Origin of the sequence: Bacillus sp. FSL K6-1006, from assembly GCF_038593175.1 — a bacterium.
GTDB classification, from domain to species: Bacteria; Bacillota; Bacilli; order Bacillales; family Bacillaceae; genus Bacillus; species Bacillus safensis.
In genome coordinates, this window is record NZ_CP151970.1 from 2187486 (window position 1) to 2244445 (window position 56960).

At 42.4% G+C, this 56960-nt stretch carries 65 protein-coding genes and 1 riboswitch (2 of these 66 cut by a window edge); of the genes, 9 read left to right on the plus strand and 56 right to left on the minus strand.

What is annotated here, in order from left to right:
• Positions 1-262, minus strand: partial view of a carbon-nitrogen hydrolase family protein gene (locus NSS65_RS11230; RefSeq protein ID WP_034280773.1) — the 5' portion only. 731 nt of this gene lie to the left of the window's left edge; the window shows 262 of its 993 coding nt (coding positions 1-262); its start codon is at positions 260-262; its stop codon lies beyond the left edge, outside the window.
• A gap of 180 nt (positions 263-442) precedes the next feature.
• Between NSS65_RS11230 and NSS65_RS11235 the strand changes: the two genes are divergently transcribed.
• Positions 443-724 (plus strand): hypothetical protein, encoded by a 282-nt coding sequence (locus NSS65_RS11235; RefSeq protein ID WP_024422910.1) that lies wholly within the window; start codon positions 443-445, stop codon positions 722-724.
• A 66-nt stretch (positions 725-790) separates the two neighbouring features.
• Positions 791-1570, plus strand: coding sequence for a membrane protein insertase YidC (locus NSS65_RS11240; RefSeq protein WP_046312291.1), 780 nt, complete (start codon positions 791-793; stop codon positions 1568-1570).
• Positions 1571-1606: 36 nt separating this feature from the next.
• On the opposite strand, the gene NSS65_RS11245 is transcribed toward NSS65_RS11240, so the two are convergent.
• The 4 genes from NSS65_RS11245 to mce are packed head-to-tail and all read right to left on the minus strand — an operon-like array spanning position 1607 to position 5102.
• Positions 1607-2071, minus strand: coding sequence for a chemotaxis protein CheW (locus tag NSS65_RS11245; protein WP_024422912.1), 465 nt, complete (start codon positions 2069-2071; stop codon positions 1607-1609).
• Positions 2072-2085: 14 nt separating this feature from the next.
• Positions 2086-3207: a tripeptidase T gene (locus NSS65_RS11250; RefSeq protein ID WP_041117918.1), complete on the minus strand. Its 1122-nt coding sequence runs from the start codon at positions 3205-3207 to the stop codon at positions 2086-2088.
• A gap of 16 nt (positions 3208-3223) precedes the next feature.
• On the minus strand, positions 3224-4687 hold the full coding sequence (locus NSS65_RS11255; protein ID WP_098677441.1) for an acyl-CoA carboxylase subunit beta: 1464 nt from the start codon (positions 4685-4687) through the stop codon (positions 3224-3226).
• A complete protein-coding gene (gene mce / locus NSS65_RS11260; protein WP_098677440.1) occupies positions 4680-5102 on the minus strand; it encodes a methylmalonyl-CoA epimerase in 423 nt (140 codons plus the stop codon). The genes NSS65_RS11255 and mce overlap by 8 nt, the downstream gene beginning before the upstream one ends.
• 101 nt (positions 5103-5203) lie before the next feature.
• Between mce and prli42 the strand changes: the two genes are divergently transcribed.
• A complete protein-coding gene (prli42, locus tag NSS65_RS11265) occupies positions 5204-5296 on the plus strand; it encodes a stressosome-associated protein Prli42 (protein ID WP_149126490.1) in 93 nt (30 codons plus the stop codon).
• A 38-nt stretch (positions 5297-5334) separates the two neighbouring features.
• Here prli42 and NSS65_RS11270 read toward each other — a convergent pair whose 3' ends face one another.
• The 6 genes from NSS65_RS11270 to NSS65_RS11295 all read right to left on the minus strand — a co-directional run bounded on the left by NSS65_RS11270 (position 5335) and on the right by NSS65_RS11295 (position 9854).
• On the minus strand, positions 5335-5844 hold the full coding sequence (locus tag NSS65_RS11270; RefSeq protein WP_098677439.1) for a L,D-transpeptidase: 510 nt from the start codon (positions 5842-5844) through the stop codon (positions 5335-5337).
• Positions 5845-5896: 52 nt separating this feature from the next.
• Positions 5897-6850: an aromatic acid exporter family protein gene (locus NSS65_RS11275; RefSeq protein ID WP_024422917.1), complete on the minus strand. Its 954-nt coding sequence runs from the start codon at positions 6848-6850 to the stop codon at positions 5897-5899.
• A gap of 119 nt (positions 6851-6969) precedes the next feature.
• Entirely contained in the window at positions 6970-7692 is a 723-nt protein-coding gene (locus NSS65_RS11280) for an amino acid ABC transporter ATP-binding protein (RefSeq protein WP_034280282.1), read from the minus strand.
• The gene (locus NSS65_RS11285; RefSeq protein ID WP_024422919.1) at positions 7685-8341 is read right to left on the minus strand and encodes an amino acid ABC transporter permease; all 657 of its coding nucleotides are present in this window, start codon (positions 8339-8341) and stop codon (positions 7685-7687) included. The genes NSS65_RS11280 and NSS65_RS11285 overlap by 8 nt, the downstream gene beginning before the upstream one ends.
• Before the next feature lie 115 nt (positions 8342-8456).
• Complete coding sequence (locus NSS65_RS11290; RefSeq protein WP_326134809.1) at positions 8457-9221, minus strand: transporter substrate-binding domain-containing protein; 765 nt, start codon at positions 9219-9221, stop codon at positions 8457-8459.
• Positions 9222-9416: 195 nt separating this feature from the next.
• A complete protein-coding gene (locus NSS65_RS11295) occupies positions 9417-9854 on the minus strand; it encodes a BrxA/BrxB family bacilliredoxin (RefSeq protein ID WP_024428021.1) in 438 nt (145 codons plus the stop codon).
• 169 nt (positions 9855-10023) lie between these two features.
• On the opposite strand from NSS65_RS11295, the gene NSS65_RS11300 reads away from it, so the two are divergent.
• The gene (locus NSS65_RS11300; protein WP_061109333.1) at positions 10024-10917 is read left to right on the plus strand and encodes a YegS/Rv2252/BmrU family lipid kinase; all 894 of its coding nucleotides are present in this window, start codon (positions 10024-10026) and stop codon (positions 10915-10917) included.
• A 14-nt stretch (positions 10918-10931) separates the two neighbouring features.
• Here the strand turns inward: NSS65_RS11300 and NSS65_RS11305 are convergent, their stop codons facing one another.
• The 9 genes from NSS65_RS11305 to NSS65_RS11345 form a co-directional block, all read right to left on the minus strand.
• Positions 10932-11225, minus strand: a complete 294-nt coding sequence (locus NSS65_RS11305) for a YesK-like family protein (protein WP_024428019.1) — start codon at positions 11223-11225, stop codon at positions 10932-10934.
• A 65-nt stretch (positions 11226-11290) separates the two neighbouring features.
• Positions 11291-12547 carry a dihydrolipoamide acetyltransferase family protein gene (locus NSS65_RS11310; RefSeq protein ID WP_061109334.1) on the minus strand — a complete coding sequence of 419 codons (1257 nt, stop codon included), beginning with the start codon at positions 12545-12547 and terminating at the stop codon, positions 11291-11293.
• A 19-nt stretch (positions 12548-12566) separates the two neighbouring features.
• A complete protein-coding gene (locus tag NSS65_RS11315; protein WP_024422925.1) occupies positions 12567-13550 on the minus strand; it encodes an alpha-ketoacid dehydrogenase subunit beta in 984 nt (327 codons plus the stop codon).
• Between the two features lie 12 nt (positions 13551-13562).
• Complete coding sequence (locus tag NSS65_RS11320) at positions 13563-14555, minus strand: thiamine pyrophosphate-dependent dehydrogenase E1 component subunit alpha (RefSeq protein WP_034280276.1); 993 nt, start codon at positions 14553-14555, stop codon at positions 13563-13565.
• A gap of 17 nt (positions 14556-14572) precedes the next feature.
• Complete coding sequence (lpdA, locus tag NSS65_RS11325) at positions 14573-15997, minus strand: dihydrolipoyl dehydrogenase (protein ID WP_326134810.1); 1425 nt, start codon at positions 15995-15997, stop codon at positions 14573-14575.
• On the minus strand, positions 15987-17114 hold the full coding sequence (gene buk, locus NSS65_RS11330) for a butyrate kinase (RefSeq protein WP_029708028.1): 1128 nt from the start codon (positions 17112-17114) through the stop codon (positions 15987-15989). The genes lpdA and buk overlap by 11 nt, the downstream gene beginning before the upstream one ends.
• A gap of 27 nt (positions 17115-17141) precedes the next feature.
• Positions 17142-18236 carry a branched-chain amino acid dehydrogenase gene (gene bcd, locus NSS65_RS11335; protein ID WP_003215658.1) on the minus strand — a complete coding sequence of 365 codons (1095 nt, stop codon included), beginning with the start codon at positions 18234-18236 and terminating at the stop codon, positions 17142-17144.
• Between the two features lie 26 nt (positions 18237-18262).
• Entirely contained in the window at positions 18263-19156 is an 894-nt protein-coding gene (gene yqiS, locus NSS65_RS11340) for a phosphate butyryltransferase (protein WP_041117935.1), read from the minus strand.
• Between the two features lie 124 nt (positions 19157-19280).
• Positions 19281-21353, minus strand: a complete 2073-nt coding sequence (locus NSS65_RS11345) for a sigma-54-dependent Fis family transcriptional regulator (RefSeq protein WP_034280272.1) — start codon at positions 21351-21353, stop codon at positions 19281-19283.
• Positions 21354-21502: 149 nt separating this feature from the next.
• Between NSS65_RS11345 and NSS65_RS11350 the strand changes: the two genes are divergently transcribed.
• Positions 21503-21739, plus strand: a complete 237-nt coding sequence (locus NSS65_RS11350) for a DUF2627 domain-containing protein (protein WP_024422931.1) — start codon at positions 21503-21505, stop codon at positions 21737-21739.
• Between the two features lie 36 nt (positions 21740-21775).
• Here the strand turns inward: NSS65_RS11350 and NSS65_RS11355 are convergent, their stop codons facing one another.
• The 30 genes from NSS65_RS11355 to NSS65_RS11500 all read right to left on the minus strand — a co-directional run bounded on the left by NSS65_RS11355 (position 21776) and on the right by NSS65_RS11500 (position 47104).
• Positions 21776-22513: a glycerophosphodiester phosphodiesterase gene (locus NSS65_RS11355; protein ID WP_041117937.1), complete on the minus strand. Its 738-nt coding sequence runs from the start codon at positions 22511-22513 to the stop codon at positions 21776-21778.
• 227 nt (positions 22514-22740) lie between these two features.
• A complete protein-coding gene (locus NSS65_RS11360) occupies positions 22741-23841 on the minus strand; it encodes a Rap family tetratricopeptide repeat protein (protein WP_024422933.1) in 1101 nt (366 codons plus the stop codon).
• Positions 23829-24026 carry a hypothetical protein gene (locus NSS65_RS11365; protein ID WP_024422934.1) on the minus strand — a complete coding sequence of 66 codons (198 nt, stop codon included), beginning with the start codon at positions 24024-24026 and terminating at the stop codon, positions 23829-23831. The genes NSS65_RS11360 and NSS65_RS11365 overlap by 13 nt, the downstream gene beginning before the upstream one ends.
• Before the next feature lie 271 nt (positions 24027-24297).
• Positions 24298-25101: a sporulation transcription factor Spo0A gene (spo0A, locus tag NSS65_RS11370; RefSeq protein ID WP_024422935.1), complete on the minus strand. Its 804-nt coding sequence runs from the start codon at positions 25099-25101 to the stop codon at positions 24298-24300.
• Positions 25102-25386: 285 nt separating this feature from the next.
• Positions 25387-26664: a SpoIVB peptidase gene (spoIVB, locus tag NSS65_RS11375; protein ID WP_034280268.1), complete on the minus strand. Its 1278-nt coding sequence runs from the start codon at positions 26662-26664 to the stop codon at positions 25387-25389.
• Between the two features lie 199 nt (positions 26665-26863).
• Positions 26864-28597, minus strand: coding sequence for a DNA repair protein RecN (recN, locus tag NSS65_RS11380; RefSeq protein WP_111926471.1), 1734 nt, complete (start codon positions 28595-28597; stop codon positions 26864-26866).
• A 33-nt stretch (positions 28598-28630) separates the two neighbouring features.
• Positions 28631-29080, minus strand: a complete 450-nt coding sequence (argR, locus tag NSS65_RS11385; RefSeq protein WP_024422938.1) for a transcriptional regulator ArgR — start codon at positions 29078-29080, stop codon at positions 28631-28633.
• Positions 29081-29243: 163 nt separating this feature from the next.
• A complete protein-coding gene (locus NSS65_RS11390; RefSeq protein ID WP_034280266.1) occupies positions 29244-30098 on the minus strand; it encodes a TlyA family RNA methyltransferase in 855 nt (284 codons plus the stop codon).
• Entirely contained in the window at positions 30095-31996 is a 1902-nt protein-coding gene (gene dxs, locus NSS65_RS11395; RefSeq protein WP_034280265.1) for a 1-deoxy-D-xylulose-5-phosphate synthase, read from the minus strand. The genes NSS65_RS11390 and dxs overlap by 4 nt, the downstream gene beginning before the upstream one ends.
• A 150-nt stretch (positions 31997-32146) precedes the next feature.
• Positions 32147-33037 carry a polyprenyl synthetase family protein gene (locus tag NSS65_RS11400; RefSeq protein WP_041117947.1) on the minus strand — a complete coding sequence of 297 codons (891 nt, stop codon included), beginning with the start codon at positions 33035-33037 and terminating at the stop codon, positions 32147-32149.
• The gene (locus tag NSS65_RS11405) at positions 33027-33287 is read right to left on the minus strand and encodes an exodeoxyribonuclease VII small subunit (protein WP_003215880.1); all 261 of its coding nucleotides are present in this window, start codon (positions 33285-33287) and stop codon (positions 33027-33029) included. Before NSS65_RS11405 ends, NSS65_RS11400 begins: the two co-directional genes overlap by 11 nt.
• Positions 33284-34630, minus strand: coding sequence for an exodeoxyribonuclease VII large subunit (gene xseA / locus NSS65_RS11410; RefSeq protein WP_065214641.1), 1347 nt, complete (start codon positions 34628-34630; stop codon positions 33284-33286). The genes NSS65_RS11405 and xseA overlap by 4 nt, the downstream gene beginning before the upstream one ends.
• Positions 34631-34700: 70 nt before the next feature.
• Positions 34701-35552: a bifunctional methylenetetrahydrofolate dehydrogenase/methenyltetrahydrofolate cyclohydrolase FolD gene (gene folD, locus NSS65_RS11415; RefSeq protein WP_024422943.1), complete on the minus strand. Its 852-nt coding sequence runs from the start codon at positions 35550-35552 to the stop codon at positions 34701-34703.
• 11 nt (positions 35553-35563) lie between these two features.
• Positions 35564-35959: a transcription antitermination factor NusB gene (gene nusB / locus NSS65_RS11420; RefSeq protein ID WP_012010530.1), complete on the minus strand. Its 396-nt coding sequence runs from the start codon at positions 35957-35959 to the stop codon at positions 35564-35566.
• Positions 35960-36169: 210 nt separating this feature from the next.
• Complete coding sequence (locus NSS65_RS11425) at positions 36170-36577, minus strand: Asp23/Gls24 family envelope stress response protein (protein ID WP_034280262.1); 408 nt, start codon at positions 36575-36577, stop codon at positions 36170-36172.
• A 25-nt stretch (positions 36578-36602) separates the two neighbouring features.
• Positions 36603-37952, minus strand: coding sequence for an acetyl-CoA carboxylase biotin carboxylase subunit (gene accC, locus NSS65_RS11430; protein WP_024422945.1), 1350 nt, complete (start codon positions 37950-37952; stop codon positions 36603-36605).
• 11 nt (positions 37953-37963) lie between these two features.
• Positions 37964-38446, minus strand: a complete 483-nt coding sequence (accB, locus tag NSS65_RS11435) for an acetyl-CoA carboxylase biotin carboxyl carrier protein (RefSeq protein WP_034280261.1) — start codon at positions 38444-38446, stop codon at positions 37964-37966.
• 194 nt (positions 38447-38640) lie between these two features.
• Entirely contained in the window at positions 38641-39273 is a 633-nt protein-coding gene (locus NSS65_RS11440) for a SpoIIIAH-like family protein (RefSeq protein WP_034280770.1), read from the minus strand.
• Positions 39273-39944: a stage III sporulation protein AG gene (spoIIIAG, locus tag NSS65_RS11445; protein WP_034280258.1), complete on the minus strand. Its 672-nt coding sequence runs from the start codon at positions 39942-39944 to the stop codon at positions 39273-39275. Before spoIIIAG ends, NSS65_RS11440 begins: the two co-directional genes overlap by 1 nt.
• A complete protein-coding gene (gene spoIIIAF / locus NSS65_RS11450; protein WP_034280256.1) occupies positions 39937-40569 on the minus strand; it encodes a stage III sporulation protein AF in 633 nt (210 codons plus the stop codon). The genes spoIIIAG and spoIIIAF overlap by 8 nt, the downstream gene beginning before the upstream one ends.
• A 14-nt stretch (positions 40570-40583) precedes the next feature.
• Entirely contained in the window at positions 40584-41777 is a 1194-nt protein-coding gene (spoIIIAE, locus tag NSS65_RS11455) for a stage III sporulation protein AE (RefSeq protein ID WP_061109344.1), read from the minus strand.
• A 19-nt stretch (positions 41778-41796) separates the two neighbouring features.
• Positions 41797-42210: a stage III sporulation protein AD gene (gene spoIIIAD / locus NSS65_RS11460; protein WP_111926467.1), complete on the minus strand. Its 414-nt coding sequence runs from the start codon at positions 42208-42210 to the stop codon at positions 41797-41799.
• Entirely contained in the window at positions 42207-42413 is a 207-nt protein-coding gene (gene spoIIIAC, locus NSS65_RS11465) for a stage III sporulation protein AC (protein ID WP_003153142.1), read from the minus strand. The genes spoIIIAD and spoIIIAC overlap by 4 nt, the downstream gene beginning before the upstream one ends.
• Positions 42414-42432: 19 nt before the next feature.
• A complete protein-coding gene (spoIIIAB, locus tag NSS65_RS11470) occupies positions 42433-42948 on the minus strand; it encodes a stage III sporulation protein SpoIIIAB (RefSeq protein ID WP_024428003.1) in 516 nt (171 codons plus the stop codon).
• Positions 42942-43865 (minus strand): stage III sporulation protein AA, encoded by a 924-nt coding sequence (spoIIIAA, locus tag NSS65_RS11475; protein ID WP_024428002.1) that lies wholly within the window; start codon positions 43863-43865, stop codon positions 42942-42944. The genes spoIIIAB and spoIIIAA overlap by 7 nt, the downstream gene beginning before the upstream one ends.
• A 66-nt stretch (positions 43866-43931) precedes the next feature.
• Positions 43932-44213: a YqhV family protein gene (locus NSS65_RS11480; protein ID WP_024422953.1), complete on the minus strand. Its 282-nt coding sequence runs from the start codon at positions 44211-44213 to the stop codon at positions 43932-43934.
• 170 nt (positions 44214-44383) lie between these two features.
• Positions 44384-44941: an elongation factor P gene (gene efp, locus NSS65_RS11485; RefSeq protein ID WP_024422954.1), complete on the minus strand. Its 558-nt coding sequence runs from the start codon at positions 44939-44941 to the stop codon at positions 44384-44386.
• 25 nt (positions 44942-44966) lie between these two features.
• Positions 44967-46028, minus strand: coding sequence for a Xaa-Pro peptidase family protein (locus tag NSS65_RS11490; RefSeq protein ID WP_111926465.1), 1062 nt, complete (start codon positions 46026-46028; stop codon positions 44967-44969).
• Positions 46025-46468 carry a type II 3-dehydroquinate dehydratase gene (gene aroQ, locus NSS65_RS11495; protein WP_034280247.1) on the minus strand — a complete coding sequence of 148 codons (444 nt, stop codon included), beginning with the start codon at positions 46466-46468 and terminating at the stop codon, positions 46025-46027. The genes NSS65_RS11490 and aroQ overlap by 4 nt, the downstream gene beginning before the upstream one ends.
• 108 nt (positions 46469-46576) lie before the next feature.
• Positions 46577-47104 (minus strand): YqhR family membrane protein, encoded by a 528-nt coding sequence (locus NSS65_RS11500; RefSeq protein WP_101676877.1) that lies wholly within the window; start codon positions 47102-47104, stop codon positions 46577-46579.
• Positions 47105-47327: 223 nt separating this feature from the next.
• Between NSS65_RS11500 and NSS65_RS11505 the strand changes: the two genes are divergently transcribed.
• Both NSS65_RS11505 and NSS65_RS11510 read left to right on the plus strand, forming a co-directional pair.
• A complete protein-coding gene (locus NSS65_RS11505; protein ID WP_101676876.1) occupies positions 47328-48284 on the plus strand; it encodes a DUF1385 domain-containing protein in 957 nt (318 codons plus the stop codon).
• A gap of 38 nt (positions 48285-48322) precedes the next feature.
• The gene (locus NSS65_RS11510) at positions 48323-48718 is read left to right on the plus strand and encodes an SA1362 family protein (RefSeq protein ID WP_034280242.1); all 396 of its coding nucleotides are present in this window, start codon (positions 48323-48325) and stop codon (positions 48716-48718) included.
• On the opposite strand, the gene NSS65_RS11515 is transcribed toward NSS65_RS11510, so the two are convergent.
• From NSS65_RS11515 to NSS65_RS11525, 3 genes are all read right to left on the minus strand, one after another.
• The gene (locus tag NSS65_RS11515; protein ID WP_024422960.1) at positions 48715-49590 is read right to left on the minus strand and encodes a patatin-like phospholipase family protein; all 876 of its coding nucleotides are present in this window, start codon (positions 49588-49590) and stop codon (positions 48715-48717) included. The genes NSS65_RS11510 and NSS65_RS11515 overlap by 4 nt on opposite strands.
• A gap of 104 nt (positions 49591-49694) precedes the next feature.
• Positions 49695-50129 (minus strand): transcriptional regulator MntR, encoded by a 435-nt coding sequence (mntR, locus tag NSS65_RS11520; RefSeq protein ID WP_024422961.1) that lies wholly within the window; start codon positions 50127-50129, stop codon positions 49695-49697.
• A gap of 85 nt (positions 50130-50214) precedes the next feature.
• Positions 50215-51051, minus strand: coding sequence for a biotin/lipoate A/B protein ligase family protein (locus NSS65_RS11525; RefSeq protein WP_034280239.1), 837 nt, complete (start codon positions 51049-51051; stop codon positions 50215-50217).
• A gap of 219 nt (positions 51052-51270) precedes the next feature.
• Between NSS65_RS11525 and NSS65_RS11530 the strand changes: the two genes are divergently transcribed.
• Positions 51271-51651, plus strand: a complete 381-nt coding sequence (locus NSS65_RS11530) for a rhodanese-like domain-containing protein (protein WP_024422963.1) — start codon at positions 51271-51273, stop codon at positions 51649-51651.
• Positions 51652-51695: 44 nt separating this feature from the next.
• Here the strand turns inward: NSS65_RS11530 and gcvPB are convergent, their stop codons facing one another.
• The 3 genes from gcvPB to gcvT are packed head-to-tail and all read right to left on the minus strand — an operon-like array spanning position 51696 to position 55609.
• Positions 51696-53156 (minus strand): aminomethyl-transferring glycine dehydrogenase subunit GcvPB, encoded by a 1461-nt coding sequence (gene gcvPB, locus NSS65_RS11535; protein WP_034280236.1) that lies wholly within the window; start codon positions 53154-53156, stop codon positions 51696-51698.
• Positions 53149-54495, minus strand: a complete 1347-nt coding sequence (gene gcvPA, locus NSS65_RS11540) for an aminomethyl-transferring glycine dehydrogenase subunit GcvPA (protein ID WP_065214637.1) — start codon at positions 54493-54495, stop codon at positions 53149-53151. The genes gcvPB and gcvPA overlap by 8 nt, the downstream gene beginning before the upstream one ends.
• 16 nt (positions 54496-54511) lie before the next feature.
• On the minus strand, positions 54512-55609 hold the full coding sequence (gene gcvT, locus NSS65_RS11545; protein ID WP_101676874.1) for a glycine cleavage system aminomethyltransferase GcvT: 1098 nt from the start codon (positions 55607-55609) through the stop codon (positions 54512-54514).
• A gap of 201 nt (positions 55610-55810) precedes the next feature.
• Positions 55811-55917, minus strand: a riboswitch (glycine riboswitch).
• 253 nt (positions 55918-56170) lie between these two features.
• On the opposite strand from gcvT, the gene NSS65_RS11550 reads away from it, so the two are divergent.
• Positions 56171-56960, plus strand: the 5' end (the start) of a protein-coding gene (locus NSS65_RS11550; RefSeq protein WP_034280230.1) for an SNF2-related protein. Its footprint extends 881 nt past the window's final position; only the first 790 of its 1671 coding nucleotides appear in the window; it begins with the start codon at positions 56171-56173; its stop codon lies off the right edge, out of view.

Here is a 56960-nt window from a genome sequence, read left to right on the forward strand (position 1 = left end):
TTTTTTGAATGGCTAAGCTAGGGATTTCAACTGCATTTTTATATAATTCATGATAGAACTTTCTCGTGTATTCTGGATGACCAATAAAAGCAAACCAAGGATAACCAGGTAAAAATGCTTCTGGGAATGCCACAAGCTTTGCACCATTTGAAGCTGCCTCGTCGATCAGTTCACATGATTTCTCAACGGTTGCTTCCAAATTTAAGTAGACAGGTGCTGCTTGTACCGCAGCTGCTCGAAACTTTGGGTAAATACTTGTCATATTCAAAACCTCCATTTCTTTTCATCCCCCTCATTATAGGATAGGAAATATGAAGTTTGGATGACATTTACTATTTTATACAAAATAAGGAATTTTATTTAATAGAGAAAACACGTGGTTCTGTTAGACATTTAACCATGTGTATAGTACACTGTGAGTAATGAAATGGATGTGATAATCATGATTATTGATACATTCAATGAAGTCTTTTTCCTTGTTGAATTCTTTACGATTATTCTTCCAGCGCTGACGGCCATCGGCATTGCGTTTTTACTAAAAGACTGCCGTATGAACGAACACCTTGGTGGACATCGTTTGGAAGAGTTGGACGCATCTTGCTTGAATCGAACAGACTTTCTGTTTATCATATATGATCGCATTACAACTTGGATTAGTAAAGTCATTCGAATGAAAAGATCATCTAATGATGATGAAGACCATTCGCTTCCTCTCACTAATTAAATTTTTTAATCATGAGGAGGAAACGAATTGAAACGTTTATTGACTGTTTTTACGACTTTATGTTTGATGATGATTGCGTCACCTGCATTTGCAGCGAGTGCGCAAACGAATACGAGCTCTGATGGGTTTTTCCATCATTATTTTGTTCAGCCTTTTTCTGAGCTGATCATTTGGCTTGCGAACTTTTTCCATGATGATTATGGTTTATCCATTATGTTCGTCACCTTGATTGTCCGCCTGCTGATTTTCCCGCTTTTTGCGAATCAATTTAAGAAGCAAAGAGTCATGCAGGAAAAAATGGCACTGGTGAAACCTCAGATTGACCAAATACAAAGCAAATTGAAGAAAACGAAAGATCCTGAAAAACAAAAAGAACTGCAAATGGAAATGATGAAAGTATATAAAGAGAACAATGTGAACCCGCTGGCAATGGGCTGTCTGCCTATGCTGATTCAAATTCCAATTGTTCTTGGCTTTTACTCAGCAATCCGCTCAACACCTGAGATCGCAACTCATACGTTCTTATGGTTTAACTTAGGACAAACCGATTTATTGGTGGCAGTCTTTGCAGGGGCTATGTATTTCTTGCAATTTTATGTCACGCAAAAATATGCGAAGCAATCAGGCACCCAGACAGAGGCTGCGCTGAAGCAAGCGAAAGTAATGGGCATGATTTTCCCAATCATGATGCTGTTTCTTTCAATTAATGCACCCGCTGCTCTTCCTTTATACTGGATGACAAGCGGACTACTACTCACGATACAAACGATTATTTTAAATGTCATGTACCAAAAATCAAAAACGAAAGCTGCGGCTAACGAACAAGCCAAACCAGCTGCTGAATAAAAATAAACCCCTTATCTAAAGATAAGGGGCTTTTCATTATGCCAACTCTTCTTTCAACCGGTCTGGCAATTGATCGAGGTCCTCAATTTTCCCAAGGAACTTATTTGGGTCCACTTGTAAAATCATTTTGTTTTCTCTCTCCACAACGCCGAAGAAATATTCAGAGGCCTTCGTGTTCATATGAAATGGCTTGATCTCGCTCTGCTCGATATCGATGATATCTTTTGCATCTGAGACAAGACAGCCAATCATTTGATCGTTAACTTCAAATAACAGCACCTTTGACTGCTCGTTCACATCAAGAGGCTTTCCGTGAAGCATCACGCCTGTATCACTGACAGGAATGACCTCTCCTCTTAATGACATCAGGCCTTTAATTTCTTTTGGAAGATTCGATACTTCTTGTAAGTAAGGGACCTTTTCAATCGAACGAATATGCTCTACACTGATGCCAAACTCCTCTTGTCCCACCTGAAAAATAATAATCTTTTGCGTGCTCACAGAGTCTCCTGCCTTTACGATGGATTTGTCGTTTCTTCGATAATGGCGAGAACCATTTCAGCTGTTTTAACTAATTCTTCAATCGGCATTTTCTCATTTTTCGTATGAATATCTTCATATCCAACAGCTAGGTTGACAGTTGGGACGCCGTTGCCTGCAATGACGTTTGCATCACTGCCTCCGCCGCTCGTCTGCAGTTCTGAAGGACGGCCAATTTTTGCTGCCGCTTTTTTCGCCACTTCTACGACTTGATCGCCGTGTGAGAATTTGAAGCCTGGATACATGATGTCAATTTGTACATCGGCACTTCCGCCCATTTCTTTAGCGGTTTTTTCAAAGGCTTCTTTCATCTTCGCTACTTGAGCTTCCATTTTTGCTGGTTCTAAAGAGCGTGCTTCCGCCAAAATATCGACTTGATCGCACACAATATTCGTTTGTGTTCCGCCTTCAAAACGGCCGATATTCGCCGTTGTTTCTTCATCAATCCGGCCAAGCGGCATGCTGGCAATTGCTTTTGATGCAATGGTAATCGCAGACACACCTTTTTCAGGCGCGACACCTGCGTGAGCTGTTTTTCCGTAAATCGTTGCGCGTACTTTTGCCTGTGTTGGTGCAGCTACGATAATCGTACCAACCTTGCCATCTGAATCAAGGGCATAGCCGTATTTCGCTGTCATCAAATTCGGATCTAACGCTTTTGCTCCAACAAGTCCTGATTCCTCGCCTGCTGTGATCACAAATTCAATTGTTCCATGCGGTAAATTTTTCTCTTTCAGCACGCGGATCGCCTCAAACATAGCAGCAAGTCCTGTTTTATCGTCAGCGCCAAGAATCGTTGTTCCATCTGTTTTTACATAGCCGTCCTCAATGACTGGTTTTACGCCATTCCCCGGTACAACTGTATCCATATGAGAAGTGAAATAAATCGTATCTGCCTCTTGATTTCCTTCTAATGTGCAGACAAGGTTGCCTGCACCGTGGCCTGTTACCGCTTTTGAATCGTCTTCAACCACTTTTAGACCAAGCTGCGAGAATTTTTCTTTTAGGACTTCAACAATTTTCTCTTCGTGTTTTGTTTCTGAATCAATCTGAACTAATTCTAAAAATTCATCTAGTAAGCGTTTTTCATTGATCATAATGATGCTCCTCCTCTTATAGCGGCATGTTGCCATGCTTTTTTAACGGTCTATCTTCTTCCTTACTGCGAAGCACATCAAATGAGCGGATCAATCGCTCTCTCGTTTCAGCCGGCATGAAAATATCGTCTATCAGACCTGTCTGAGCCGCTTTCCATACACTTGGTTTGTTCTCAGTCTCGCGCGAAGCAGGATGAACGATTTCGTCTGCGAACGTTTTCCCCATGACATCAATTTCGGCCTCTGGCCATGCATAAACAAAGTCAGCGCCTAAGCCCTTGCTATTCATCGCGACATATGCACCGCCAAACGCCTTTCTTAAAATCACAGTGATTTTTGGAACGGTTGCTTCAGCGTACGCATATAAAAGCTTTGCACCGTGGCGGATAATTCCCGCATGCTCGGCTTTCTCCCCTGGTAAAAAACCAGGAACGTCCACAAGGGTTAAGATCGGAATATGAAATGCATCGCAAAATCGAATAAACCTGGCCGCTTTATCGGCCGCGTCAAGATCAAGGCTGCCTGCCAGCACCTTTGGCTGATTGGCAACAACACCAATGGAGGCTCCTTGTAGTCTGGCGAAACCAGTGACAATATTTTTTGAGAAACAAGGCTGCGTTTCAAAGAATGAGTCTGGATCGGTTATCGCCGTCACCACTTGTTTGACATCATAGGTGCGTGATGGATCCTTTGGCAAAATGCTGCCTGGATCAGCGGTATCTTGCTTTCGTGCTTCAGCCTGCATGACAGCCTGTTGTTTCGTTGGTATGTACGTTAAAAGAGTTCGAACCGCTTTTAACACGTCCTTCTCATCTTCCCCAGTATAGTGCACATTTCCGCTTGTCTGATGCTGAACACTTGCACCGCCAAGACGGTCAGGACAGACCGTTTCTCCTGTTGCCTTTTCTATTACTTTCGGACCAGTTAAAAACATATGAGCTGTTTGCTCTGTCATGAAGACAAAATCAGTCAATGCAGGAGAATAGACTGCACCTCCAGCACATGAACCTAAAATAACAGATATTTGCGGGATTAGACCAGAGTACAGCACATTCCGTTTAAAAATCTGTCCGTATCCTTCTAATGATACCACACCCTCTTGAATTCTCGCACCACCTGAGTCTTTTAGACCGATGACCGGCATCTGATTTTTAGCTGCCAGATCCATTAAAGAGGCTATTTTTTTCGCATGCATTTCGCCTAAAGAGCCCCCATATACGGTTGCATCTTGTGCATAAACACAGACAGGCTTACCATGAATGAGTCCCGTTCCAATGACGACACCGTCACCAACATGCTCTGACAGACCGCCTGTTGCAAATGACTGAATTTCCATCAGGCTGCCCTCGTCAAGAAGTTCATGCAGCCGCTCTCGAACCGTCAGCTTTCCTTTGCTTCTGTGAGCGGCTGCTCGTTTTTCGCCGCCGCCCATTAACGCTTTATTCCGCCATTCAGTCAAGTCATTGAACGATTCATTCATCGCAATGTTTCTCTCCTTTCAAGGACCCGCACAATTCAAATAACACACCTGACGTTTCTTTAGGTGAAATAAATGCAATCTGCTTTCCGCCGGCGCCCATCTGTGCTGTTTTTTGGAGAAGCTCCACGCCAAGGTGATCGAGACGGCTAAGATCCATTTGAATGTCATCTGACTTTAACGCAATATGATGGAGCCCCTCTCCTCTTTTTGTTAAAAAGGTATGTAGTTTACTGCGGGCTGAGATGGGCTCAATTAATTCAATGTGCAGATCATCAAGTAAAGCGAAGGACGCTTTAATCTCCTGCTCAGGAATCTCTTGTATGTCTGAAAAATGCCAGTTAAATAGCTGATGAAGCGTTTGAGATGTTTCTTTAATAGAAAAGACGGCAATGGCAATATGATCGATTTGGTTCATCCGTTCACTTCCTTTGCTGATCACTTGTCGCATATGAAAAAACCAGATAAAATAAAGACAAGTGCGCTTGTCGCAAAAATCTTCGGTTATAGGGGTGCGATATGTCTCAAAAATTCATGAAATTTATGGTATTGCTTATGATTAGCCTGCTGTTAGTTTCTTCACTTTTAGCAGGAGCAGCAGCCTTTTTATAAGGTTTGAATAAAAGCAGACAAGCAGGTGATTCGCGATATCAACGAATGGCCTGTTTGTCTTTGGCAAGTTTTTCAAAGGAATCGTTTGAGGTTGTAATCCATACCTTTGTACCAATTGGAAGCTGATCAAACAATCGCTCTACATCTTGATTATGAAGCCTTACACAGCCTGCTGTGATAAATTTCCCAATCGAAGTTTCGTCACTCGTTCCGTGAATTCCGTAGGTTCTGCCATCTGTTCCTCGTGCATCAAATCCAATCCATCTTCGCCCAAGAGGATTATTCTTCGCACCGCCTTCAATATTCTTTCTTCTGTAATAGGGATCTTTCGCTTTGATCATAATCGTAAATTCACCTTCTGGCGTTAAATCTGCTGTTTTTCCTGTAGAGGCAGGATATACTTTTTGAATTTTCCCTTGATCAATAAAGGCAAGTTCATTTGTTTGTTTATTAATAATGACAAATGGGTCACCTGGCAGCGGGTTTTGTCCAAGCGGCCAGATTGGTGAAAGGGACATGGTCAGTACGGTATAAAATAAAAGACGCATAGGCTCCTCCTTTTTCATTAGATTGACCAATGAAGGAGGAACTCATGCGTCTCTATTCTTTCATCCCTTTAAAATAGCTTTTCAGTACTAAATATTGTTCCATTTCACCGAGGAAATGAAAGAGTGCCGCTCTTGCCTCAAATTCTTCTCGTGTTTGCGGGAGCGGAAGTGCATCGAACTCTTCTTTCATATCAATGAGACGTCTTAAAAACTTATGCGCTGTGTTCCCTGGGTGAATATGTTCGCGTAAGTCTCTAATGTATTCTGCAATGATTTGTCCATGCTCCGTTGTGACGGAAATCGACGTAATTTTAGGCAGCACACGCTCAATGATTTCAAATTGCTTTTGTCTCATGTTGAAATAATGATAGTACAGGTTTTCATGTCTTAATACATGGTTTTCAACATCACGATATGCGAGAGCTTTTGCTTCTTTAATCAATTGATGTGTCTCTGGTATTTCTTTTCCTGTCCAGTCTTGTTTCCCTGTCATTAAGTATTGCTCGATTTCCTCAAAGATTTTAGCAAAGTTGGCTTCAATCTGTTCGCTGTAGCGTTTGAGCTTTTTATCAACACTTGGCATATAGAGGTTCATAATCAGCGCTACCCCAACACCAATGGTAATCAGCAGCAGTTCATTCCAGATGAGATGCAGGGTAATCCCGCCAGACATGTATAAATGGAGGATGATGACTGAACTTGTGACAATCCCTTCTTTAATTCGAAGCAGAACCGTTGTCGGAATAAAGACAAGCAGCATCAAACCGATCACAAAAGGATGATACCCAATCAGATCGAAAAATAAATAAGAAAATAAAATGGCAAGACTGCAAGCTGCAAAGCGGGCTCCCGATGCTAACAGGGATCTTTTCTTTGTCACCTGAATACAAAGGATCGTAATAATCCCGGCAGCTGAATAATTTTGCAAGCCAAGCAATTGTGCAATATAAATAGCGATCGCTGTTCCTAATGCTGTTTTCAGCGTTCGGTAGCCGATTTTAAACATGATGTGATTCACTCTTTTCTGTCTTGTTTCCATTCACTTTTGTGAAATGATGAACTTTTTTTACTTTCCCCATTATAATCAAAAAAAGAAGGAGATGTTAAGTCTCCTTCTCTTTTTCTTTATAATATTTTTTGTAAGAAGTCTTGCGCACGCTGTGAAGACGGTGATTCAAAAAATTGTACAGGGTTTGCATCCTCTACAATTTTCCCATCATCCATAAAGATCACGCGGTCAGCCACTTCTTTTGCAAAGCCCATTTCATGTGTGACGATGACGAGTGTCATTCCAGATTGAGCCAGCTCTTTCATGACCTCTAATACTTCCTTGACCATTTCTGGATCTAGGGCTGACGTTGGTTCGTCAAACAGCATAATGTCTGGTGTCATCGCAAGCGCACGCGCAATCGCCACACGCTGCTTTTGACCGCCGGACAAACGGTTCGGGAAATCATCTTTTTTCTCTAAAAGCCCTACCTTTTTGAGCAGGTCTTCAGCTTGTTTGATGCTGTCTTCCTTCGATTGATTCTTCACATTCATTGGCGCATACGTGATATTTTCCAGCACCGTTTTATGCGGGAACAGATGGAAATGCTGAAATACCATTCCGATGTTCTCACGCACTTTTAGTGCATTCGTTTTTGGGTTGGTGATTTCGGTGTCCTTAATCGTAATGACACCAGAAGTCGGCTTTTCAAGTAAATTGATGCAGCGAAGGAACGTCGATTTTCCTGAACCAGATGGTCCAATGACCGCAACAACTTCTCCTTCTTTAATGGTGGTGTCGATCCCCTTTAAAACTTCATTTTTACCAAAAGATTTTGTGAGTTTCTCTATTTTAATCATTTGATTTTAACTTCCTTTCCACCGATTTGCCGACAAAGGTGAGAACAAGCACGATGACATAATAGATGAGACCCGCAAAAATAAGCGGTTCAAGATAATTATACGTAACGGCCCCTGCTTGATAGGCTCGTCTCATGACATCCCCCAGTCCGATGACTGTTACAATCGCTGATTCTTTTGTCAGTGTAATCGTCTCATTCACAAGTGCAGGTGAAATATTTTTAAACGCCTGCGGAAGCAATAAGTCCTTCATCATTTTAGCATAAGGGATGCCTAAAGCAACGGCCGCTTCTTTTTGACCTTTATCAATGGCATTAATACCCGCACGAATAATTTCAGATACGTATGCCGCCGAGTTGAGTGAAAATGCCGCTACAGCAGCCCAGTATTGGTCGATTTGAAACCCAAGAAGCTGAGGCAGACCAAAATAAATAATGAGCAATTGAAGCACAAGCGGTGTGCCTCGGAAAATTGACGTATAAAAATCTGCAAGCCAAATGAGCGGTTTAAACACACTAATTTTACAAAGCGTTAATAAAATTCCTAAGATAAATCCAAGTAAAAGGGATACCACTACTATAGAAAGCGTGACCTTAAGTCCTTCTAGAATAAAGGGCATCTGAGGTATTACATCTTTAAAATCAAACATGACATTCTCCTTTTTTCTGCCTTCATACAAAACAGGAAAAAAGTTCAACATGAGTTGAACTTTTCAGCGCTTTTCTACTTGATTTTCTTGAATGACGCTGATCCTTTTTCCTGACTTACTTTTCATCAGCAAACCATTTTTTAATTAATTTATCAAGTTCGCCATTATCTTTCATTTCATTTAATGATTTATTAAATTTCGCTGTTAAGTCGCTATTTTTCTTGAATGCAATGGCTGAACCTTCGTTTGAGCTGTTCAATCCAAATGCTTGGAAGTCTTTTTCCTTTTTCAAGTAACCAGCAGCTACTTTATCTTCAATAATGGCTGCATCAAAACGGCCTGCTTTAATCTCTTGAATGATATCAGAAATTTTATTACGGTCTTCAACTGTTAGGTTATATTTCTTTTGCAGTCCATTTGCTTCATCCTGTTGAATAGAACCTAATTGAACGCCGACTGTTTTGTCTTTTAAATCTCTCTCTGCCTTAATACCGCTAGATTTCTTTGATACAACCAAGTTTTTAGCATTGTAATAAACATCAGAGAAATCAACTTGCTTTTTACGTTTTTCTGTAGGTGTCATTCCTGCAAGGACAATATCAGCTTTGTTTGTTTTGAGGGCTGATACAAGGCTAGCAAAGTCCATATCTTGAATTTCTAGCTTGTAGCCGTTCTTTTTCGCTAGTGCTGTTGCAAGATCTACATCAAAACCGACAATTTTATCTCCGTCTTTTGATTCAAATGGCGGATAATCTGCTGATGTTGCCATCACGAGTGTCTTGTCATCTCCTGATGCGTTTGAATTATTAGAAGAAGTTCCGCATGCTGCGAGTGCAGCTGCAAGACCAGCTGTCATAAGTAATAATAACCACTTTTTCATATGATGATGCCTCCCAGTATTTAAAATCATGTATTGATTTGAATATTTATTCACTATAATGTATTTTAAACACTTTCTTTTTAAGATGCAATAGTATTTTGCTAAAATTATTTTGATTCTATTGTCTTATAAAACAAAAAGCAGACCGATCTAAAGACCGGACTGCTTTATATTTATTCATTCAAACGTCATATGTTAGATTTCTTCGCAATGCTCATCAAAAGCGGCTTGTAGTTTTGACACGACTTCCATTGGCTCATGCCCTTCAATTTCATGACGCTCGACCATTTTAATGATTTTTCCATCTTTTAATAAGGCAAAGGATGGTGAAGATGGCGGGAAGCCTTCAAAGTATTCACGAGCTCTTGCTGTTGCCTCTTTGTCCTGCCCAGCAAACACTGTCAGCAATTGATCTGGACGCTTATCGTAATGAACAGAATAGCCGGCAGCTGGCCTTGCAATACCGCCTGCACAGCCGCATACTGAATTCACCATGACAAGTGCCGTCCCTTTTTTAGTCAGTGCTTCGTCTACTTCTTCAGCTGACGTGAGCTCAGTGTAGCCTGCCTGCTTAATTTCTTCTCTCGCTTGTTTTACAATATCATTCATAAATAAATTAAAATCAATATTCATGTCCGTCCACTCCTTTTGCGTACCATAACCATTTTAACTCCATCATATCAAGGAAAACGCCTGCGGGCAAATGTGTTGTCTTATCCGCCGCCTCTTTTTCCGAACATCGTTTATGAGCTGTCAAATTGGGGAAAAGTGATGATAAAGAGAAGAAAGGGAGAACTGCGTGATGGCACAATTCAAAAAAGCGATACTCATTTATAATGGAAATGCTGGACAAAAAAACATGGAAAAAACACTCGGTCAAACAGTGCCTCTTCTTTCTCTACATATTGATGAACTCATTTTGAAACCAACAAAGCAGCCAAATGATGCTTATGATTTCTGCCGTCAAATTGATGAGACGGTGGAATTGCTCATCATATTAGGCGGAGACGGTACCGTGCATGAATGCATGAACGGTATTAGCGGCTTAGAAAAAAGGCCCGCTGTAGCGATATTACCAGGCGGGACATGCAATGATTTTTCTAGAACACTAGGTATTCCTCAACAAATGCAAAAAGCCGCTCAAATGATTGTAGACGGCAAAGAGAAAAAGGTCGACTTAATCAAAGCAGAAGATCGATACGTGTTAAACTTTTGGGGAATTGGGCTGATCGCAGACACGTCCAACAATATTAATGACAAAGAAAAAGCCGTACTTGGCAAAATCAGCTACTTCACAAGTGCCCTGCGCACCCTGCAGCAAACAGATCCTTTTCACGTACGCATTGAGACCGAAGAGGAAAGCTGGGAAGAGGAAGCTGTCATCGTTCTTGTCATGAATGGACATTTTATCGGTACAAATAAAATTGATTTGCCTCATGCAGCCATTGATGATGGAAAAGCTGAAATTTTAATTTGCAGAAATACGAGTTTCTCTGCTTTAAAAGAAATCTTCTCAATGAACCGGGAAGAGCTGGAGGATTTCACCGGCGATCTGTCTCTCATTCAAGCGTCCAGTATCCATATCCACACAAAAGAGGAAATGGATGCTGATACAGATGGTGAGGTTTATATGACGGCCCCCTCTTCTTTAGAAGTGTTAAAACATCATTTGACCTTTATTGTTCCAGCTGAATAAAAAAACGCCCGATATCATTTTGATTCGGGCGTTTTTTTGATATAGCGTCTGTATAAATATTCAAGTGCATATCCGAGCAGCGTCCCGGCGAGAAGTGATATTCCTAAAAAGCTATTGGCTGCCCCTTTAAACCCGCCGACAATCAGCAGACAGTACACGATTTGAATAATTGAAACGATCGATATGATAAGCAGTAATCGTTCAGGATGATTGCGTGATTTAGAAATGTACCGCAGAAAAGCGAAGGCAATCGCTGTGATAAACATGAGACCAATCGTGAGAAAAGCAAAAAAATCTAGTCCAGACATATCAACGCTCCTTTCTCCTAGATGTGGAAATCCCCCTCTCATGCCGGGAGGGGGAAAATAATGTTTTAATAAACAGATGTCTGCTCGTCGATACCTTCAAGGATTTGTTTAATTCGTTGAAGAAATCTGCCGCATACAAGACCATCTAGTACTCTGTGATCTAATGAGAGACAAAGATTGACCATGTCTCTTGCCGCAATCATTCCGTTTACGATCATTGGACGCTTCACGATCGATTCTACTTGTAAAATCGCCGCTTGCGGATAATTAATGATTCCCATAGATTGTACCGAACCAAATGATCCCGTGTTGTTGACAGTGAAAGTACCGCCTTCCATATCACTTTGCTTGAGCGTTCCTTGTCTCACCTTAAACGCAAGCTCATGAATTTCTTTGGCAATGCCCTTAATGGTCTTTTCATCCGCATCCTTAATGACTGGAACAAAAAGCGCGTCATCTGTAGCTACAGCAATCGAAACATTGATTGCTTTCTTCTGCACAATCTTATCTCCGGCCCACATACTGTTCATTTCAGGGAATTCCTTTAAGGCCTGAGCCACTGCTTTGACAAAGAACGCAAAGAACGTCAAGTTAAAGCCTTCTTTTGCTTTAAACTGATCCTTCAGCTGATTTCTTCTTATCACTAGATTTGTCACATCGACTTCCATCATCGTCCATGCATGCGGAATTTCATGTTTGCTTCTCAGCATATTGGCGGCAATTGCCTGGCGGATCGGCGTGACTGTCAGCTCAACATCACCAGGCATAGAAGGGACAGCAGGCGCCGCTTTTGCTTTAGATGACTGCGCAGGCTCCGGTTGAACGGCACGTTCATTGACAGGTGCTGTCTTCTCTTTGACGCCGCCGTTTTCAATAAGCTGCAGCAAATCTTTTCTAGTAATTCGGCCGCCTGCTCCCGTACCTTGAACAGCCGCTAAATCAATGCCATGCTCATCTGCTAAACGAAGAACGGCTGGAGAATAACGTTTCTTTTGACTTTGATTCTCATTTGTTTGATCTGCTTCAGGCGCTTCACTTTGCTCAGGTGCTTCTTCTTCTTTCACGCTCTGCTGCTCGCTTCCTTCGACTTCAATTTCACAGAACACTTCTCCTACTTGCAGCGTTTCGCCTTCCTCAGCCGATAGCTTTGTAATCGTTCCTGTAAAAGATGACGGGACTTCTGCGTTCACTTTATCCGTCATGACTTCCGCAATCGGATCGTATTTATTCACATGATCGCCAGGTGAAACGAGCCATTTGCTAATGGTTCCTTCTGTTACACTTTCACCTAGCTGAGGCATTTTCATTTGTTCAATTGCCACTTTGAAACCCTCCTCTTTCTTAAAACGCCGCCAGCTCTCTCATTTCAGCTTCTACCTTATCCGGGTTGACCATGAAGAATTTCTCCATTGTCGGCGCATAAGGCATTGCCGGAATATCTGGTCCTGCCAGGCGTTTGATTGGTGCGTCTAAATCAAATAAGCAATGCTCCGATATGATCGCCGCAACCTCACTCATGATGCTGCCTTCTTTTGTATCTTCCGTTAATAGAAGCACTTTCCCTGTTTTAGAAGCCGCTTCTATAATCGCTTCCTGATCAAGCGGGTACACTGTTCTCAAATCGAGAATATGAGCGGAAATGCCGTCTTTTGCAAGGCGGTCTGCTGCTTGCAGCGCAAAATGGACACAAAGGCCATATGTAATGACCGTGATATCATCGCCTTCACGCTTCACATCTGCTTTTCCAATCGGAAGAGTGTAATCCTCTTCAGGCACTTCTCCTTTAATCAGGCGGTATGCACGTTTATGTTCAAAGAACAATACAGGATCTGGATCACGCACTGCAGCCTTTAGAAGACCTTTGACATCATAAGGTGTAGAAGGCATCACAATCTTCAAACCTGGCTGGTTAGCAAAAATGGCTTCGACCGATTGTGAATGATAAAGCGCCCCGTGTACTCCGCCCCCATAAGGTGCGCGGATGACCATTGGACAGCTCCAATCATTATTAGAACGGTATCTAATTTTTGCAGCCTCTGAAATGATTTGGTTGATTGCAGGCATAATGAAATCCGCAAATTGCATTTCTGCAATTGGGCGCATTCCATACATCGCTGCCCCAATACCTACACCCGCAATGGCTGATTCTGCAAGAGGTGTATCCATGACGCGCGCTTCTCCAAATTGCTCGTAAAGACCCGCTGTCGCTTTAAATACGCCACCTTTTTTCCCGACATCCTCTCCGAGCACAAACACTTTCGGATCTCGCTCCATTTCTTCTTTCATCGCCAGTGTAATGGCGTCTATATATGACATAACAGGCATTTTTCTTCCCCCTTACTCCGCATACACGTAACGAAGTGCGCTTTCTGCCTCAGCATAAGCTGCATTTTCCGCTTCATCAGTAGCTTCGTTTACGATTTGCATGATTTCTTTTGTCATCTCTTCTTTCATTTCAGAAGTCATGACCTTTCCTTCGATTAAATACGTTTCATATTGGATGAGCGGATCTTTCTTTCTTGCTTCGAGCACTTCTTCTTTTTCTCGATAGCTTGAATCATCGTCATCACTTGAATGCGCAGTTAAACGGTAAGAGATTGTTTCAATCAATGTCGGACCTTCACCTCTAGCCGCACGGTCTCTCGCTTCTTTGACAGCGGCATATACTTCAAGCGGATCATTTCCATCAACAGTTACGCCAGGCATCCCATATCCAACCGCACGATCTGAAATGCGTTCACAGGCTACTTGTTTGTCATATGGCACGGAAATCGCATACTTATTGTTTTCACACATGAAAATAACAGGCAGTTTATGCACAGCAGCAAAGTTTGCGCCTTCATGGAAATCACCTTGGTTTGATGAGCCTTCACCGAACGTAACAAAGCTGACAAAGTTTTTCTGCTCTAATCGTCCAGCAAGGGCAATTCCCACCGCGTGAGGAACCTGCGTTGTGACAGGTGAAGACCCAGTCACAATTCGATTTGCTCTTTGCCCAAAATGCCCTGGCATTTGTCTTCCGCCTGAGTTTGGATCGTCTTGTTTTGCGAAACCAGACATCATTAAATCTTTTGCTGTCATCCCAAAAGCAAGGACAACCCCCATATCACGATAGTAAGGTAAGACGTAATCTTCTTCTCTATTAAGAGCAAATGCAGCGCCGACTTGCTGCGCTTCCTGCCCTTGACAAGAAATGACGAATGGAATTTTCCCGGAACGGTTTAAAAGCCACATCCGTTCATCGATTTTTCTTGCTAGAAGCATTGTTCTGTATATATCAATTGCTTGTTCATCTGATAATCCTAATTCCTGATGACGCATGTTACTCATCATGTTTCCCTCCTTGATTAAAAATGGATCGCCTTCCCGTCAACAGCAAGGGCTGCCTCGCCAATCGCCTCTGATAAGGTCGGATGCGGGTGTATCGTCTGCCCCACTTCCCACGGGGTTGCATCAAGTACTTTGGCTAATCCAGCTTCAGATATCATATCTGTTACATGAGGACCAATCATATGAATTCCTAAAATATCATCTGTCTTTTGATCGGCAATGATTTTGACGAATCCATCAGACTCCCCGTACACAAGCGCTTTTCCAATCGCCATAAATGGAAATTTCCCTATTTTGACTTCAAAGCCCTGCTCTTTTGCCGCCTGTTCAGTGAGTCCAACACTAGCGGTTTCTGGGTGAGAGTAAACACATTTAGATACGAGCGTTTCATCGAGCGGCTTTGGATCTTTCCCAGCCATATGTTCTACAGCAATCATACCTTCGTGAGAAGCGACATGTGCCAGCTGAAGCCCGCCGATGACATCTCCTATTGCGTAAATATGCGATTCTTTCGTTTGATAATGTTCATTCACGACAATGCCTTGTTTTTCGGTTTGGATGTCCGTGTTTTCAAGACCTATGCCTTCGATATTAGGTACTCTGCCGACTGAAAGAAGGAGTTTTTCCGCTTCAAACGTCTGAATGTCTCCATCCTTTTCCGCTTGAATTGTCACGAGATTTTCCTGCTTTTCTACGCTATCTGGCAGTACCTTCGTATTTGTCACAAAAGTGATGCCTTTTTTAGATAACAGTTTTTCCATTTCTTTAGAAATGTCATGATCCTCTGTAGGCAAAATGCGGTCTGCAAACTCAATCACAGTGACGTTCACACCAAAATCATTGAGCATAGACGCCCACTCGATTCCGATCACTCCGCCCCCCACAATCAGCATCGACTGCGGAAGCTCTGGCAGTTCAAGTGCATCATCTGAAGTGAGGATGTGTGTTCCATCTGCTTCAAGCCCTGGCAGCACACGCGGTCTTGATCCTGTCGCGATGATGACCTGCTTTGGAATGAGCATTTCATTTTCCTCTCCATTTGCCATTTCTACGGAGATCGTTCCTGGCATTGGCGAAAAGATAGATGGGCCAAGAATACGGCCGATCCCTTCATATACATCAATTTTTCCTTGTTTCATTAAATGTTTGACGCCGCCTGCTAGTTTTTCGACGATCTCTGTTTTTCTTTTCTGCACATTGGCAAATTGTAAGGCAACGCCTCCTGCCTCAACACCAAAATCAGCTGCGCGTTTGACGGTTTGATAAACTTCTGCACTTCTGAGCAGCGCTTTAGACGGGATGCAGCCTTTATGAAGACATGTTCCGCCGAGCTTTTCTTTTTCTACAACTGCTGTTTTCAATCCAAGCTGTGAGGCACGGATGGCCGCTACATAGCCGCCTGTGCCTCCACCAAGAATGACGAGGTCATATTCAGTTGCCATGACTTGTCACTCCTTTCTTTTCCTGTTGATCATTTGGGTATTCTTTCGGTGATTCTTCTTCTTTTAAAATACGAAGCGCACCTTCTGCTAACGATTGCAGCTCATTTTCACCTGGAAACACCACAACATCTGAAATCCAGTCAATATAGCCGCGAATACTTGACGTAATTTGTTTGCTGTACGCAAGTCCGCCTGTTAATACAATGACGTCAACTGCTCCTTTTAAGACAGCGCTAGCCGCACCAATTTCCTTGGCAATCTGATAGCACATTGCTTCATAAATGAGCGCCGCCCGCTCATCACCCGCTTCAATCATGCGTTCCACTTTCACAGCGTCTGTCGTGCCAAGATAGCCCGCAAGCCCGCCTTCACCAATAATGCGTTTGAGCATTTCTTCTTGGGTATACTCCCCCGAAAAACAAAGATTCACAAGATCACCTGTCGGCAAGGTTCCCGCACGCTCTGGGCTGAAAGGACCTTCGCCATGCAGACCGTTATTCACATCGATGACTTTTCCTTTTTCATGAACACCAATGGTGATACCGCCGCCCATATGAGTAATAATCATGTTCAAATCTTCGTAACTTTTTCCAAAAGAAGCCGCTGTTTTTCTTGCGACCGCTTTTTGATTTAATGCATGAAAGATGCTTTTTCTTTCAATCGTTGGCAGCCCTGAAATACGAGCAATTGGTTTTAGTTCATCCACTACAACTGGATCGACAATAAAGGCTGGGATATTCAGGCCAAGTGCAATTTCTCTCGCGATGATTCCACCAAGATTGGATGCGTGCTGGCCGGCATATCCTTCTTTTAGGTCTTCCACCATTTGCTCATTGACTTCATATGTGCCTCCTTCAATCGGACGAAGGAGGCCGCCGCGCGCGCAAACTGCATCAAACTTTGAGATGTTCATCCCCTGTTCATGCAGTGTTTTCAAAATGGTTTCTTTACGGAATGAAAATTGATCAATGATATGAGGAAACTGCTTTAATTCCTCATCTGTATGTCTTAGTGTCGTTTCAAAAATAGAACGTTCATTATGAAACACACCGATTTTTGTTGAAGTAGAGCCAGGATTAATCGTGAGAATACGCCATTCTTTTGTCAGCAAAAACAAAACCTCCGTTTCAACTCATTCTTCAATTTAGCGACGGCTTAAAATATGTTGACCATTTTGCAAGAATTGACTTCTTGATTTGCGCATTCTTTCAATTCTCTCTTCAGCCAATCGGTCTGCCGCTTTATAAGTTGGAATGGCATCACGGTTTGAAATTTCAATTACACGTTCAATATTTTGATAAATGCCTTCGACTTTTTTCATCGCACGATCTGCATTATAGCCATAAAGCTCATCAGCAACGTTAATCACACCGCCTGCATTGATCACATAATCAGGAGCATATACAATCCCCATTTCATGGATAAGGTCACCGTGATGCGTTTCTCTTAGCTGGTTATTTGCAGCACCTGCAATCACCTTTGCTTTTAACTTAGGAATGGTCACATCGTTAATGGTTGCACCAAGTGCGCACGGTGCATAAATATCACATGCTTGATCATAAATATCGTCAGGGTCGACTGCTTTTGCGCCGAAGTCTTCAACAGCTCGCTTGACAGAGTCTTTGTTGATATCTGTGACAATGAGCTGCGCGCCTTCTTCATGCAGATGTTTACACAGGTTGTAAGCGACATTTCCAACACCTTGGACGGCAATTGTTTTTCCTTCTAATGAATCGGTCCCAAATGCAGCTTTGGCAGCGGCTTTCATCCCTTTGTATACACCGTAAGCAGTGACGGGAGACGGATTTCCAGAAGAACCAAATGCAGGAGAAATCCCTGTGACAAAATCGGTTTCTTCATGAATGAGATCCATGTCTTCTACCGTTGTACCGACATCTTCTGCCGTAATATAGCGGCCATTCAGCCCTTGAATGTAACGTCCAAATGCACGGAACATTTCTTCATTTTTGTCTTTTCTCGGATCGCCGATGATGACCGTTTTTCCGCCACCAAGATTAAGTCCTGCTGCCGCGTTTTTATAAGTCATTCCTCTTGCTAGACGCAGTGCATCCTCAATGGCTGCTTCTTCGTTTTCATACGTCCACATTCTCGTTCCGCCTAGTGCCGGCCCAAGTGTTGTATCATGAATCGCAATAATCGCTTTTAAGCCAGACTGCTCATCCTGACAAAATACAAGCTGTTCATAATCGTATCGTTCCATATATTTAAAAAGTTCCATCGTGTTATTCCTCCTATTACTTCCGCTTAATTTGATGTACAGATGGCAAGCGCAATTGAATAAAGCTTACTTTCGGCTGAATCAGATCGGCTTGTTAAAGCAATCGGCGCCTTCGCTCCTGCCACCACAGCTCCCACCTTTGCATGTGCAAAGTAGATGAGAGATTTATAAAGAATGTTCCCTGCCTCAATTGTTGGCACAAGCAAAATATCTGCATGGCCGGCTACATCACTCGTAATATTTTTATGAGAAGCTGCCGTTTGAGAAATGGCATTGTCTAAAGCAAGAGGCCCATCAATCAGGCAGCCAGAAATTTGCCCCCGCCGATTCATTTGTGCAAGACTTGCCGCAGTCAAAGTTGAATCCATTGCCGGATTTACGACCTCCACCGCAGACAATACTGCAACCTTCGGCATGTCGTTTCCGACAGCTTTTGCTACTTGAACAGAATTGATCGTAATCTCTTTCAGCATATTTAAATCGGGCGCGATGTTCATCGCAGAATCTGTGACATAAATAAAGCGGTCAAAGCCCGGCACTTCAAATGCCGCGACATGTGATAGGACACTCGCTGTCCTGAGCCCATATTCTTTATTCAGTACCGCTTTTAAAAGAACGGCTGTCGGGACATGCCCCTTCATCAAAATATCTGCATGCTTCTCGCTCACTGCCTGCACGGCAATTTTGGCCGATTCTTCGGGAGTATCTGAATGAATAATATCTATCCAGTCCTCATTGATTTCATGCTGCTTCACTAGCTCCTTCAGGTTGCGTTTGTTCCCAACCAGGAGAAAGCGAGCGACCTTTCGCTTAATTGCCATCTTGATGGCATGAAGCACTTCTTCGTCTTCTGCATGAGCCACAGCCGCCGTTTTATTCTGCAGCTGGGCGGCTTTCATAATCAGATCGTCAAGCTTCATATATGCCCACCTTTCCTTGTGCTCGGTTCATGTTTTATATGCAAGTTCCGTGCCAGTTTGAAATGCAGTGAAAATGAGGCAATTTGCATGACATTCGTGCAATCTTTTGCAGGTTACATGCATTTTATTGCATGCTATCTTTTGCAAGTTGATATTTATCCATTTTATAGTAAAGGTTCCGAATGCTGATCCCTAACGTTTTCGCTGTTTTCGTGCGATTGAATTGATGCTTTTCAAGGGTTTGTTTAATCAGCTGCGCTTCAAATGCCTCAACAGCATCAGAAAGCGTCTCTCCCTCAAATTGACTGACAGCCAGTTCCTGCTGCTCTTTTTCTTCCTGATCTTCTGACTCCATGAAAGAAATATGCCCTTCATCAATCCACTCTTCTTGCGGGTTCAAAAAGATCATGGCTCGTCCAAGTACATTTTCAAGCTCTCTTACGTTTCCAGGCCACTTATATGATCGCAGTCTTTTGAGTGCCTGTTCCGTTAACCCGCTCACGTTCCGTCCATAGTCTAAATTGATCTTTTGGATGAGACGTTTGCTTAACGAGTCAATATCCTCAAGACGCTGCCTTAGAGGCGGGATGGAGATCGGGTATCTGTTCATTCGATAATATAAATCTTCTCTGAACTTTCCTTCCGCCATCGCTTTTTCAATATTGACATTTGTCGCCGTGATCACACGAACATCGACTGGTATGGCCTTTGTTCCGCCTACTCTTACAATTTCTTTCTCCTGCATCACACGAAGCAGTTTCGCCTGTGTACTTGGCGTCATTTCACCAATTTCATCTAAAAAAATGCTGCCTTGGTTTGCCTCTTCAAACAGCCCTTTTTTCCCGCCCCGCCTTGCACCAGAGAACGCTCCTTCTTCATAGCCAAAAAGCTCTGACTCTAAAAGGGTCTCAGATAAGGCCGCACAGTTGACCCGTACAAAGCGATTATATTTTCGGTCACTTTCATTGTGAATGGCGTGCGCAAACAGCTCTTTTCCAGTACCTGATTCTCCCCTGAGTAAAATCGTGGCTGGCGTTTTCGCGCCTAGCTTTGCCTGCTCAAGTGCCACAAGCATTTGCTCACTTTCTCCAATGATGTCTTCAAAAGTGTACTTTGCTTCAAGTGTCCGGATGAGCTGCCTTGCTTTATTTAATTCATTCGTGAGTGATTGAATTTCTGATACGTCATGAATGACCCCGACACTGCCTTTTAAAATGCCATCAACGATGACTGGCGCTACGTTGACAATCACATCTTTTTTATTCGGTCCGACTTTCATTCTGACGCCTCGAACTGGTCTCCTTGTTTCCAGTACCTTCAAATGCATGCTTTCTCCTTCAGAAATATCTGCACCTGCTGGTTTCCCCACAACTTCTTTATCTGTTAATCCAGTCATTTTCGTGTATGCCCGGTTGATTAAGATCCCTTTTCCCTGCTCATCAACAACCGATATGGCTTCATCCGACGATTGAATGATCGCCTCCAGCATCGTTCGTACTTCTTTAAGATTGGTCACTTCCTCCGCAAGCTCAACGGCATCTGTAATATCTTTAAAAATGGATAAAGCACCTAGCATTCTCCCCGCGTCATCAATAATTGGCAAACGCGTTGTCACAATTTGTATTTGCTGATTCAGAAATTGTTTTTGATTAAATTCTGGCTCTCTCGATCTTAAAATGTCGGGAAGCTTTGTATTTGGGATCACTTCTCGTATATGACGGCCAATCGCATCTTTTTGCGAGCATCCAACCATTTTGGCCGCTGATCGATTAAACAGGACGACTTCTTCATCCATGTTTATAAAAATCATCCCGTCATTCGTTGCATTAAAAATGCGGTCATGCTTATAGGTTTGTTCCTTTAATATTTGAATCAGCTGCTGTTTTTCTGACATTAATTCTGATATGACGTAAGCCATTGAACTTGGAACAATGACTGCGTGCTCTGGCTTTTTTTCAATCAGTTCTTTCAGCACTGCTGAACTGCCTGTTGTTTCAATGATGATATCAATGTCATCTTTTATGTATTCTTTCCAATCCGTTGTCGTCTCAATTCCATTCTTTTTCGCTTCTACCATCCCCGGTGCCTCAAGATCAAGGTCGGCGATCGCAATGATTTGAATCGTATTTGTTTTCAGCAATGTTTCAAGCAATGCTGATCCACCTTGTCCTGCACCGACAATCAAGACTCTCTGCATCCCGTTACCCCTTTATATGAAAAAAATTGCACACCATATTTTTCCGTTGCAAAAAATTGCACAACTCTTATATTACCACGTTTTCCTTTCTTGACAAAATATTTTTTGAATTAGACAATGGAAGTAAATGACGTTTAAGGGGACATTTGATGGGGAGAATACTTGCACTAGTGATTATTTTAATACCTGGCGCGCTTGCAGCACTTGGGATTAAGCTGCTGCGTGACACTGTTTTCGGCATCATCATTGCACCATTTCCATATTTATGGCTGCAAGGAATTGCAGGGTTGTTATTTTTAGGGGGTGGTCTTTATGTAGTGGCTGGCTTTATTTTATATAGAGACCGTAAACGAAATAAAGTGACTGCTCGCTTTAAGCAGAGATAAAACGTGAAAAAAGACCCGCTGATTTAGAGCAGGTCTTTATTTCATTTCTTCTCTTATTTTCACGGCTCGATCAGGAAAATCAGTGAAGATGCCATCGACACCTAAGGAAAACATGTTTTTCATTTGCTTTTCACTATTTACTGTAAACGGCCTGATCACTTGCTGAGCGGCATGGAGTGCTGACACCACCTCTTTGGTCACGCCGGCACCCTTTATATTAGGATGGTAGCCTCTTGCTGGTACTGTTTTTATATACATCTCCGGCTGATGGATCACATCCATTGTCAGAACAGCTAGTTCAACATGCGGCATCAGTTTGTGAAAAAGAGCTAAACTGCCGTGATGAAACGATGAAACAAGTACACGATCTTCTATTTGAAAATGCTCGATTTGCTTTTTTACTTTCTCTTCGATACCCGGATATCGATAAATGGAGTTTTTCAGTTCAATATTGATGATGAGTGATGATTGCTGCGTCACTAGCTCTAATACTTCCTCTAAAAGAGGAATGGATACAGCACCGGTTTCTTCGTAGAAAGAATGACTCGCATCTCCTGCTTTTAATTCTTCATATGTATGGTCTTTTACTAAACCTTTCATGTTCGTTGTTCTGTTCAGTTTCTCATCGTGAATGACAGCAAGTCTTCCGTCTTTCGTCAGCTGAACATCCAGCTCAATTCCGTCAGCTCCCGAAAGAAGTGCATGCTCGAAAGCTATCATGGTGTTTTCAGGATAAATGCCTTTAAAGCCTCTGTGTGCAAAAATTTTCGTCATAGGTCACCTCTAAATATGATACTTCCTTTCATTATGACGTGTCTTTTTTCGTTTTTCCAGTTTTGAGCGCATAAAAAAACCTCTTCTGATTCATACGAAGAGGTTGACAGATAAATTCGATCACGTAATCGCTCTGATGGCTTGCTCTGTCGTCTCTGCGTCAAGAGCAAAAAGGGAAGAAACAACTGCGACTGCTGTAACAACGGTTACACCTAACAACAACTTTTTCATAAGATAACCTCCACTTTCTTTTGAAGTATTTGTGCATCGAATTTCTTTTCAAGAAAACGAATGGCATTTTGATAATCATTTCGTTCCTTGAAGTATTTCGATATTTGTTCAGACAAATCCTCAAGCTCCACATATAATCTATTTTTTTCTATGTAGTCTAATTTTTCTGAGAATACGTCTGCTGCCCCACTATTCTCGCACATCAAATCCAAAATTTCAAATTTTACTATATATTCATTATTTTGGATATCACAACTATACAAAATACCCTCTTTAATATATTCCCTCGCCTCTTGATCTCCTAAATGAACCAAGGCATTGGCCAGAACATATAAAGATTGGATGTAATAATGGCTATTGTCACGGTGAATTTGAATGCCCATCCCTTTTTTGGCATAATGTGCGCTTTTTTCATAATCATGCTTTGCATAATAAAGAACCGCTAAATTGTGATAGCATTTCCCAATGAGCACTTCATTGTTAATGCGCTTACTTTTCTCAAGTGCTTCTTTATACTTTTTCTCTGCTTCATCGAATTGGAACAAATCAATACAATTACTTGCATGTAAAATTAAGCTGTCAATCGCCTGCGCTGTGTATTCTTCATGCGCTTTGAACGTATCGATGGCTTTTTTAATATGATTAATGGATATGAAATTTTGTTTCAGTTCGTAATAGATCGAAGCAACCTTATGGTGAAAAGTTCCTACTTCCAGGTCTTCATTCACACGTTTTAGCCGCTGTTCTGCAATTTTGTAAAAGCTAATGGCTTCATCATACTTTTTCACATATGCAGCATATTGGCCTTTGTAAAAGTAAAAATAAAAATTAATAATGTCATCTGCCTTCTCATCGAGCGTTCCGACACTTTTCATAATTTGATTGGCTTTTTCAATATTTCCAAGTAACATTTCATGTCTGCCGTCAACAAGCTGATAATAAAGGAGAACTTCACGGTCTTCATCTGTATTTTTTAGCAAATTCTGAATTTTCTCTTTATAGACAGCAGATTTTTCTAAGTCATTCTGAGAAATGACCCTCGTCCACTTGCTAATTTCGTTCGCTACCTCAGCAGAGTGGATTTTCAGCTTTCCCATAACCTCACCCTCTTCTTTTCATTATTATAGCATAGTAAAAGAATGTGAAAATTATTAAATTCGACAATGGGAATATTCAGTTCAAATGGCACAATCTCTAAGAAGCCAGTGACTTTAAAACGCCAACCAATCAGGTCAATAGAAATAGAACTTTCGATCTCGTTTGCTTTAATTACCAAATCCATGAGACCTTTTCCTCTCATCCTTTTTCTTACGAATGAGCGTTTTCTTCTTCTATTTTGAAGACTTCATGATCAATTGGCGCAGCTGATTACCACTACTTTATGTCTTTTTTATTTTTTTCATGCTTTATTTTTCATTTTATTCTGAAAATAAAGCAGCCCGTTTGTCCAATTTAAATATTAAGATGATTTTATCAACCTAACCAATTTTTGACAACATCTTTCAAAATAAAAAAACGTCTCAATGAAGAAACGTTTTTTCATGAAAAAGATACTAGCTTGCTCTATGCTCTAATCGCAAACGATCAGCTACCATGGCAATAAATTCTGAATTGGTTGGTTTCGCTTTTGACATGCTGACAGTATAACCAAAGAGTGAGGAAATGGAATCAATGTTTCCTCTGCTCCAAGCGACTTCAATGGCATGACGAATCGCTCGTTCTACCCTGCTGGCAGTCGTGTTAAATTTCTTTGCAATGTCTGGGTACAACACTTTAGTAATGCTTCCGAGAAGCTCAATGTCATTGTACACCATAGAAATCGCTTCTCTTAAGTATAAATAGCCTTTAATATGAGCGGGCACGCCAATCTCATGAATAATGGTCGTAATGCTCGCATCTAAGTTTTTACGTTTCGGTTCAGGTTTGTTACGAAGAACACTGTTTTGGATTGATGAAGAGCGATGGGTAACTTGTGTGCCGTTTCCACTGACTTGACGAATATGACCTACTAGGTTTTCCATATCAAATGGCTTTAAAATGAAATAGGATGCGCCCAAATCAACTGCTTTTTTCGTGACATCTTCTTGTCCAAATGCCGTTAGCATAATCACACTTGGCTGTTTTGTCATTTCATTGTTTTCACGGAGGCGTTCTAGTACAGCAAGACCGTCTAAATGAGGCATAATAATGTCTAAGAGGAGAACGTCGGGCTCTTTATCTTTAAATAATGTCAGGCATTCCTGACCATTATACGCCACGCCAAGTACTTCCATATCTTCCTGTCCCTCAATGTACTCTGTCAAAAGGCCAACAAGCTCTCGATTGTCATCAGCTACACACACTTTAATTTTCTCCACGTTCTTTCCTCCCCAATGTCGATTCCTTTAGTCTTTTGCATTTCTCTTCTGAGTGTTCAATTCGACAAAACCATGCTATCCCCTTTAAAAAACTTTAATTTTCCGAATAATAGAGCATTATCTAGCTTTTTCTACGTTTTTCTTAACGAATCGACGATTATTGCAATTTGACAACAAGCTTTTTTCCATTTTGTCGAAAAATCTCTTTTTCCTTATTTTATAACATGATGGAAGAGAAAGAAAGGGTAGAAAAAAACTGCCGGAAAATTCGCGGCAGTTTGATGATCAGCTTGCTTTTTTGTTTTTTTGATAAAGGTCGATTCCTGCTTCTGACAGCATCCATTCAATGTGTACGCCGTACCCGCTAGTCGGATCATTGACGAATACGTGTGTGACAGCTCCAATGACTTTGCCATTTTGGATGATGGGGCTTCCGCTCATTCCTTGGACGATTCCGCCCGTTTTGCTTAAGAGCCGCTCATCTGTTACCTTTAATACCATTCCTTTAGTTGCTGGGAATTTCTGCGGTGTTGTGCTGACAATTTTAATATTAAACTTCTCCACTTTATCATGATCCACAACGGTTAAAATTTCTGCTGGGCCTTCTTTTACTTCATTAGATAAAGCGACTGGAAGTGGTTTATCTGCTACATGATTTTCAAGCTTTTCGGTTAACGTACCAAAGATACCAAAAGGGCTGTTGCGGGAGATATCTCCTATTGTTTTTCTTTCGGAAGAGAATCTCGCCAATTTTTCTCCAGGATTGCCTCCTGTGCCTTTTTCAATCGATGTCACGGTTGATCTAACAATTTCACCATTGTCGACAACAATTGGTTTTTTTGTATCCATGTCAGAAATCACATGCCCAAGGGCACCATATTTTTTAGATGAAGGTTCAAAAAAGGTCATCGTGCCGATTCCTGCTGCAGAATCACGAATGTAAAGACCAATTCGATAGATGCCTTCACTAGCATCTTTTGCGGGTGTTAATGTTGTTTGAAAGGTTTTATGATCTCTCTTTATGAGCAAACGAAGCGTTTCACCCGTTTTCCCTGCTTTCTGAATAAATGGGGTGAGGTCATTCATTTTCTCCATTTTTTGACCATTGATTTCAATGATCATATCCCCTGATTGAATGCCTGCGGCTTCACCTGGTGATTTTTTGCCGTCTGCTGTTGTGATTTGATGAAAACCTACAACGAGAACTCCTACAGAGTGGAGCTTGACGCCAATGGATTGTCCTCCAGGAATGACTTTTAATTCAGGGAGAACGTCAACTTTTGTTTTCTTAATAGGAAATCCTTTAAAATCATAAACAATTTCGGCTTTTCCCGCCTTTTGTCCTGTAATATCCAGCTGATTCTTTTTCTCTGAAAGGCTAAAGGCTGGTGAAGAAGCATTGGCTGACGCTTCAATCGATGTGTCAATTGAGTGCTTTTGTTTTTCAAATACAGCAACATTTGTTGGAATGCTGATGTACTCCTTCACTATGCTCATAAACCCTGTACTTATTAAAGAAACAAGGAGAATCACACCAATGGCTTTTCTCATCTTTTCGGGCATTCATTTTTCACTCTCCTCGCTCCTTACCCACACCAGAACACTCATGTTTTGGCTACATCTTTACTTTTGCCTTCTTCGAGAGGATTTATAACCGGCAGCTTTAGAAAATGATTGGATAAATTGATAAAAGAAAAAGACGATTTTATGGGTATATACGCCGGCTTTTACACAACATAAAAAAAGGCAGCTGATGATTCAGCTACCCTGTTGTTTTGACATCATTTGCTTGGTGCAATAGTTCTTTTGCGTGCTGTTTTGTCAGCTCAGTCACTTCCACACCGGCAATCATCCGGCCAATTTCACTCACTTTTTCTTCATGACTTAATGGTTTGACACTCGTCAGTGTTCTGCCCGCTTTCGAGCGTTTAGAAATGAAGAGATGCGTGTCAGCCATTGCGGCTACTTGAGGCAGGTGTGTAATACAGAGCACTTGTGATCCAGACGCAACTTTGTAAATTTTCTCAGCAATGGCTTGTGCCACTCTGCCGCTGACACCTGTATCAACTTCATCGAAAATAATGGATGTGACGTCTTGTTTAGCTGAGAAAATACTCTTCACAGCGAGCATGACACGTGAAATTTCTCCACCTGAGGCTACTTTCGATAAAGATTTCATCGGTTCGCCTGTATTTGTAGAAATGACAAATTGTGCTTGGTCGATTCCATTTTTCCTGAGCTGGACAGGTTTTCCGTCTAATAGCGGACAATCAGTGCTGCCAAATGGCGCATATCGAACAGAAAAAGCTGTGTCAAATGATGACTTCTCCATATACAAATCCTTGAGCTCTGTTTGAATTTGCTTTGCTAGCTTTTTGGCCCATTTTTTACGCAGCTCCGAAACGTTAAGTGCTTCCAGCAGAGCATCACGGCTCATCGCATCTAATTTATTTTTGAGCGTCTGCAGATGGCTGTCTCGATTTTGGATTTGATCTATTTCTTCTTCAATCTTCGCCGCATACTCCAAAATTTCCTCAACGGTTGTGCCGTATTTTCGTTTTAACTGCTTCATTTCATTCAGCCTGGACTCAATAAAATCAAGACGAGCCGGATCAAATTCTAATTGATCCAGCATGCTTCGCATTTGGAAAGTTGAATCCTCTAATAAGTAGTAGGAGTTCGACACTTGTTCAGATAACTTTTTCAAATCATCGTTGATTTCAGACACCTGCTCAAGTTCGCTTGAGGACATACCAACCCAATCTAGTCCTCCTTGCTCATTACGCAAAGCGTTGTACGCGTTTTGGAGTGAAGAATAGATTTTTTCGTAGTTGCTGATTTGATGTCGCTCTTCCTGAAGCCTCTCATCTTCCCCCAGCTCTAATTGTGCCGCCTCAATCTCCTCTAGCTGAAATTGCAGTAAATCTAAGCGGTGCACCATTTCCTGCTCATTCTCAGACAGCTGCCTGAGCTTTTGAGCCGTCTTCATATATTGATCATATGCTTCTTGATACTGCAAGAGAGCCGGTGCAATTTCTTCTGCTCCAAATTGATCGAGCAAATGCAGATGATTTTCATCTTCCATGAGCAGCTGGTTATCGTGCTGTCCATGTATATCAAGCAAAAGCCGTCCTACTTCCCGTAAAAGTGAGATGGTGACAAGCTTTCCATTAATCCGGCAAATGCTTTTCCCGCTGTTGTTAATATCACGGCGGAGGATCATCATTTCATCTGATGCGTCAATTCCCTGCTCTTCGCATAGAGCAAATACAGGATGATCGGCTGGTACAAGAAAAAGCCCTTCCAGCTCTGCTTTTTTTTCACCGTAGCGGACAAATTCAGAGGAACCTCTTCCTCCCACGAGAAGTGAGACAGCGTCAATCATGATGGATTTTCCGGCACCTGTTTCCCCCGTTAGAACCGTTAGTCCTTTTTCAAATGAAACCGTTAACTCTTCAATGATTGCAAAGTTTTTAATGGTTAGTTCTGCTAACACTCATTTGACACCTCTTTTAATAAACCTGATTCTTTATAGAAGCTCTAAAATTTTGCTCGAAACTGTCTCTGTATCATCTGGGGTGCGGCAAATGATTAAAATGGTATCATCCCCGCAAATCGTTCCCATAATTTCTTCCCAATCTAAATTATCCATTAAAGCACCAATCGCCTGAGCATTACCCGGCATTGTTTTAAGAACAATTAAATGACTGGCAGCATCCATTTTAATAAAAGCATCCATTAGGGACCGCTTCAGCTTTGACAGCGGATTAAACCGCTGATCCGCAGGAAGACTGTATTTATATGTTCCATTGTTCGTCGGAACTTTCACTAAATGTAATTCTTTAATATCTCTAGAAACGGTCGCTTGTGTGATGTTATATCCATCGGCTTTCAAAATATCGACCAATTCATCTTGTGTTTCGATTTCTTGGCTTGCAATGATTTCTCTAATTTTAATATGCCTTTGACCTTTATTCATATTTGACCCCCCTAGGCGTTTCATTCTCAGTTTGTCTTTACGTTCTATGTTATATGATGCACAGTTCAAAAAACAAGCATTACGTGAGATACGGCCAATTCTTGTCTTTTGACCATGTAAAAAGGAATAATAGCGAGCTATTATTCCTTTTGTTTCAATGATTTCATGTGTCAGCCGGCTCAGGGCTGTTTTTCTTTTCTTTCAATACAGAATGGGCTTCCTTCACGACCTTCTCAAGTTGTGAAGCAGGAAGTGCCGCATTTTCTTCTTGATCAGGATGAAGCACTAAATGAAGCAGAAATTCAATATTTCCATCTCCACCAGTGATAGGCGAAAATGATACATCCTTTACATCATAACCTTCTTTTGCAGCAAATTGATTCATCTCTTCTAGTACACCAAGGTGGACAGAGGGCTCACGCACGATGCCTTTTTTCCCAACAAGCTCTCTGCCTGCTTCAAATTGAGGCTTGACGAGCGCAATACAGTCACCACCCGGCACAAGAATATGCTTTAAAGCCGGCAGAATGAGTTTGAGTGAGATAAAAGATACATCAATCGATGCCACTTCTGGCAACCCTTCAGTAAAATCAGCTGGGACGGAATGGCGGAAATTGGTGCGCTCCATGACGATGACCCTGTCATCCTGCCTTAATTTCCACGCAAGCTGATTGTAGCCAACGTCTACAGCATATGATTTGACTGCTCCATTTTGAAGAGCACAATCTGTAAATCCGCCTGTTGATGAGCCAATATCAATCAGCAATTTCCCTTCAACTGTCAGATCAAATTCTTTTAGCGCTTTTTCAAGTTTTAACCCGCCGCGGCTTACGTATTTGAGAGGGTTCCCCTTCACTGTAAGCGGCGTATCACGAGCAATTTTCTCTCCTGGTTTATCCAAACGGTTTTCATTTGAGTAAACGATCCCTGCCATGATGGCACGCTTTGCTTTCTCTCTTGTTTCCATTAGTCCTTGTTCGACTAATAAAACGTCAAGTCGTTCTTTCTTTGATGTCATGATCCAATTCCTTTTCTTGGTGCTGCTGGAAGCAGGTCACGTAAAGTCTCAGCAACATGTGCTTTCGTCAGTCCAATTTCTTCAAGCAGGGCATCAACACTTCCATGCTCAATAAATTGATCTGGGATACCCATTCGTTCTACTTTGATATGTGATGCTTTCTTGTCGTGTAGATATTCTAATACGCTGCTGCCAAACCCGCCTTGGAGCACAGCTTCTTCAATCGTTAAAATCGGAATCCCTTCAGAAAGAATGTCGTTTAGCATCGCTTCATCAAGCGGCTTAATAAACCGAGCGTTGACGACACGAATTGATTTCCCTTCTTTTTGAAGTTCCTCAGCTGCTTGCAGCGCCATTTTAATCGTCGTACCGAATGTTAAGATGACGGCATCCTTCCCTGGGCGAAGAACCTCCCAAGATCCAATCGGAATGGTTTTGAGCTGTTCATCCATTTTCACACCAAGCCCATTTCCGCGCGGGAAACGCATGGCAATAGGACCGTCATCATACTGAATGGCTGTATTGACCATGTGCTGGCCTTCATTTTCATCCTTCGGCATCATGAGCACCATATTCGGCATATGACGCATGAAGGCAATATCAAACACACCTTGATGCGTTTCTCCATCAGCACCGACAAGACCCGCACGGTCAATTCCGATAAAAACATTGAGGTTTTGGCGGCAAATATCATGCAGCACTTGATCATAAGCTCTTTGCAGGAACGTTGAATAAATCGCTAAAAATGGCTTCATATCCTGCGTCGCAAGCCCAGCTGCCATTGTGGCTGCATGCTGCTCAGCGATCCCTACATCAAACATTCGCTCAGGAAATTCCTTTGCAAAGCCTTCAAGTTTTGAGCCAACAGGCATCGCAGGCGTGATGGCCACAATTCGCTCATCTTTCCGCGCCAGCTTTCTGACTGTTTCACTGACAAGACCACTCCATGACGGTGCAGCTGCTGCTGGTTTTACAAAATCACCTGTATCAATTTTGTATGGACCTGTGCCGTGCCATGTCCCAATTTTATCGGATTCTGCCGGCTGATAGCCTTTTCCTTTTTTCGTGATGACATGCAGCAGGACAGGACCTTTTGTTTTCTTTGCATATTCAAGGTTTTCAAAAAGATCTTCATAAGAATGTCCATCAACAGGACCTAAGTATGTGAATCCCATTTCCTCAAAAAACATGCCAGACACTAGTAAATACTTGAGGCTGTCTTTAATACGCTCTGCTGTAGCAGCAAGCTTTCCGCCTACAGCTGGGATCCGCTTGAATAAATATTCGAGCTCGTCCTTTACCCATTGGTACTTGCCTGCTGTGCGCAGTCTGCCAAGCATGGTGTGAATTGCACCGACGTTTGGTGCAATACTCATTTCATTATCGTTTAAGATGACGATCATATCTTTCTTTTCATCACCGATATGATTCAGAGCTTCAAGCGCCATACCTCCGGTTAATGCACCGTCTCCGATAATCGGCAGGATATATTCATCTGTCCCTTTAATATCCCGCGCCGCCGCCATCCCCATCGCGCCAGACAATGACGTTGAGCTGTGGCCTGTTTCCCAAACATCATGCTCACTTTCATTTCGTTTAGGAAAACCGCAAAGTCCTTTATATTGACGAAGTGTATCAAACTCCGCCCCTCTTCCAGTTAACAGCTTGTGAACATAAGACTGATGTCCAACATCCCAAAGGAATTTGTCTTTCGGGCTGTCAAATACTTTATGAAGGGCAACCGTGAGTTCAACGACACCCAGGTTCGGACCGATATGCCCGCCAGAGTTAGCCAAGGACTCAATTAAAAACATGCGAATGTCAGCACTAAGCTCCTCTAATTCTGCATTTGACATTCCTTTTAGAAACGTTGGATTTTTTATTGATAAAAGATCCAATCAGGATCAACTCGCTTTCAACAAAATTTCTATCTACATATATAATGCCTTATTCCTATGAAAACCAAGCGGGAATAAGAGTTGTCTCATCATGATAAACTGTTTACAGTTTACCACAATTGCTCGAAGACCCTCAAATCTAGGCTGTTTTTAATGATCTCTTGAGGCGATCAGATCACATAACTCATGCAGCAATTGCTGCTCTAATTCAAGATTTGAGACAATTTCTTTTGCACGTGTGATGTGCTCGTGCAGCTTTTCTTTTGCTCCTGAAAGCGTTAATAAAGAAGGATATGTCGACTTTTCATTCGCTGTATCAGAGCCGACCCGTTTTCCTATTTTTTCTTCGCTACCTTCGAGGTCTAAAATGTCATCACGGATTTGAAAAGCAATGCCAATATGATAGCTGAACTCTCTTAGTTTTTCGATATCGTCATCTGATGCTCCTGCCAGCATTGCACCTGCTGTGACGCTGAATGTGAGAAGCTTTCCTGTTTTCCGGGCATGAATGGATTCTAGTTCAGCAAGCGGGACTTGTTTTTGCTCTGCTTCCATGTCATCAAATTGACCGCCTACCATTCCTAGTGCACCTGCTGACCGCACAAGCTCATCTACGATTCTGAGCTTTTGGTCAGGAGAGACGCTGCTAGATAGCTGCGATGTAATCAGGCGAAAGCTTTCCGTTAAAAGTGCATCACCAGCGAGAACCGCGGTTGCTTCCCCGTATACTTTATGGTTGGTCGGCTTTCCTCTGCGAAGGTCATCATCGTCCATGCAAGGAAGGTCGTCATGTATCAATGAATACGTATGAATCATTTCTACAGCACAGCCAACCGGTATGCCATCTTCTTCGTTTTTTCCGTAAGCATGTAATAAAGCAAGAACGAGAACAGGGCGAAGTCTTTTCCCTCCAGCTTTAAGAGAGTAAAGCATCGAAGATTTTAAGTCTTCTGGAATCTTCAATTCCTGAACATATGTAAATAAATACTCTTCAATGGCCTGTTTTCGTGTTGTTAAAAAATCCTGCAAATTACTTGTCACCAGCATCTGCCTCCTTCACCGAGAAAGGAGCCAGCTCACCGTCCTCTTTTAAAATGAAATCCATCTGCTTTTCAACGTGCTGTAATTTTTCATGACAAAGCTTTGAAAGTGTCATGCCTTCTTGAAAATAATGAATGGCTTGCTCAAGTGGTACATCTCCTTCTTCGAGCTTTCCAACGATCTCCTCAAGACCTTTCATCGCTTCTTCAAATGTCATTTGTTCTTCTTTTTGTTTATTTGATTCTGTCATGATGATTGCCCCTCCTTCTCAATAACCTCACAAATCAGACGTCCATCCTTCATGGTGATAGCCAGCTGATCTTTCGTATCGACTTGGTTTACACTTTTAATCAGTTCATCGTCTTTATAAGCTAAACTATAGCCTCTTTCCATCACTTGAAGTGGATTTAATGCATTTAGTTTACCAAGAACAGATTGGAACTGCGAATGAATTGTTTTCATTTGCACATTCATGCTGCGGATGAGCTGTTCTGTTTCATTGGCGTGGCGTTTTTTCGCCTGAAGCAGCTGCTCTTTTGGATGAAGCGGCTTCAGCCTGTATGTCTGGCGGTCTAGTTGACTGCGTTTTTGTTCAATTTGTCTCGTCAGCTGTTTTTGAAAACGGTCAAATACCAAATCGAATTGCTGCTCTTTTTGCTCCTGCAAACGTTTTGGAAAACGGAAGGCATAAGAGGATTGCAGCGCCACAAGACGGTCTTTCGCTTGTGAAGTTCGATTCTTTACGGCCCTTGTAAGCCGAATATCGATGGATTTGATTCGTTCTATTAAATCGGCTGTGCTTGGAACAGCGAGCTCGGCTGCTCCTGTTGGTGTGGGTGCTCTCATGTCTGCAGTGAAATCACTGATCGTAAAGTCCGTTTCGTGCCCTACTGCAGAAATGATTGGAATGTCTGATGCGAAGATCGCTCTTGCGACAGCTTCTTCATTAAAGGCCCAAAGTTCTTCGATCGAACCGCCTCCTCTTCCGACAATCAAGACATCACAGAGCTGTTTTTCATTTGCTTCCTTGATCCGCTCTACGATTGAACGAATGGCATTTTCACCTTGAACAAGCGCCGGAAGCACAATGATTTTCGCCTGCTGATAGCGCCGGTTAATCGTTGTGATGACATCTCGAACAGCCGCTCCTGTTGGTGATGTAATGACACCAACAACCTCTGGATATTCAGGAATTGATTTTTTATAGCGCGCATCAAATAAGCCTTCACTTGCCAGCTTTTTCTTCAGCTCTTCATAAGCGAGATGAAGAGCACCAACACCATCAGGCTGCATTTCTTTTGCATATAATTGATAGTTGCCGCTTGGTTCATAGACTTGAATCCCGCCGCGTACAAATACTTTCATTCCGCTCTTTGGTGAAAAAGGCAGCTTTGCTGCGGAACGCTGAAACATGACAGCTTGCATGCGTGCGTTTTCGTCTTTTAAGGTGAAGTACACATGACCTCTTGAATGAATCTTCACATTGGATAACTCACCTTTGATCCAAATATCTTCTAAATGCGGATCAACATCAAATTTTCTTTTTATGTATTTTGTAAGGGCTGTGACCGTCACAAAGGCTTTTTCACTCATGACGTATTCCTCCTCTTCAAAAACGCACATTCATCCACCGGCAGCATGCAGGTGGATGAATGGATAAAGCTTATGCTAATGTACGTTTTGCTGATTTAACCGTATTGTGTGCAAGCATGGTAATCGTCATTGGACCGACTCCGCCAGGGACTGGTGTGATATAAGAAGCTTTTTCTTTCGCTTCTTCAAAATCAACATCCCCAACAAGCTTCCCAGTATCTAAACGATTGACTCCTACATCGATGACAATTGCGCCTTCTTTGATTTGGTCAGCTTTAATAAAGTTTGCTCGACCGACGGCAACAACTAAAATGTCCGCTTTTAACGTATGTTCTGAAATATTCGCCGTTCTTGAATGGCAGTAAGTAACCGTTGCATTTTCATTTAACAGCAATTGTCCAACTGGTTTGCCGACAATATTGCTGCGCCCTACAACAACCACTTCTTTTCCAGAAAGACTGACACCCGTTTTGTTCAGTAATTCAACAATGCCTGCTGGTGTACAAGGTAGGAATGTATCTTCTCCAAGCAGCATTTTCCCGATATTTAATGGATGGAAACCATCTACATCTTTCTCAGGTGAAATACGTTCAATGACGGCTTTTTCAGAAATATGTTTTGGCAGTGGAAGTTGAACAAGAATCCCGTGGAATTGATCGTTCGCATTGTACTGATCAATCAGTTGAAGCAATTCTTCTTCTGTTAAAGAAGCATCTAAATGATCAAGCTGAAAGTGCATGCCCATTGCTTCTGCTGCTTTTTTCTTCCCGCGTACGTAAGAAAGTGAGGCCGGATCATCACCGATTAGAATAACGGCAAGACCAGGTGTGACTCCTTTTTGTTTTAGCTCTTCTACTTCTTTTGCTAATTGTTCACGTTTTTCTTTTGCTGTTTCTTTCCCATCGATGATTGTTGCTGTCATGTCGAATCCTCCTATTGCTGCTTTAGGTCGTTTTTAATGTTCGAAAGTACACCATTTACAAATTTCGGTGCTTTATCATCGCCGAATAATTTGGCGAGTTCAATCGCTTCATTCATTGAGACACTAACTGGGATGTCTTCTTGATACACCATCTCGTACACAGACAGCCTTAAAATGGCTCTGTCTACGTTTGCAATACGGTCGAGTTTCCAATTCACTAGATGCTGTGAGATCATGTCATCAAGCTTGTCCTTTTGTTCAAGCACACCGAAAACCAGTTCCTCGAAAAAAGGATCTGATTCTTGTTCATCCAGCGCATGTGTAATGGCCTCTTTCGGATCAATATTGCTCACATCAATTTGAAATAATGTTTGTAGCGCCTTTTCTCTTGCAGTTCTTCTTTTCATTATTTACTCCTTTAACCACTTTATCCGCTTGTCGTTAAGCCATACAGAGATCATAACATATTTTGACCGTGGTCGCACCAAGATCCATGCGAGCTGTGACGAAAAACGAATCAATCAACGTGTGACGTTATCAATATTCGGAAATTACTCAAAAATGGGCTTTAAAAAACCAAAGAGGCAATGCCTCCTTGGTTTTACTTGAACCCTTTTTTACATTTCTTGATCTACTTCAGCCTCAGGTGCTTTTGTATCAAATTGAATGCCAACGACATGAATGTTAATTTCATTAATTGTTAAGGCAGTCATGTTCAAAAGGGTTTGACGGATATTTTCTTGTACAGCAGTGGATACCTTTGGAATGGATAGGCCAAATTCAACCACACAATACACATCGATTGTGATGCCTTCATCAGAGACATCAACTTTTACACCTTTACGGTGATTTTTCTTACCAAAGCGTTCTGCTACATCAGCAGCGAAATTGCCGCGCATTTCGGCAATGCCTTCGACTTCTGAAGCGGCGATCCCAGCAATGACTTCAATCACTTCTGGTGCAATTTGCACTTTTCCCAATTGATCTTCATCAAGGTTCATTTCAAGCAAATTGTTTTCTGACACGATCATTCACCTCCGAAAGCTGTGATTATTTCATGATTTGGTATGTTTCTAAAAACTTCGTATTAAAGTTACCGCTCACAAATGTTTCATGCTCGAGCAATCTAAGGTGGAATGGAATCGTTGTGTAGACTCCTTCAATGACGAATTCTTGAAGCGCACGTTTCATTTTTGCAATCGCTTCTTCTCTTGTCTTACCATATGTGATCACTTTGGCAATCATGCTGTCATAATATGGCGGAATCACATAGCCCGGATAAGCGGCAGAATCAACTCGTACACCTAAACCGCCTGGCGGAAGATACATTTTAATTTCACCAGCTGAAGGCATGAAGTTTTTCTCTGGGTTCTCTGCATTGATGCGGCATTCGATCGCCCAGCCTTCATATACGACATCCTCTTGTGTAAGTGAAAGCTTCTCACCTGATGCAACCTTGATCTGTTCTTTGATCAAGTCTACACCTGTGACCATTTCTGTCACAGGATGCTCTACTTGAATACGAGTATTCATTTCCATGAAGTAGAACTTCTCTTCATTATAATCATAAATGAATTCGACTGTTCCAGCACCTGTATATTCAACAGCTTCTGCTGCTTTTACGGCTGCTTCACCCATTTGCTCACGGATGTCTGCATTTAGTGCTGGTGATGGCGTTTCTTCAAGAAGCTTTTGCATTCTTCTTTGGATCGAGCAATCACGCTCTCCTAAATGAATCGTGTTGCCATGCTGATCTGCAAGCACTTGAATTTCCACATGTCTAAAGTCTTCAATGAACTTTTCTAAATAGACACCAGGGTTCCCAAAGTTTTGCGCCGCTTCCTGCTGCGTGATGGTGACTCCGTTAATAAGCTCTTCTTCTGTACGAGCCACGCGGATTCCTTTACCGCCTCCGCCTGCAGTTGCTTTAATAATCACAGGATACCCAATACTAGCTGCTGTTGAAACAGCATCATCAAGATCTTTTACAATTCCTTGAGAACCAGGGACGATCGGAACGCCTGCATTCTTCATTGTTTCTCGCGCGACATCTTTCGTTCCCATTTTGGAAATCGCTGACGCAGTTGGTCCAACAAAGATCACATTACATTCCTCGCAAAGCTCTGCAAAGTCTGCATTTTCTGCTAAAAAGCCGTATCCTGGATGGATGGCATCTGTTCCTGTTAATTTTGCTACGCTGACAATATTTGTGACATTTAAATAACTATCTTTAGAAGCAGTCGGTCCGATGCAATATGCTTCATCAGCCATTTGTACATGCAGCGCATCACGATCCGCTTCAGAAAATACCGCAACAGTTTCAATTCCAAGCTCTTTACAAGCGCGGATAATTCTAACTGCGATTTCTCCTCTGTTTGCAATTAATAGCTTTTTAATCATGATCGTACTCCTTACTCTGCTTTCACTAGAAAGAGGGGTTGTCCGAATTCTACAAGCTGACCGTTTTCAGCTAATACTTCGACGATTTCACCTTTTACTTCTGCTTCGATTTCATTAAACAGTTTCATCGCTTCCACGATACATACAACAGTGTTTTCCTTCACCTTGGAACCTGTTGTCACGTATGGATCTGCTTCTGGTGAAGAGGAAGCATAAAATGTGCCAACCATTGGGGATGTGATTTTATGCAGATTTTCAGACGCAGCTGCCTCTTGTGCAGGGGCTTCGGTCTGAGCTGGAGCTTGTGCTGTAGGAGCTTGTTGAGCTGGAGCTGCTTGGACAGGAGCCACTGGTGCTTGTGCCGCAACTTGCTGAACGACTTCTTTATTTTTCTTCAGTTTGATTTTTGCACCTTCGTTTTCGTACGTAAACTCATCGATAGTAGAGTCGTCAATTAATTTAATCAGTTCATGAATTTCTTCGATTTTTAACATGGATTTGCACCCCTATGTATGGATTTATCTTTTTATTATAGGCTAGTACTAAAAGTACATACTATAACCATCTTACAGGAGGATTTCGATGAATTCAACTACTATTGTGGCGAAGCGCCTCGCGTAAGCACCTTGGAGAGGGCGTCAAGCCGCATCAAAAAACGCCCTTTTCCGCAAAGGGCGCCAGTTCTTTTTTATTGATTAGTGGGCTCAAAAGTGACAGCTACGTTATCAAGACCTCTCATTTCTTTTGTGACCATATCAATAATATCGGCCGCTTGAGATTTTGATTTTTTATCAGAACGAACCGTGATACTCACTTTATCTCCTTCAGCACTTACGAGCGCGTCTTTATAGCCTTTTGTTTTGATCAAGGTCTCAAGCTGACGCTCAGTTCCTTCTGCTTCACTGAGCGCTGTCATTTGATCGTATGCTTCACTTTTTTCTTGGGCTGTTGCATCGTCACTGGAGACAATTTCGTTGTATTCTTCGCGCTGCTTGCTTCGTTTATCTTCAAGCTCTAGTCTGTATGTTGTAAAAAGCTCATCGTCTGTTTGCTCTGACACAGCCTTTCCTTCTTCACCGCTTGTTTCGATATCCTCTTGTTTGCCGTTTGTTTCTTTGTCAGTGGATTTCTTATCAGCACCTTTTTCCGTTCCTTTATCCGTCCCTTTTTCTGTTTCAACCTTTTTCTCTTCAGTGCCTTTTGATTTCGTATCTTCTACTGTCACTGCATTTTCACCCTGTGGAGACATGATATAGTACACACTTAATACGACAACTAAACTTAGCATCGTTAATAGCCAAACCGTTTGTTTTTTTAACATCATTCCGAATCCTCCTTGATTTTTTTAGGGGCAACAGCCACTCTATGGCTCGGTACATCAAGCACTCGTGTAACCGCTTCAATGATGGTTTTCTTTATTTGAACGTTGTCTACTCCTTGAGCAACAACGAGGACACCTCGGATTTCTGGTTTTTTCGTTTGAACAACGACTGGTGTTTCTTCATTGCCATTTTTAATGATGACGACTTCTTCTTCCTTTGTTTGATCGGTGACACTTCGCACGCCGCCTTCTTTATCTGTTTCCTCGGTCGTTGTACTTTTATTGGATTTGTTTTTTTCAAACACTTTTAAAGACGTTGCATCTACATTGACCACGATTGATACATCCTCAACGCCGATGATGGTCTCTAAAATTTCTTTCAGCTGATTTTCGTATTCTCTCTCCACGTCCTCAATTGAATTCTTTGGTTTACCTGAGGACGCCGGTTTGAATACCTCTTGCTCTTCTGAGGATGTTTTTTTAGAAGCAGGAACCGCAGCTTGTTGTTTGCTTGATGGCGGTGACAAGATCTGACTGACTAACATGAAAGATACGCCGATAATGAATACAAGCAGCAAGTAATGGTGCTTCGTTAATTTGGGTTTCCCTTCACCTTTTTCAGGCGGCTGGAAGAATGATTTCAGCTTTTGTTTCCAGTCCTTGTTATTCATGATCTGCTGCGTCACCTCCCTCAATGTTCAGCGCGATGTGCTCAGGACTCGTATTCCAAACATCAGCAAGTGTCTCTTTCACCCTCGTGATCTCTTTGCTAGAAGATCCAGCGCTTTCCTCCTTTTGCTTGGAGAGATCAATGTCCACCTTTGCCACCGTTTCTACAGCATCACCTGTGAGCGGGGAAAGAACTGCTTTGATGCGAAATTGATCCGCCTCCATATTCTGATCCAGATGCTCCTCATCAGCCAGCACTTCTACGTGTTTCATTTCATAGCTCTCCTTCTCCAGTGGCTCCTTTGCGCTTTTTTCTAGTTGGACAGCCATTTGCTTTAAAATATATGCACGCTGAGAGGCTTGTATTTCTTTTTTTTCTAAATTCATCTGATTTTTTATTTCTTCTGACTGCGCTTCTTCCTTCCCTTTCATCAATTCTGAAAAAATTTGGTCAGGATCCGCTCGAAATAAAGCAAAAATCGGATTAAGCATGACCACGATGAGCAGCAGGCTGACGACCATTTTTGCATACTTTTGCATGCTCGAATTGGGAAGCAGAAGATCAATAACAATCGCAAATAAGATAAAGAGAATAATACTTGTGATCCATTCCGTGAGAAAACTCAAAAGGTGTCCCCTCCTTACTTCATCATCATGGTCAGGTTACCCGCAGTGATGATGACGGTAATGCTTAAAAAGAACATGAGCGACACAACAGCAAGTGCGGCAAATATATACAGCACACTTTTTGAAATGACATCAAGACAGCTGATGATGGGTCCGCCCCCTAACGGCTGAAGGATGGCAGCAGCAAGCTTATAGATAAGGGCTAACGAAAGTACTTTAATCGCCGGGAAAGCGGCAATTGAAATCAAAATGGCAACCCCAACTAGTCCGACTGTATTTTTGAGTAAAACAGAGGCGCTGATCACGGTATCGGTCGCATCTGTAAACATTCTGCCTAGGACAGGGATGAAGTTTCCGGTAATGAATTTGGCTGTACGAAGAGCGATTCCATCCGTAACGGCCGCAGATGCACCCTGAACGGAAATGACGCCGAGAAAAACGGTTAAAAAAACGGCAAGCCCGCCAATTGCCACATTTCTTAACAGCTGGGCAAGCTGGGTGACCTTGTATTGTTCGGTCAGCGTACTGATAATGCTCAATATTGCAGATAAAAAGATGAGCGGGAGAACGACATACTGAATGAAAACACCGCTCGTGTTCATTAAAAATAAAATAACGGGATGAAAGAATCCGGCTGAGACAAGCCCGCCTGATGAAGCAATAAGCGCTAGTAAAAGAGGAATAAGAGCAAGAATAAAACTGGTCATCGTTTGAATGGCTTCTGTGGCATAGGAAATCGCCACATGAAAGCTGTTGAGTGCAATAATAATCAGCACCATATAAACAAGAGCATATGCGACTTTGCTGACGGTGCTTTGTTCAAATGCATTTTGTAAAAGCTGCAAAAGCGAACAAAAGATGGTGAGTAAAATCAGAGTACCTAGGAGCTTTCCGTTTGCAATGACCTCGTGAAACAGATAATGTACAAAGGCTTTCAGCCATGTTTGGGGAGACAGCTCTTTATCGCCGTCAATCATTTCCTTCACTGTGCCCTTTTGGCTTTCTGGCAAAAAGCCGCCATACTCGTCCAAAATGGTTTCCCAAAAGTCACTGATGGAATGAAGCTCAAGTGCATCAGCCTGTCCATTCGCCACTTCCTGTGCTGCTGGCTGTTCATTAGATAAAGGTTCTTTTTCTTCTGCTCCTGCATGCGGAGCAATCAGCCAAAAGAAAAGCATCAATCCCATTACAGCGGTCACCTGCTTCATTGTCATCACCTCTTTTCATTTACGTCATGGACGGGATCATTCCTAAGATCGTCTCAATGATGACTGTTAAAATCGGGACTGCCATCACCAAGATGAGGATCTTGCCGCCTAGCTCTATTTTGGATGCAATGGCGCCTTGTCCAGCATCCTTCGTCAGCTGAGCGCCAAATTCCGCAATATAGGCAATGCCAATAATCTTCAATATGGTTTCAACATACTTCATATTGACGCCCGCACTTGCTGCAATTTTTTCAATCATCGAGATAATGGCATAGATTTGATCAATTAAATAAAGAAAAATGACACATCCGGTAAACACAACAAGCATTAAGGCGAAGGTTGGCTTTTGTTCTTTGACGATTAATGCTAAAAAAGTAGCGATTAAACCAAGTCCAACAATTTGTATGATTTCGATTTGTAAGCCCTCCCCTATCCTTGAAATAGAAATACGGCTTTAATCTTTTTAAACAAATCGTCTACAATGGTTGCCACCATAAACAAAATGTAGATAAACCCAAGCAGCGTCACCCATTGAGCGTACTCTTTCTTCCCCATTTGGTCTAAAATCGTATGGAGAAAGGCCACGACGATGCCTACTCCGGCAATTTGAAAAATGACGTTTACATCAACGCCCATGCTCTCGACTCCCTTCCTCTCACATCAATAAAAGAATCAGTAGTAATCCGCTTAAAAACCCGAGGCTTCTAACCATTTTTTCATTTTTCGCTTGGGCGATTTCAGCTTCTTTCTCCTCTGATTCCAAATGACCTAAAGCAAGCTTGATATACTTTTGCTGAGAAGTGACATCATGCTGGCCAAGTGTTTCTCCAAAGTGCTTCAACGCCTCATATTCGCCTTTTTTTAATACGGTTTTTTTCCAAACATCTTCAAGACTTTCGTTCCATGCATGGCGTGCAGAAAAGGTCCCCACTTTCAGCTTTTCTGCAAATTGTTCAAACAGCTGATTCACAGGTGGACCTACCTGCGCTGCAATTTGCTCTGCCGCCCGTGCTAAAGGGGTTTGACCATACATAATTTCAGCTTCAAGAGACTGGAGAGCAAACCGCAGCTGCCGAATTTGTTTAGGTCTGTCGCTATATCGTTTGGCAAACTCGAATCCTCCCCATGTCGTGGCCGCGACAATGAAAATAGCGCCAATGAGCTTTAACATACGTCCACTCCCCGCCTCCATTTCATCTCTTGGCCGTCCCCGCCGTACATCCGCCCGATCGTGCCAGGCCCATTGTTTCGATTTAATTCAACATATCGTTCAAACACACGAAGCTCCCATAACGGTTTAAATGAAGGTCGTTTATATACATCTTCAAGTGAATATCCATGAGCTGAGACGATGATATTAACTCCGGCATGAATCGCTTCTAAAAGTGCCTCTACATCCTCACTTTTTCCGATTTCATCGACAATCATGACCTCTGGGCTCATAGACCGAATCATCATCATCAATCCTTCAGCCTTTGGACATGCATCGAGTACATCAATCCGGTGGCCAAAATGGTGCTGCGGCACCCCTCTGATACATCCGGCGATTTCAGAACGCTCATCAATAATGCCTGTTTTTCTAGGAGGAATGGTTTTTGTGCCTGTACTAGCAAGACGTGCTATATCCCGGAGCAATGTGGTTTTTCCCGTTTGCGGGGGACCAATGATGAGTGTATTGTGCCAATGCTCTTCATATAAATAAGGAAGAAAAGGAAGCGCAATCCCGATTTTTTCTTTGGCAATGCGGATATTAAATGAAGAGATATCTCTTAACCCTTTGACGAATCCGTTTTCAACGATCACCTTTCCTGCAAGTCCCACCCGGTGTCCGCCAGATATGGTGATATAGCCCTGTTTTAGCTCTTCCTCAAGTGTGTACATGCTGTAATTGCTCAGCCTGCCTAATAGCTGAGACGCATCTTCCCAGGTGGTGTGATAAGAAAGGAAACGTGGTTTTCCTCCCTGCATTAATTCAATAGGACGATCCGTGCGAATGCGGATTTCTTCTATTTGCGCCCATTCTGCCTCTTTCAGCAGCCTGAGTTCTTGTCCAATCGAGTGCGGGAGAATATCCAACAAACTCCGCAACGAATTCCCCTCCTTTTTTTCTTCTCTAAAATGTATGATATGAGCCGTTAATTATGCCAAGCTGTTTCACTTATAGATCCCAACAAGAATAAACACGACACCAATGAAAATGAACACGAGCTTTGCATAGGATAGCTGCCCGGCAATTTGATAGATTCCAATCGTCATCGTGATAATAAAAATGAGCGGCCCGATGATTGCCAATATACTATTGATGACTACCGCTTTCCGTACATCATTTGTGATTAAAATAAGGATGGCTGCCGTCAGTTCAATGGCGGCGGATAAGAATCTCATGCCTGCCATTGCAGCGACTGACGGGTGTAGACCTGGGAGAAATTGTTTCATATAGAACCTCCAGCTTTTTTTACACTATATGCTTGACCAGCTGGAAGTAGTCTTGTTTTTCAGGAAGGAAGAGAGATGAATGAGAGAATTGAGAGAAGGCCTGCCTTGAGGAGTCATTTTTCCAATAAAAAAAGACTGTAAACACGAGGTTTACAGTCTTTTTTCGTTCATTACGCTCTTGAAACGTATGAGCCGTCAGATGTATTAATCACTAGTTTATCTCCTTGGTTCACAAAGAAAGGAACGTTGACGATTAAACCAGTTTCAGTTTTTGCAGGTTTTGAGCCGCCTGATGTTGTGTCACCTTTAATACCAGGCTCTGTTTCTACTACTTCTAGTTCTACTGTGTTTGGAAGTTCTACTCCAAGTGTTTCAGCACCGTACATCACGATTTGAACAGACATATTTTCAAGCAAATATTTCAGCTCATCTTTAATTTGTGCTTCACTTAGTTCAAGCTGCTCATAAGAACTTGTATCCATGAAGACATGCTGATCGCCATTTGCATACAAGTATTGCATTGTTTTTGTTTCGATTTGAGCTTTCGCTACTTTTTCGCCTGCGCGGAATGTTTTTTCTTGAATGGCACCTGTACGCAGGTTACGCAGTTTCGAACGAACAAACGCTGCGCCTTTCCCTGGTTTTACGTGCTGAAAATCCACTACTCGCCAAATACCGCCGTCCACTTCAATTGTCAGGCCAGTACGAAAATCGTTTACTGAAATCATTTTGTCATCCTCCTACATTTCACCATCATAATATGATAAGTTCTTTCGGTGAGTGGGTCAATCGTTTATTGCCTTCAGCTGTCAGGACAATATCATCCTCAATTCTCACGCCGCCGACATCTGGCAAGTAAATCCCCGGCTCAACTGTGACGACCATTCCCTCTTCTAAGACGACCTCTGATCGTGAGGAAAGGCCTGGCGCTTCATGTACTTCCATACCTAGCCCGTGTCCGGTTGAATGCCCGAAGTATTGACCATAGCCATACTTTTCAATGATGTCTCGTGTGATGCGATCAGCTTCTTTTCCTGTTAAGCCTGGCTTGATTCTATCCACACCAGCGTTTTCTGCTTCTAATACGATATGATAAATTTCCTTTAGCTTGTCGCTTGGTGTTCCGACAGCAATCGTTCTTGTCATATCAGAACAATAGCCTTTATAGTAAGCACCGAAATCGAGTGTCACTAAATCACCAGATTCAATCACCTTTTCACTCGCTCTTCCGTGAGGCAGGCTTGAACGAACACCTGAGGCCACTATCATATCGAATGAAGATCCTTCAGCACCTTCTTTTCTCATGAAAAATTCAAGCTCGTTCATGACAGCAATTTCCGTCAGGCCCGGCTTGATGTAAGTGAGAATATGATCAAAGGCGTGATCTGCAATCTTCGCAGCTTCCTCTAATATCTTAATCTCTTCACTAGACTTAATCAAGCGCAACTTTTCAACTGATTCAGAGACTGGAACAAGCTCTATACCGCCTGCTTTGGCTGCGTACTGCTGGTACGTGGCAAATGTCATATGGTTTTGTTCGAACCCAAGGCGTTTCACTCCAAATTCCTTTGCCGTTTGAGCAGCCGTTTCCACAATGTTTCCTTTATGTTCAATGATGTCATAGCCTTTGACTTGGTCCTTCGCTTGCTCTGTATAGCGGAAGTCCGTGATAAAAGCTGCCCGGTCCTTTGAAACGACAGCAAGACCGGCTGATCCGGTAAAACTGGTCATATACTGTAAATTAAAACTGCTTGTAATGACAAGGCCATCGATCTCTAATTCACTTAAAAGTGTTCTTAGTTTTTCAAGTTTCATGATACTGCTCCCCCTTCACTGACTAAATAACGAATCGCCAATTTATACCCTTCTAAGCCAAGCCCAACGATTTGCCCTTGGCATACTGGAGCAAGTACAGAATGATGACGGAATTCCTCTCTCTTATGAACATTTGAGATATGTACTTCAATGACTGATAAAGAAATACTTGCAATGGCATCTCTCAGCGCATAGCTGTAGTGGGTAAATGCACCCGGGTTAAACACGACACCATCGTACTGATCTTCTGCTTCATGGAGCGCATCAATCAAATCCCCTTCGTGATTTGATTGAAAGAACGTTAATTGGATGTTTGCTCGTTCTGCAAACTGGAACAAATCCGTCTCTAAATCTGTCAGCGTCTTACTTCCATAAACAGCAGGCTCTCTTTTGCCAAGCCTATTTAAATTGGGTCCATTTAGTACAAGAAAATGAGGCATATGACCACTCCTTCACCCTAATTCAATCTATATCGAGATCTGTTTCTTTTTCCTTAGAAACCTTTCGTTTCCAAAAATATTTTATCATATGAATAGGTGATTTACACTTTATTCTGTCTTTTTCCCGAGTGCCCTCGCAAGCTTCTGACTCGTCAATTCATTATATTCAAACGAAATGCTGTACCCGATAAACATGCCGTATAAAATATATAGGCAAAATGTCGTGACAATGGTGCTTTGCTGCAACTCTTGTACTTGCTTTACATCTGGGAAAATGGGATTAAATACGTAAAAAACGAGCAGCCATAAAAGCCCGCCATATACTAAACCCATCCAAAAGCCTTTGATCCTTTTTAAAAGCCCAAAATAAATAAAGGCGGCTCCAATCGATAAAATTCCTAACAGCACAATACTGATAAAAGTACCAAGTCCTCCCTTTTTCCATTCTCCAAGCACAAATGGCTGAAGCAGCATATTGGGACTCACCTCTGAAAAATGAAACACATGGGTCAGAAACCCGATAAAGCCCCAAAAAACACCGCCGACAAAGCCTGTAGCAGCCGCTCTTGCCACAAGTGAAGTCGTTTGCACGGACTGATTTTTTTCTTCTTGGTTTTTCTTTTCATCACGTTTCATTTGTGAACACCTCCAGCAAGTAGTATGTCCAAAATGTCATGAAAAAAAAGGATTTCCATGCGTGAGTGTAAAATTTTTAAAACAGGGTATACTGGCTAAAAAGAGGTAGATAGAATTCTAGTAGATAATCGACCTGTGAGCTAGTGATTTCCCCTCATTTCCTGTACAATAAAGGTATAAGGAAATGCATGTAAATTACAGGAAACAGGCAGGTTGATGAAATATGTCCAATCAAACAAAACCTCCAGCTTATGGAGGGCAGGCAGTTGTCGAAGGTGTCATGTTCGGTGGTAAGAAGAACTATGTGACAGCGATTCGGCGAAAGGACCAGTCCATTGAGTTTTTGAAGCTTCCCCGGACCTCCAATAAACGAACCGCCTTTCTCAAGAAAATCCCCTTTGTCAGGGGTGTTGCTGCACTTGTTGAAGCAAGCGCAAACGGCAGTAAGCACTTAAACTTCTCCAGTGAGCGATATGACTTAGATCCTTCTGAAGATCATACTCTTGAAAAGGAACAAAAAAGCTCGAAATTATCCATGATCTTCGGCATTGCTGTGATCGGAGTTCTCTCTCTACTCTTTAGTAAATTTGTCTTTACCCTGGTACCTGTCTTTTTAGCAGAGCTTGTGCGCCCCATTTTTTCAGGGAATTTCGCACAAATCGCAGTGGAAACATTCTTCAAATTGATCCTTTTATTAGGCTATATTTACTTTATTTCCATGACCCCTTTAATTAAAAGAGTATTTCAATATCATGGGGCAGAACATAAAGTCATAAACTGCTATGAACAGAACCTTGACATCACAGTGGAAAATGTCCAAAAGCAATCCCGCCTGCATTATCGATGCGGCAGCAGCTTTATTTTATTCACTGTCATTGTCGGGATGTTCGTCTATTTACTCGTACCGACAGATCCTTTATGGGTGAGAGTTCTGAACCGCTTGGCACTTATTCCGGTTGTTCTGGGCATTTCATTTGAAGTGCTTCAGCTCACGAACAAACTCCGAGAAGTGCCTGTGCTTAAAGTGCTTGGCTATCCTGGCCTTTGGCTGCAATTGCTCACAACAAAAGAACCTTCTGACGATCAAGTCGAGGTAGCCATTGCAAGTTTTAATGAACTTCTTCGTTTAGAGGAAGCGTCACTGAAACAAGCGTCAGATTCTGCTCATCAAGTGATCTAACTTATAAATCCGGTAAATTCCTTCGGAGGTGGACAGTTATGAATCGCCGAGTACATCCTGCTTTTACCATTATTTTCGCTTTAGGTGTTTTGGGGTTTGTGTACTTACTCACAACGAACCCAGGCAGACTTTTTACCATGCTGCTGTCTGTTGTGATCGTTGGAGCGGCTCTATTTTTCCTATTTAGATGGCTGATGAATCGAAGAACTGGAACAGAGGGTAATCTTTATCGTAAAGCAGTCAAACAATCAAAACGTCGCTACCAGCAGCCTAAGCCAAAAACGAAAAGCCAGATGAAAAATCGGGTCACTCATCTGCGAAGCGTGCCGACTGACCACAAGTCTAAGCCCGTCCTTCTCAAAAAGAAAAGCCAAACACATTTGACTGTGATTGAAGGCAAGAAAAACAAAAAGAAGAATCGCGCCTTATTTTAAAATGTCCAGCTTTTTAAAAATTGCTCGGCCTTCTGTCTGCCTAGATCGACGAGCGCCTTTTTCTTTTCTGTCATGAGTTGAAAATCAGTGGCAATGACGTGTTCTACAGGAATAAAAATAATATGACGTTCGTGTTTTGTGGCGATATGTCTTTCGTCATGAGCACCACGCATCGTTTCAAAAAGAGCGCCAAACAGTTCAAACGCATTGCGGATGGAGTGTTGAGGGCGTTCTTTTTCGTTTGGCGTTAATGTGACACCGACGAACGGTCTTTTTTTCTCTTCAGCAAACAGCCATATTGGAAAATTGCTCAGCACTCCTCCATCTACAATGGTACAAATGCCTTTTGATGACTTCAGTTTGACAGGTTCGAAAAAATACGGCAGGCTGCAGCTCATTCGAATAGCCCTCGCCACGGAAAACCGCTCTGGATTTAAGCCATATGAAGGAAGGTCGTCTGGCAGCACGAGGATTTTTCCATTCGTTAAATCGGACGCAACGATTTTCAGTGAATCTTTTTTGAGGTCTCCAAACACGGTGACCCCTTTTCGTTTTAGCACATCGGTCAGCCATTTTTCCAGCCGGTCTCCTTTATAAAGACCGAGACGCCAGTAAATGGATACCCACCTGAGCATTTTAAACGGGATGAATTGACATCTCCTATCAAGCAATTGATGCTCATCCATTTCATCTAAAAGCGTTCGAATTTCCTGGCTTGTAAAACCTGCTGCGATGAGTGAAGCAATGATTGCTCCAGCACTTGTACCAGCAAGACGGACAAATTGAAATCCTCTCGCTTCAAGCGCTTCATAGGCACCTGCAAGCGCTGCCCCCTTAATGCCTCCACCTGAGAACACACCATCTATCTTCATCAAGGAGCCCCCTTTGATTTCACGCTAATAATAGTGTAGGAGCTTTTGCTTTCAATTAGAACTTTAATCAAAAAGGACACCCATGCTGAGGGTGTCCTTTTTGATTAAGATTCTTGATTTGTTTGTTCGTTTTTCTTTTGAATCGCTTTCAGCTGAACAGATCGCTCATCGTTTTCTTCAAAAAATTGAACGAGATCGCCGATGCGGTCAATGCTGTTCCAGCTGAGATGATGTTCAATGCCTTCTACATCATCATAAATTTTCTCTTCATCTACACCAATGATTCTTAAAAATTGCTCTAGCAGTTCATGTCTGTATACGAGACGTTTTCCAATTTTTTTGCCTTTCGGGGTTAAAATTAGACCACGATACTTCTCATAAATGAGGTATTCATCTTTATCTAGCTTCTGAACCATTTTTGTTACAGAGGAGGGATGGACAGCGAGTGCTTCTGCAATATCAGAGACTCTGGCATATCCTTTATCTTCTATCAGCATATAAATTTGTTCAATGTAATCTTCCATACTAGGTGTAGTCATAAAACCCCTCCATAATGCACCTTTACTTAATAATCAACCCAATTCTACACCATCGTTCATTAAAAAACAAGGAGTGTCCATCGGCTTAACGCTTGTAATTCCAATCATCTGAGGCATATTTCGTTTTTGCGAGATGATGGACAAACGCTAATTCTTCATCTGTCAGCTCATAAGGTTCAAGCTCAATATTTAATCCTTTTTCAAACCCTCTTTTAAACGCAGCACGCGCATCGTCTATTGTACATGTTCGGTCTGAGATTTCATTGATGGCAACCGCTTTGTTTTTAAAGCTTCGCTGCATCCGCTCTCTCACCCGGTCGTTTGGATAAAGGAACAAATCGAACAATTTGTCCTCATCAAGATCAATTAAAATAGATCCATGCTGGAGGATGACACCTTTTTGTCTCGTCTGAGCACTGCCCGCTACCTTTCTGCCTTCTACAACAAGCTCGTACCAAGAAGGGGCATCAAAGCATACAGATGATCTTGGGTTCTTTAAGCTTTCCTTTTCTTTATCTGTACGAGGAATGGCAAAATACGCATCGAGTCCCAGCTCTTTAAAGCCCTCTAAAATGCCTTCTGAAATAACGCGGTACGCCTCTGTCACCGTCGCTGGCATTTCTGGATGTTCCTCTGACACAATCACGCTGTAGGTCAGCTCCTGGTCATGAAGTACTCCCCGTCCTCCGGTTGGTCTGCGGACAAATCCAAGACCATATCGCTTGACGGCTTCTAGGTTGATTTCTTTTTCAACGTTCTGAAAATACCCAACAGATAATGTCGCCGGATCCCATCCATAAAAGCGGATAACAGGCGGGATGAGCTTCTCACTATGCCAATAAAGCAAAGCTTCGTCCATTGCCATGTTAAAGGCAGGGTCTTGGTTTCCTGAATCAATGAAACACCATTTCTCTTTTTGCATATAAAATCCCTTCTCTTTTACGTAGTCAATGTTAGATGATGGTGGTGACCACCGGTTTTCTCTCTTCATCAGTCTATCAAATAGGGACGGAATTGAAAATAATTCTTACCATTTATGATGACAAGTTTCTTATGCTTTACTATAATAGTATTTGTCTAAAACGTACCATCAGACAGGCTACTGTGCTGATGCTCAAGAAGGAGTCGAGTTGTATTGTCAATATTCAACTATATCGTCCTCTCACTTTGTGGACTTTTCGTTCTTTATTCCATCGGCAGCTACATTTATCAGCAGCGCATTATGAAAACGCTGACGGAAGAAGAATTTATTAAAGGTTACCGCAAAGCCCAGCTCATTGATGTGAGAGAGCCAAATGAGTTTGAAGGCGGACATATTTTAGGGGCAAGAAATATCCCCCTTTCCCAGCTAAAGCAGCGTAAAAACGAAATACGTCCTGACAAGCCTGTTTATCTCTATTGTCAAAATAATTTTAGAAGCGGAAAAGCAGCCCAAACTTTACGTAAAAATGGCTGCCGTGAGATTTATAATTTAAAAGGCGGCTTTAAAAAATGGGGCGGCCGCATTAAAACGAAGAACTAACTAAAAAGACTCTGGGAGCATGATTCCCCCTGAGTCTTTTTTCTTTATTTTCTTTCAAAAACGAGAACTGGATTCCGTGCGGCCTTTGTTTCATCCATACGTTTGACAACCGTTGTATGCGGCGCTTCCTGCACCACTTCAGGATTCTCTTCTGCTTCTTTCGCTATCTGAATCATTGCTTCGATGAATGCATCAAGTGTTTCTTTTGATTCTGTTTCAGTCGGTTCAATCATGATACATTCCTCTACATTGAGCGGGAAGTAGATCGTTGGCGGATGATAGCCGAAATCAAGTAATCGTTTGGCAATATCCAGTGTCCGCACACCTAATTTTTTCTGACGTTTACCTGAAAGAACAAATTCATGCTTACAGTGACGATCAAACGGCAAATCATAATGAGCACTTAAGCGGCGCATCATATAGTTCGCATTTAACACGGCATTATCGGTTACAGCCTTTAAACCGTCTGGCCCCATAGAGCGGATGTACGCATAAGCTCTGACGTTAATGCCAAAGTTGCCATAGAATGGCTTCACGCGCCCAATTGATTCTGGACGGTCATGATCAAAGTAAAAACGGCCTTCCTTCTTCACAAGCACTGGCTTTGGCAAATAAGGAATTAATTCCTTTTTAACGCCAACAGGACCTGAGCCAGGACCTCCGCCTCCGTGCGGGCCTGTAAAGGTTTTATGAAGATTTAAGTGGACAACATCAAATCCCATATCTCCTGGTCTTGCTCTGCTTAAAACAGCGTTCAAGTTGGCTCCGTCATAATAAAGCTTACCGCCAGCTCCGTGAACGATTTCAGCCATTTCTAAAATATTTTCTTCAAAGAGGCCGAGTGTATTCGGGTTTGTAAGCATTAAAGCAGCTGTTTCTTCATTAACAACGCGGCGTAAATCTTCTAAATCAACAAGCCCGTTTTCGTCAGATGCGACGGTAATGGTTTCAAATCCAGCGACTGTCGCAGATGCCGGGTTCGTTCCATGAGCAGAATCAGGCACAATGACTTTTGTACGCTGATGATCTCCCCTTGCTTCATGATACGCACGGATCATCATGAGTCCCGTCCACTCGCCATGTGCTCCTGCCGCAGGCTGTAATGTCACAGCGTCCATTCCCGTAATTTCTTCAAGATGTTCACCTAGATCGTATAGTAATTCTAATGCACCTTGCACAGTGTCTGCCTCTTGTAGCGGATGAACCTGTGAGAACCCTGCAAGCCGTGCAACCTTTTCATTAATCTTTGGATTATATTTCATCGTGCATGAGCCAAGAGGATAAAATCCGGAATCGACCCCATGATTGCGTCTTGATAATGCTGTATAATGACGCATAATATCAAGCTCAGATACTTCAGGAAGCTCAGCTTCCTCATCACGGATGTACGTCTCATCAAATAAAGACGGGATCTCCTGTTCAGGTACATCTAAATCAGGCAGGCTGTACCCTATTCTTCCTTCTTTAGATAATTCAAAAATAAGCGGCTGATCTTGTTTATTCATGGCGATCCCCCAATTCCTTGATAAACGTATCAATTTCTTCTTTTGTTCTTAGCTCTGTCACGGCTACAAGCATGTGCTGCTGAAGCTCTGGGTAGTCTAGCCCCAAGTCGTAGCCGCCGATGATTCCTTTTTCAAGCAATCGTTTATTGGCTTCTTTCACAGGCTCCTGTAACTTGATCACAAATTCATTGAAATGAGCTCCTTCTACATCCGCCTGCAGTCCATATTTTTCTGCCTGCGTCTTGGCATAATGGGCTTTTTGCACGTTTTGATAGGCGATGTCTTTTATGCCTGTTTTCCCTAGTGCCGTCATGGCAACAGAAGCAGCTAATGCATTTAATGCTTGGTTTGAGCAAATATTTGACGTCGCTTTATCTCTTCGAATGTGCTGCTCACGCGCTTGAAGGGTCAGGACAAATCCACGAACACCATTTTCATCTTCTGTCTGCCCGACTAAACGACCTGGCACTTTTCTCATCAACTTTTTCGTCACGGCGAAATATCCGCAGTGAGGTCCGCCAAATGCAGCCGGGATGCCGAACGGCTGCGCATCACCAACGACAATATCTGCCCCGAGTTTTCCGGGAGGCGTCAATAGTCCGAGTGCGAGGGGATTGCTAGAGACAATGAACAGGCTTTTTCCTTTATGTGCAATGGGTTCAATGTCTTTTAACGGCTCGACTACACCAAAAAAGTTTGGATATTGCACGAGAACTGCTGCTGTATCATCGCAGACCGTCTTTTCCAATGCAGCTAGATCTGTCTGCCCTTTTTTCGCAGGCACTTCAACAACTTCAATGTTTTGTCCTTTGGCGTATGTTTTCAGCACCGCTCTTGATTCAGGGTGAACCGTTTCAGAAACAACCACTTTTTTCTTCTTTGTATGTCCCGCAGCGAGCATTGCCGCTTCAGCAAGTGCCGTCCCGCCATCATACATCGAGGAGTTGGCAATATCCATACCCGTCAGCTCAGCAATCATTGTTTGAAATTCAAAGATCGCTTGCAATTCACCTTGCGAAATCTCCGGCTGATAAGGTGTATACGCTGTATAAAATTCAGAGCGTGAGATCACATGATCGACAATGACAGGCTGGTAATGATCATATACACCTGCACCAAGAAACGATGCATAGGAAACTGTATCCTTATTCTTTGCAGCTAGTCGGGATAATTCCCTGACAAGCGCTGTTTCAGATGCGGCTTCTTTGATGTTGTATGCTCCTTTGAATCTAACTTTCTCTGGGATATCTGAAAAAAGCTCATCAATCGACTGAACGCCGATGACATCCAGCATTTCTTTTTGATCTTGCTCTGTTTGCGGCAAATACCTGTGCTTCATCCTCTATTCCCCCTCGTTATTTGGCTCTTTTATAAAATGGTGTTGCGACGATTTTGGCTTTTAGACGTTTTTTGCGAACTTGTACTTCCACCTCTGCCCCAAGCTCTGCCACTGAGGTTTCGATCAAAGCAAGCCCGACATTTTTCTTTAATGTTGGGGATTGAGTGCCCGTTGTCACAATCCCAACCTGCTTTTCTCCTGAAAAGACTGGATAATCTGTACGCGGTATCCCTTTATCGATCATTTCAATGCCGACAAGCTTTCGTTTCAGTCCCTCTTCTTTTTGTTTTTTAAGTGCAGCTTTTCCGATAAAATCAGCTTCTTTATCCGTTTTGACAGCAAAACCAATGCCGCCTTCTAATGGAGAGATATCCTTTGTCAGCTCCTGGCCGTAAAGCGGAAGTCTTGCTTCAAATCTCAAGGTGTCACGTGCACCGAGTCCGCATGGAATGAGTCCTTTTGGCTGCCCCGCTTCTAATAAAGCTGACCAAAGGTGGACCGCATCTTCTGACTGGCAGTAGATTTCAAAGCCGTCTTCACCTGTGTAGCCTGTTCTGGAAACGAGCACTTCTTTATTTGCGACCTCAGCTTTTGATAAAAACGTAAATGGCTTAAGCGATGTCACCTCTTCATCTGCCACCTCTTTGATGATGTCAGCTGCAAGAGGTCCTTGAAGCGCTAGCAAGGCGGTTTGATCAGAAATATTTTTGATCAATACATCATCCTTCTCTTCATGCTTCAATAGCCAATCCACGTCTTTATCGATATTTGATGCATTGATGACAAGTAAATAGTGATTCTTTTCTTTTTGGTAGACGAGCAGGTCATCTACCGTTCCGCCATCTTCATAACACATCGCTGTATATAGTGCCTTACCGTCAGTCAGCTTAGACACATCATTGGTTAATAACCTTTGTAAAAATGGAAGGGCATCTTGACCTTTGACGTCCACCTCACCCATGTGAGACACATCAAAAAGCCCTGCTTTTGTTCGAACAGCTTCATGTTCTTCTTTAATGGAAGAAAATTGGACAGGTAATTCCCAGCCCCCGAAGTCAATGGTTTTTGCGCCAAACGTTTCATACGCATGAAAAAGCGGTGTTCGTTTCAACATCAATCGTTTCCCCCTTTTTTCTTACAGTGCAAATGCAAGCTGAATTTTCAGAAAAAAATCACAGCAAAAAAGGACAGAGCGCTCCCTTTTATCAAAAAGAAGTCTCTGTCCTTGCACCTGAAAGTTTACAGCACAATATCCTTGTGCGTTTTCCCCTTTGGTGGTTTGCTAAAACCCTTAAGCAAACACTCTCCAGAGTTGCGTCCGGTAAGAGTACTTTTGCCTGAGAGATTCACTGAATCATTCAGCTTGCTCCTTCGGCGCCTGCCAGTGCAAAATAACCGCCAAGTCTCTCCCCATACCATCATCCGCTCATATTTTTCACATTTATTGGACATACTATCAAAATGGGTGACTTATTTTCTAGATCACTTATCAACATCCTACCATTAGAAATGGATGAAGAGCAACAGAAAAATCATTAACATTTTTAAAACAACCTTTCGATATCGTTCGCTTTTATTCATATATCTAGTCTTTTAGAGACCTCTTAAAAAATGAAGCGTTTAAAAACAGAACAATTTTATCAGACCCTAGTAGAAAGAAAGGCAGGCGACCACATTGAATATTCAAACGATTTTTGATCAGGAATGGGCAAATGAATTTCAGCAGCGGCTTTCAGCAGACGGCCCCTGGGCGAACTGGGACATGTATCGTTTAGCGACGCAGGTTCAAAAAGTCACAGCCATTGATTCATTCGAGGGGCTGCAAGCTCCCGCGCACCTGCCTGCATTCACACCTTTAAAGCACCAGCTCGAAGTAGCCAGAAGAGTCGTAGAAGAAATGAATGGGAAAGCCATTCTAGCAGATGAAGTGGGACTTGGAAAAACCGTAGAAGCAGGACTCATTATCAAAGAATACATGATTCGTGGACTTGCCAAAAAGATTCTCATTCTCGTTCCCGCCTCCCTTGTGTCTCAGTGGGTACAGGAGCTGCGGACGAAATTTTATATTGATGCTGTTGAACAAAAAAAGAGCTATGTGTGGGAGCAGTGTGACGTTGTCGTTTCCTCCATTGACACAGCCAAAAGACAGCCGCATCGAGACACAATTTTATCGATTGCCTACGATATGGTCATTATCGATGAAGCACACAAACTGAAAAACAATAAAACGAAAAACTATGAATTTGTGAGAAACCTGAATAAGAAGTTCTGCCTGCTGCTGACAGCGACACCTATTCAAAACCGGATCGGAGAAATATTTAATCTCGTTTCCCTTCTGAAGCCAGGCCACCTAGGAAATGAACATCAATTTAAAGATCTCTTTGCCAAAAAGGACTTGCAGCTTGAAGACCATGACCGATTAAAACAGCTCGTCAATAAAGTGATGATTCGAAACCGAAGACAAG

Bases quoted from the DNA above. Each gene is read 5' to 3' on its own strand.
- NSS65_RS11235 (WP_024422910.1), top strand. From the start codon at position 443: ATGATTATTGATACATTCAATGAAGTCTTTTTCCTTGTTGAATTCTTT.
- NSS65_RS11240 (WP_046312291.1), top strand. From the start codon at position 791: ATGATGATTGCGTCACCTGCATTTGCAGCGAGTGCGCAAACGAATACG.
- NSS65_RS11250 (WP_041117918.1), bottom strand. From the start codon at position 3,207: ATGATCAATGAAAAACGCTTACTAGATGAATTTTTAGAATTAGTTCAG.
- NSS65_RS11255 (WP_098677441.1), bottom strand. From the start codon at position 4,687: ATGAATGAATCGTTCAATGACTTGACTGAATGGCGGAATAAAGCGTTA.
- mce (WP_098677440.1), bottom strand. From the start codon at position 5,102: ATGAACCAAATCGATCATATTGCCATTGCCGTCTTTTCTATTAAAGAA.
- prli42 (WP_149126490.1), top strand. From the start codon at position 5,204: ATGTCTCAAAAATTCATGAAATTTATGGTATTGCTTATGATTAGCCTG.
- NSS65_RS11270 (WP_098677439.1), bottom strand. From the start codon at position 5,844: ATGCGTCTTTTATTTTATACCGTACTGACCATGTCCCTTTCACCAATC.
- NSS65_RS11275 (WP_024422917.1), bottom strand. From the start codon at position 6,850: ATGTTTAAAATCGGCTACCGAACGCTGAAAACAGCATTAGGAACAGCG.
- NSS65_RS11280 (WP_034280282.1), bottom strand. From the start codon at position 7,692: ATGATTAAAATAGAGAAACTCACAAAATCTTTTGGTAAAAATGAAGTT.
- NSS65_RS11285 (WP_024422919.1), bottom strand. From the start codon at position 8,341: ATGTTTGATTTTAAAGATGTAATACCTCAGATGCCCTTTATTCTAGAA.
- NSS65_RS11290 (WP_326134809.1), bottom strand. From the start codon at position 9,221: ATGAAAAAGTGGTTATTATTACTTATGACAGCTGGTCTTGCAGCTGCA.
- NSS65_RS11295 (WP_024428021.1), bottom strand. From the start codon at position 9,854: ATGAATATTGATTTTAATTTATTTATGAATGATATTGTAAAACAAGCG.
- NSS65_RS11300 (WP_061109333.1), top strand. From the start codon at position 10,024: ATGGCACAATTCAAAAAAGCGATACTCATTTATAATGGAAATGCTGGA.
- NSS65_RS11305 (WP_024428019.1), bottom strand. From the start codon at position 11,225: ATGTCTGGACTAGATTTTTTTGCTTTTCTCACGATTGGTCTCATGTTT.
- NSS65_RS11315 (WP_024422925.1), bottom strand. From the start codon at position 13,550: ATGCCTGTTATGTCATATATAGACGCCATTACACTGGCGATGAAAGAA.
- NSS65_RS11320 (WP_034280276.1), bottom strand. From the start codon at position 14,555: ATGAGTAACATGCGTCATCAGGAATTAGGATTATCAGATGAACAAGCA.
- lpdA (WP_326134810.1), bottom strand. From the start codon at position 15,997: ATGGCAACTGAATATGACCTCGTCATTCTTGGTGGAGGCACAGGCGGC.
- bcd (WP_003215658.1), bottom strand. From the start codon at position 18,236: ATGGAACTTTTTAAATATATGGAACGATACGATTATGAACAGCTTGTA.
- yqiS (WP_041117935.1), bottom strand. From the start codon at position 19,156: ATGAAGCTTGACGATCTGATTATGAAAGCCGCCCAGCTGCAGAATAAA.
- NSS65_RS11345 (WP_034280272.1), bottom strand. From the start codon at position 21,353: ATGCAGAGAGTCTTGATTGTCGGTGCAGGACAAGGTGGATCAGCATTG.
- NSS65_RS11350 (WP_024422931.1), top strand. From the start codon at position 21,503: ATGGGGAGAATACTTGCACTAGTGATTATTTTAATACCTGGCGCGCTT.
- NSS65_RS11355 (WP_041117937.1), bottom strand. From the start codon at position 22,513: ATGACGAAAATTTTTGCACACAGAGGCTTTAAAGGCATTTATCCTGAA.
- NSS65_RS11360 (WP_024422933.1), bottom strand. From the start codon at position 23,841: ATGGGAAAGCTGAAAATCCACTCTGCTGAGGTAGCGAACGAAATTAGC.
- NSS65_RS11365 (WP_024422934.1), bottom strand. From the start codon at position 24,026: ATGGATTTGGTAATTAAAGCAAACGAGATCGAAAGTTCTATTTCTATT.
- spoIVB (WP_034280268.1), bottom strand. From the start codon at position 26,664: ATGCCCGAAAAGATGAGAAAAGCCATTGGTGTGATTCTCCTTGTTTCT.
- argR (WP_024422938.1), bottom strand. From the start codon at position 29,080: ATGAATAAAGGTCAAAGGCATATTAAAATTAGAGAAATCATTGCAAGC.
- NSS65_RS11390 (WP_034280266.1), bottom strand. From the start codon at position 30,098: ATGACATCAAAGAAAGAACGACTTGACGTTTTATTAGTCGAACAAGGA.
- NSS65_RS11405 (WP_003215880.1), bottom strand. From the start codon at position 33,287: ATGACAGAATCAAATAAACAAAAAGAAGAACAAATGACATTTGAAGAA.
- xseA (WP_065214641.1), bottom strand. From the start codon at position 34,630: ATGAGTGAAAAAGCCTTTGTGACGGTCACAGCCCTTACAAAATACATA.
- folD (WP_024422943.1), bottom strand. From the start codon at position 35,552: ATGACAGCAACAATCATCGATGGGAAAGAAACAGCAAAAGAAAAACGT.
- nusB (WP_012010530.1), bottom strand. From the start codon at position 35,959: ATGAAAAGAAGAACTGCAAGAGAAAAGGCGCTACAAACATTATTTCAA.
- accC (WP_024422945.1), bottom strand. From the start codon at position 37,952: ATGATTAAAAAGCTATTAATTGCAAACAGAGGAGAAATCGCAGTTAGA.
- accB (WP_034280261.1), bottom strand. From the start codon at position 38,446: ATGTTAAAAATCGAAGAAATTCATGAACTGATTAAATTAATTGACGAC.
- NSS65_RS11440 (WP_034280770.1), bottom strand. From the start codon at position 39,273: ATGTTAAAAAAACAAACGGTTTGGCTATTAACGATGCTAAGTTTAGTT.
- spoIIIAG (WP_034280258.1), bottom strand. From the start codon at position 39,944: ATGAATAACAAGGACTGGAAACAAAAGCTGAAATCATTCTTCCAGCCG.
- spoIIIAE (WP_061109344.1), bottom strand. From the start codon at position 41,777: ATGAAGCAGGTGACCGCTGTAATGGGATTGATGCTTTTCTTTTGGCTG.
- spoIIIAC (WP_003153142.1), bottom strand. From the start codon at position 42,413: ATGGGCGTTGATGTAAACGTCATTTTTCAAATTGCCGGAGTAGGCATC.
- spoIIIAB (WP_024428003.1), bottom strand. From the start codon at position 42,948: ATGTTAAAGCTCATTGGCGCTATTTTCATTGTCGCGGCCACGACATGG.
- NSS65_RS11480 (WP_024422953.1), bottom strand. From the start codon at position 44,213: ATGAAACAATTTCTCCCAGGTCTACACCCGTCAGTCGCTGCAATGGCA.
- efp (WP_024422954.1), bottom strand. From the start codon at position 44,941: ATGATTTCAGTAAACGATTTTCGTACTGGCCTGACAATTGAAGTGGAC.
- NSS65_RS11490 (WP_111926465.1), bottom strand. From the start codon at position 46,028: ATGAAACTTGAAAAACTAAGAACACTTTTAAGTGAATTAGAGATCGAT.
- aroQ (WP_034280247.1), bottom strand. From the start codon at position 46,468: ATGCCTCATTTTCTTGTACTAAATGGACCCAATTTAAATAGGCTTGGC.
- NSS65_RS11500 (WP_101676877.1), bottom strand. From the start codon at position 47,104: ATGAAACGTGATGAAAAGAAAAACCAAGAAGAAAAAAATCAGTCCGTG.
- NSS65_RS11505 (WP_101676876.1), top strand. From the start codon at position 47,328: ATGTCCAATCAAACAAAACCTCCAGCTTATGGAGGGCAGGCAGTTGTC.
- NSS65_RS11510 (WP_034280242.1), top strand. From the start codon at position 48,323: ATGAATCGCCGAGTACATCCTGCTTTTACCATTATTTTCGCTTTAGGT.
- NSS65_RS11515 (WP_024422960.1), bottom strand. From the start codon at position 49,590: ATGAAGATAGATGGTGTGTTCTCAGGTGGAGGCATTAAGGGGGCAGCG.
- mntR (WP_024422961.1), bottom strand. From the start codon at position 50,129: ATGACTACACCTAGTATGGAAGATTACATTGAACAAATTTATATGCTG.
- NSS65_RS11525 (WP_034280239.1), bottom strand. From the start codon at position 51,051: ATGCAAAAAGAGAAATGGTGTTTCATTGATTCAGGAAACCAAGACCCT.
- gcvPB (WP_034280236.1), bottom strand. From the start codon at position 53,156: ATGAATAAACAAGATCAGCCGCTTATTTTTGAATTATCTAAAGAAGGA.
- gcvPA (WP_065214637.1), bottom strand. From the start codon at position 54,495: ATGAAGCACAGGTATTTGCCGCAAACAGAGCAAGATCAAAAAGAAATG.
- gcvT (WP_101676874.1), bottom strand. From the start codon at position 55,609: ATGTTGAAACGAACACCGCTTTTTCATGCGTATGAAACGTTTGGCGCA.